The sequence below is a fragment of the Brevibacillus fulvus genome (genome assembly GCF_016908525.1).
Lineage (GTDB): Bacteria > Bacillota > Bacilli > Brevibacillales > Brevibacillaceae > Brevibacillus_G > Brevibacillus_G fulvus.
In genome coordinates this window covers 1-57,671 of sequence record NZ_JAFBEB010000002.1, presented here as the reverse complement: position 1 = coordinate 57,671, position 57,671 = coordinate 1, and the positions used below count along the sequence as shown (strand labels likewise).

Here is a 57,671-nt window from a genome sequence, read left to right as displayed (position 1 = left end):
CAGTCGTGAAGATAGTTTTTCTCCTTGCTTTTGCAGCCAGCCCGCGATCAAGATGGTCAAATACGCGATCTCCTCTTCGGGAAATGGTCGTTTCGCAATAGCGGCCAGCGGTTCCATGCTTTTCTGGACGAGATGGTAGACATCCCCATGTTCCTTTTTAATCTGGAGCAACAGCGGATTTTCCACAGGCAGGGCGTGGACGATCCGATAAACCGCCGGCTTGACATGCTGGTATAGTTTTTCGAGAAAAGTAGAGCGCTGTTGAAACGTTACACAAGCCAATTTTTCAAAAGTCGTAACCATCTCCTCGATCGCTTGCTGCAATTGATCGTTTCCGTCCAGGCTTACTTCAAGAAAAGAGAGGCTGGATGACAGCAGCTGCAAAGTGAGAAACAGCCGGTCCTGCTCGGAAAGCGGCGCAAGATCCCAGAAAAGCGAATCCACGGCTTGATATTCTTTGGTCCGGGATACCTCGGCAAAAGTTTGAGCGGGAAGCTCGATCTGCTTTCCCCGTTTGATTCTCCGCAACAACAGCAGGAAGGTCAGGGGAAGTTCCATTAGTTTTTCGTCGGTGAAACGGATTTTCAAACGTTTTTCCACAATTTCAAAACGGCTGCGCATTCGCTTGACTTCCGCTTTTGACAGTCCCGTCACCGCCAATAGCCACTCTTCCCCATTGGCAATTTTCAACGCTTTTTGGACCAACTCAATCAGCAGCATCCGCTTAGTCCATTCCTCGCCGAGCAGCGTATAACCGTTTCGTCGTGTATACTGCAGCGAAAGTTGATATTTCTGCCCCGTTTTGTTTAGCCTTTTTAAATCGGCGAGTACCGTATTTCGGCTAACCTTGAGTCCGCTGGCGAAGTGCTGCAGTGACAACTCTTCGTTTCGACTGAGCAGCATGAGCAGAAGAAAGGTGATCCGTTCCGGTTCCGTCAAAATGGATTGCTGGCCAAAGACTGTTGGCAACTGGCGGGAAACCAGGTCTCTTGCCGCAGGATCAACAATGATTCCGGCAGTTCGGCTTTTTCGAACGGGCGGGAGCTGATGAAAAGCCAGCCAGTCCGTTATTTTTTGCAATCGATAATGGATCTGGCTGCGGGTTAGGCCATAGCGTTCCTGCAAGTCTTTTACAGTGATGACCGGGGAGATAAGGATTTCTTTTAATAACTGATAGCTTTGATCGTCTAACTGCATTGCGCTCCCTCCCTTCGCTTACTATCATCATAGTCAACTGTTGACCGTTATGAATGCGCTTTCAACACAAGTTTTGTGATGGCCATTTGAACGATTGTGAGCAACAGTCAATAAAAAAAATTTTTGTCATTTTTTGTCTCCTATTGGCATTTTTGTGCTAGTATGTGATTGTCCTATATTTAATTTTCCTAAAACTGTTTCTGATTACGGTTTACATGCAGCCGAATCAGCCTGGAGGAGTCCGCATGAAAATGAAATCATTTAAACTTCCATCGCTGCAAACGATCAACGGGAAACTGATCATTTGGCTATTAATCATCGGTTTGGTGCCAATGGGAGTCGCCACAACTATTATGTATCAGCAAAGCACCGCGGAAATTATGGAAAATGAACAAACATCGATGCAGGTTTTGGCGGAGAATACGGCTCAATCGATGCAGCAATGGCTGGAAATCAGACAAGCGGAATTGCAGCTGGCTGCCAAAACGGACAATATGCGCTCGCTTGATCCGCAACAGCAAATCAGGCTGGTAAACACACTCAAAGAGCAAAGCCAGGCGTACGAAGCCGTGTTGTTCACCGATGAACACGGGATTGTAAGAGCGCATACTCGCAAAGAAAGCATCAATGTGATGAATTTGGCTGATCGCGATTACTTCAAGAAGGGCATGCAGGGGCAAGCGTCCTTCTCGGATGTAATCGTTTCCAAAGGAACCGGCAAGCGGATCACCCCGATTGCTACCCCTGTCTTGGGACAAGACGGCCAAGTTCACGGTGTCCTGTCCGCCTCCGTGCAAATCGATACGTTGATCGACAAGTTCCTCAGCGCGAAGACGGTAAACAGCAATGGCATGTATCCGATTCTCGTCGACAATCTTGGAGTCATCCAATACCACCCGAATCAGGAGCTGATCGGCAAAAAAACGACCGAGGCTGGCTTCGCGCCAGACATGGTCTCGCTGATGGAAACGGGAAGCAAAGCATCCGGTTCCGCCGTTATCGATGATCATGGGGAAACGGCTGTTGTCGCCTACGCTCCCTTGGAAATCAACGGATTCAGCGTTTATCTGCACGTTCCGCAGCAAGCGATCCTCAGCGCTACTGTCGCGATGAAAATGATGGCAATCTGGATCGCTATTGTTGCTGCGCTGCTGATTATTATCGTCGCTTGGCTGATCGCCCGCAGCATCAGCCGTCCGATCCGGGTCGTCTCTGAACAAGTCAAAAAAATTGCCGAGGGCGACTTGACCGGAAACAATCTGGCTTTACGGCGTAAAGATGAACTGGGACAACTGGCCCAGCATATCAATCATATGAAAGAAAGCTTGAAAGAGTTTATTGGACAAGTCCATGTGGCAGCCGATTATGTCGCCGAATCGGCCGGGGAATTCACGGCCAATGCCGAGCAGTTGAGCAAGACAACCGAACAAATCACCATATCGATGCAACACGTATCGGAAGGGGCTGCCCAGCAAAGCGTCGGAGTAAACACCAGCGTCATCCATTTGGACGAGTTGTCCCGCGGCGTGCAGCAAATCGCCGATTCGTCCGCTTCGATCGCGGAGGCTTCCGGCTATACGATCCAAAAAGCGACAAATGGCGGGGAAGCGGTAGAGAAAACCGTATCCCGGATGCAATCGATCCATGCAGCCGTGACAGATACGGATCAGTTGATCCGGCTATTGGAAGAGCGCTCGACGGAAATTGGCGAAATTTCCGAAGTGATTACCGGAATTGCCGGACAAACCAACCTGCTTGCCTTGAATGCCGCAATTGAGGCGGCACGCGCCGGAGAGCACGGCCGGGGCTTTGCCGTAGTCGCCGATGAGGTCCGCAAGCTGGCCGAAGAGTCGCAAGTATCTTCCAGCAAAATCGCCCAGTTAATCGAGCAAATCCAGCAAGACATGGTTCGTTCCCTGGAAGCCATGCGGCATGTGAAAGAACAGGTTGAAGACGGTCTGCACGCGGTGCGGGAGACAGACAGCCATTTTTATGAGATCGTCAAATCCGCACAGGATGTCACGGATCAAATCAGAGAAATGGCCGCTATTTCCGAAGAAATGGCTGCCGGGACCCAGCAAGTGACCTCCTCCTTTAGCGAAATCGCCCGCATCACGGACGAAGCGAACCACAATACGCAAGAAGTCGCGGCAGCCACGGAAGAACAGCTCGCTTCGATGGAGGAGATTACCTCCTCTGCGCAAACACTGAATATGATGGCCGCGGAATTGCGTGATAAGTTGAGCAAATTTCGTGTAGAATGAAACCAAAGTGAAATCGGCAGGAATGCTGTTGGGAGGGTGAACGCGATGAAGATCCGCAAATTGAAAACGGAGGAAGCTGCCCCGCTGGAGTTGCTCGTGCTAGCAGATCCCTCCCCCCGCCACATCACCGATTATTTGCAGCGAGGCGACTGCTACGTCGCTGAAGCGAACGAACAGATCGTCGGCGTTTATGTCTTGCTCCCCACCCGCCCGTATACGGTGGAACTGGTTAATGTGGCCGTTGCCGAAGCGCATCAAGGACACGGACTGGGCAAACAGTTGGTCGCCCATGCGGTTCAAACCGCCAAACGGCTTGGTTTTGCCACCATCGAGCTCGGAACCGGCAATTCAAGCATCGGTCAGCTCGCCCTGTACCAAAAGTGCGGATTTCGCATCACCGGGGTAGACCGGGACTATTTCGTCCGGCACTATGCGGAACCGATCTATGAAAATGGTCTGAGATGCCGGGATATGGTCCGGCTGTCCCTGGACTTGACGGAACCACAAATGTCTGCCGACTAAGGGGCGGGCATGCGATGCCGATTACGAATCTTGCAGTCTGAAGACGGGATCAACAAAACCCGGAAGCATTTTTGACAGAGAGGATTCGCGAGGACTTGAACGATTTTGGCAAAGAAAAGACCGCACTTCGCTGAAACAGGCGAGATGCGGTCTTTTTTGCTTTCCTGTCATTAAGCGGCAACAGCGCAGCAGCGTTCTTTTCCCCTGCTGTGTTGGTTCGGCCAACTCATCAAGACAGACGCGGGCATGAGTGCCTACCTCAAACCGTTATGAACCAAAACAAAACCATTTGACAAATAACAAACAAATTTATAATATGTCTATATTAAAACCAAACGAAATTAGGATGTGTTTGAATTTGGAACTGTCGGAGCAATTTTGGAACGCCTCTTTGGAGGAGCTGAAGCGAGGGTTTATCGAAGATAAGGGGCGCTTTTTCTGTCTGCTTTGCGGAACGGAAACGGAGCGAGGCATCATCTATCCGGAGGATGGCCTTCTGTTCGAAGCCGAACGCTATATGCGCAGACATATTGAAACCAGCCACGGCTCCGTTTTTGACTATCTGATCCGGTTGGATAAAAAACTGACAGGACTGACGGATCATCAAAGCGCCCTGCTGCACCTGTTTTATCAAGGGAAAACGGACAAGGAAGTTCAAGCAGAATTAAACATCGGCAGTGCTTCCACCATCCGCAACCATCGGTTCGTGCTGAAGGAAAAAGAGCGGCAGGCCAAGGTGTTTTTGGCGCTGATGGAACTGTTGAAAGAAAAGGATCAATACGCTCCCAGCTTTATCAACCTGCACCAAACCGCGCGAATGGTCGATGACCGTTACAACATTACGGAGGACGAAAACCAGCGGATTTTGCAAAAGTTTTTTCCCGAAGGGACCGATGGCCCGTTGAAGTCTTTTCCGCCAAAAGAAAAACAAAAGCTGGCGGTATTGCGGGAAATTGTGAAACATTTTCAAAGCGGACAAATTTACCATGAAAAAGACGTGAACGAGATCCTTCAACCGATTTATGCCGATTATGTCACGATCAGAAGGTACTTGATCGAATACGGTTTTTTGGACCGCAAACCTGATGGCAGCCAATATTGGCGCAAAATTTAGCGGAGAGGCTGATGCAGACATGGAACGTAAAAAAGAATTGAAGCAACAGTATAAAGAAACAAAGACAGAAGCCGGCGTCTACCAAATCAAAAACACAATCAATCAGAAGGTTCTGATCGTCAGCACGCCGAATCTGAAAACAATCAACGGAAAACGGTTTACATTAAATATGGGCAATCATATGAACAAAGCGCTGCAGCAGGAATGGAACGATTTTGGCGAGGAAGCTTTTACGATCGAAGTGTTGGAGAAACTTAAACCAAAAGAAACCGGATTTTACGACCTGCCAGACGAGTTGAAAAAGCTTGAGCAAAAATGGCTGGATCGACTGCAGCCTTATGGTGAACGAGGCTATCATGGCCCTCGTCCGAACGAGCGCTGACGCTTCCGTTCAGCTTCTCCCCCGCCCCGGGCGGGGGCAGCGCCAAGAGTGGCGCCGCCGCTCAGTTTTTCATGTGGTTACGCTGCGATCCGCTTGGCTCAAAACGCCAACCCGGTTTGTCTGTAAAAAAGCAGTCCAGCAGATTTTTTGTGTGTCTGCGTTCTGTTATATCCCGGTTATTTTTCCGTCGTCGTTAACATGGCGACGTAGGCATTGAGTTTCGTACTGATTGTATCCAATTCTTCGATGATCCGGATGAAATTTTCCGAATCCGTCGCCTGCTCCTGAACCGCCTGGGAAATTTCACCCAACCGGACGGAGATGCTCTCAATTCCTGTGCCGATCCCTCCCAATGAGCTTTCGATCCGCACGGAGGCCTCATGCGAATTAACGGCCAGTTTTCTGATCTCGCTGGCGACGACGGAAAATGTTTTCCCGTGTTCTCCCGCTCTCGCCGCTTCTATGGCGGCGTTTAAGCCTAACAGATTGGATTGCTGGGACACTCCTTTAATAAAGGAAACAACTCCATCAATCTCTTTCGATTTGTCCGTGACCGTTTTGGCATTGCCGACAATCTCCTCGACGGAGGCGGAAAGCTCCTCGGTTTGGGCGAGCAGCGCGTGGGAATGCTGTTGCACCTGTCCGCTGATCTTTTCCAACGCATTCACCACATTCAGCATCTCAAATTCTTTATGCAAACTGATGCCGAGGATCAGCATGCCGACCCAGGTGTTCCCTTCAAAGACGGGTACGCCCAGCGAACGAAACGGCGGGCCGTACTCCGGCGGAGAAACCATCACTTCCCGTTTTTTCGAGCGGGAAATTCGCCCCAATACGTCATGCTCATAGTAACGGTCCCCCACCTTAACACCCGCATCCAGACTTTTGGAACGGGAATAATAAAGGAACTTTTCCGTATCCGCGATGGCAAACATGATGTCATCATCGTAAAACAATTCTTTTAATACAGGAGCAATATCTAACAGCTTTTGCAACGTGCTCGGCAAAGATGGTTGAGGTTGTGTCATACGATCTATCTCCTTGCTTTTTTCATTAGGGATACAACCTCTCTATACCCGCGAAGCAAGATTTTAAACTGGAAATATTGGGATGCGCTTATAAAAAAGGGCCGCTCGCTTGAACGAGCGGCCCATCTCTTTAATTGAATCAATTGTGCGGAAACAGCGGCAGCTTTTGCAAAAAGACAATATCGGTGCGTTCGGCGGCGCTGCCTTCCGCCAAAATCGCAGCCCGTGCAACAACGTTGCCCCCCGCTTGCACGACCAAATCTTCAATCGCTTGCAGTGATTTTCCGGTACTGATCACGTCATCGATGATGGCGACCCGTTTGCCGGCGATTTCCTTCGCGTCTGCTCCGTCGAGACAGAGCAGCTGTTTTTTCTGGGTCGTAATCGACACCACTTCGTTGATTAAAGGCTGTTCCATATACGGCTTCAAACTTTTCCGCGCCACGTAATATTTCTTAAATCCGAGCAGGCGGGAAAGCTCATGCACCAGCGGGATGCCTTTCGCTTCAGCGGTGACCAGCACGTCCACCTGCGGCAATCGTTCGGCGAGCAACGGCGCCGCTGCCGTAACCAGTTCAGTATCGCCCAATATCACAAAGCTGGCGATGCTTAAATCGTCCGCTACCTGTACAATCGGCAAATGCCGAGTTACCCCCGCTACTTCAAGCGTGTATGTTTTTTCCATGCGTATCCCTCCTGTCAAATCCCGAACAAACTGATCATTGCTCGCATGACCAAACCGGCGAGCATGCCGAAAAACGGATCAGAGATCGCCGTCACGGCCATTGTCATCCCGCCGATAAAACCGGAACTGGCATCCTCGCCTGCCAAAGCAGATGCGGCATTGCCCGGCACCGTTACGATCGCGCCCAAAACAAACAAAAAGCCGGAAATCGATTGACTCGGGATGAACCGGCCGATTTTTGGCAACAGTCCTGCAAAAAGAATCGCCGCCATCAACACCATCATCAGCACACCGGATGCAACCGGATGCGGAGCACTGCTGGTTGCAGAAATGATTGCTTCAACCGGCGCTCCGCCAAACAGGGAAGAAACCATATCCGCCACACTGCTGATCACACTGAGCGTATCAATATTGACTTCCGTTTGCGCAATATCCCCATTGATGCGACCAAACGCGATGTTGGCGCCAATATTCAGGCAAACCATCGCCAACGCTCCACGCAAAATACTCGGCGACAGTGTAATTTTTTGCAAAACAAATCGGTCATGCTCCAGCGGCTGAATGGCATTTCCTTGTTTCAGCACGATCGAAAGCAGACTCGAAAGCAACACGGATACCGTAATCGTATAAACGAGATCTTTGCTTAGAAAGTACGTGAACAGGGCAGATGCCACCGAAACCAATCCGACCGACAGATTGCTCCGCACCATATCCCAGGAGACCCGGGTCAGCATAATTCCCACACCGGCCATCATCCCGCTCGTAATGACAGGACCGATAAAGTCGACAATTCTTTCCAGTAACCCGAATAAACCGATAATGGTCATAATGACACCCCCGACGAAAATCATCGAGAGCCGATCACGAAAGTTTTTCCCCATCGTTCCAGCCAAAGCAATCGTTTCCGCCTGATAGGAAACAACCGCTACGGAACCGGTCAACGCATTCCCAACAGCGCCGATCAAAAAAGCCAGAGCAGTCGGAACAGAAGCAAATCCAAGAGACAACGCCAGCAATCCTTGCGGCAGGCCGTTCAAGACAACTCCAAACGCCGCAACCCAATCTTTCCACTCCATTTTCTCTCTTCTCCTTTAGCGTTTTTTTGTCGCGTTATTCTCTGATTTTTATCAGCTACTTTCTCTACCGTTCCTACTATAACGGATAATCCGATCAATAACAAATTAAATTTAATTATCGTTCGTATTTTAATCTCTTTCTTCGAGCCAATCACGCCATTATCCGGGAAACCGTCCGCCCAAAAGCGAACGGTTGGTCGATCCGGATTATTTGCCAGCAGCGGTCCATTTACCGAAACACTCCTTACAACCGGTTCGTCTAAATAAAGAGACAATAACTTGGAGGAAGACTTGCATGAAAAAATACGGCTTGATACTTTTCTGTTTATGCTGGATGTGGACAACGGGAGCAGCGTTGGCAAATCCAAACCCGTCCGCTCAACCGGCCATTTCGATCGACGGCGTGATTCAGCCCGTGTCTGCTGCCATCATCAAGGGAACTACTTTCGTCCCGCTCCGTCCTGCATTGGAAACATTTGGAGCAAATGTGAACTATTCTCCATCGACGAAAGAAATCCGAGCACTGATGGAACATCATGAATTTGTGTATAAATTGGGAGAAGCAACAGCCGTCATCAACGGCAAAACGGTCGAAGTCAGTCCGGCTCCGTTTGTCCGCGACGGCATGACGTACATACCGCTTAAACTGGTTTCCCTCGCGTTTGATGGCAATCTGCTATGGGACGGGGCAGCGCGCAAAGTAATCATCCGCTCGCCCAAAAACAATTTGAGCAATACGGATAATCAACTGAAAGACGCTTTGGCTGATCCGGCGCAAAATCCGCAACTGAGCCGATTGCTCGGTCCGCCGGCGCCAATCAGCAACAACGCTGGTACAATTCCTGGCGGAAGCCTGTATATGGACTTGCAACTGGCGCAAAAACGATTGATCATCACCAATTTGTCCAATCAAACAATCGACCTGTCGAATTGCAAGTTGACCGTTTTCGGCAAAAAACAGGCCATCTACTCGTTTTCCGACGGCTTCCTTGTGCCGGCGGGACAAAACCTCTTGATAAGCTTGTCCAGCGGCTCAGGTGACATTGTCTGGAACATTGAACCATTACTGAATAACGATAGAGCGAACCGCTTCCTCCTGACGACCGCTCGCAACGAGGTGATCTTGGATCGGGAAGGATAACGGTGGCTGCCGGGAACAAGCTTCGCTGAAAAAGGCGGCCGGCGATCCGGCAGTTTTTTGCTGTCTTGCTTGCCCGTTTCGGTGTATAGTTTGACTAATGGTTGTATACACCGGAACTGAAAGGAAGGCTCAGCAATGTACGAGACAAATCCAAAAAAACTGCAAGAAGCCTATTATGCGACGGCCTATCAATTGGGCGGACACGGAAAAAGAAATGTGCAAGTATTGAAACAGGCATTTGAAGAAATGGATGGACAGCTGGACAGCGATCAGTACGGGGCGGGAGAGCTGATTGAAAATTTCCAAGACAAAATCGCCGCTTTTCTCGGCAAAGAATCGGCTGTCTTTTTTCCTAGCGGAACTATGGCGCAACAAATCGCTCTGCGGATCTGGTGCGACCAACGCGGGTTGAAAAAGGTGGCCTATCATCCGCTCTCTCATTTGGAAATCCACGAGGAAGACGGTTTGAAAGAGTTGCACGGCATCCAGCCGATTCTGCTGGCAAATCGGGACCGCTTAATCCGACTGGATGATGTGCAAAACATGCCCGAAGAGGTCGCTTGTCTGCTGCTAGAATTGCCGCAGCGCGAAATTGGCGGTCAACTGCCCGCCTTTTCCGAACTTGAGGAAATTTCCGCCTATTGCCGGCAGCGTGGAATCAAGCTGCATCTCGATGGAGCCCGCCTTTTCGAGATTCTCCCGTTCTATCAAAAAACAGCTGCAGAAATCTGCCAGTTGTTTGACAGCGTCTATGTCTCTTTTTACAAAGGAATCGGCGGCATCGCCGGCGCCATTCTGGCGGGCGAGAAAGCTTTTACCGAAACATCCAAAGTCTGGAAACGCCGGCATGGCGGGGATTTAATCAGCCTTTATCCCTATTTCCTGTCCGCGAATTATTACTTTGACTTGCGGCGTGACAAATTTGCGCAATATTACGCTGAAGCCAGGGAGTTGGCCAACTACTATCAGCAATGTCCAGGCGTGACCACCCGACCGGCGGTGCCCGTCTCCAACATGTTTCACGTGCATATCCGTCTGCCGAAAGCAACGCTGGAACCCGTCCTGCTATCGGTTTATGAGCAGACCGGCATTGGTTTTACGCATTATTTGCGAGAAGTCGATGAAACAAATTGCTACTTCGAAGTCAGCATCGGCGACAATTACGCCCGCATCCCCAAAGAAGCAATCAAGACTGCTTTTGAATTGCTCGCTGAAAAACTGGGTGAAGTTGTATCCTGATCCCTTGGATTAGTTTTGCCAACATAATTCACCTGATAATTGGTCAACATAGAAACAAATGATCGAACGGAGGGTTCAGAGTGGAAACGATGCTGCCAGAAACGTTACGTCCAAAGCAATCGGACAGCAAAAAAGAAAAATTGACTTCCGCCGAGCAAGGCAAGCTTTGGGTCACTTATGTGGGGAACACGATGTCCATCTGCGTGTTGAGCTATATGCTGAATCACGTTGAAGATGCAGAAATAAAAGCAGTGTTGGAAGACGCAATCAGTCTGTCAAAGCAGTTTGTGCAAACGATCAAAGACATTTTTGTTCAGGACAATTTTCCTGTGCCCAAAGGTTTTACGGCCCAAGACGTCAATGTAAATGCACCGCGATTGTTTGAAGACGACTTTTACCTGCAATACCTGAAATATGTCGGAAAGGCAGGAATAAGCCTGTACAGTATCGCTATCCCCTTGGTGTCCAGGCCGGACGTTCGGTCGTTTTTTACACAATTGATCGACTTGACGGTAAAATTTCTCAATCAGGTCAACCAATTATTAGAGAAAAAAGGGCTGATCACAAAGCCGCCCTACATTCCGTACCCTACGAAAGTGGATACGATTACGAAACATAGCTATTTAAACGGATTTTTCGGCCCTGTCAGACCGCTGCAAGCGCTGGAAATAACGCATTTGCACGATAACCTGGAAAATAACGCGACAAGCAGAGCGGTTTTGATCGCTTTCAGTCAGGTGGCCCAATCGGCTCAAGCGAAAGCTTATTTCCGCCGGGGGATCGAACTTGCCAGCAAACATTACGATGCTTTTCGCGAAATCATGCAAACGGAAGGATTGACTTCACCTCCCATCTTTGACTCGCTGGTCACGACCTCCACAACTGCACCGTTTTCGGATCGCCTGATGCTGTTTCATAAGCTGGATATGTACGCTGTCAGGATCCGAGCCTACGGAAACGCAATGTCGATGAGTCCCAGACACGATGTAGCGGAAAAGTATGCGCGGTTTATCGTCGAAGTGGGGAATTATGTCGAGGATGGCGCAAATATCTTGATTCAACACGGGTGGATGGAGCAGCCGCCTCAAGCTGTGGATCGGAATGAGCTGACCGCAAACAATAAACCGAATAACCAATAAAATCCTGCATAGAAAAAGAACCGCTTGAGCTACTTTCCCCAAGCGGTTCAACTGTTTCCTTCCCTTCTGATCCGATCGATGCCGCCAGTTTTGGCCATTTGTCGACTTGCGAAAAAAATTGCTCTCTTAGATCTCGTGCTCCTTGAGAAAATTGACAAAATGCTGGACCGCCGCAAACTGCATCGTTGCCTCCCGGTAGAGCATCCAAGTCTTTCGCGTGACCGGTTGTCCGTTGCTTAATTTCAGGTCAACCGTAAACAAATTTTCTTCCGGCTCTACAAACATACGGGGAATGATACTGTAACCAAGACCGAGTTTGACCATCACCTTGCAAGTTTCATAGCTGTCCACCTGCATCGTGATCGTCGGCGGTTGTTGATACCGTTCATGCCACCACAGATCAATCGATTGGGCCAATGAGAAGGACATCGGCTCACCAAGCTTTACGGCCAGTTTTGGCAGGCGGTAATTGATACGGGGCAAGGCGGGCAGCCGATCGAGGTCGATCTCTTCTTTGGAAACAAGGCAGATGCTCTCTTCCTGCAATAAATGCTGCTGATCCAGCCATTGAAATTCGCCGCGGATGATCCCAACCTGAATCTCTTCCTGCAGCAGCATTTCAAAAATTTCCGAACTGTACCCGGTATCGACCTGAATCTGCACTTTTGGATACTGCTCGAGAAACCGTTTGAGAAGATAGGGCAGCTTGTACTTTCCGAAATAAAGGGAAGCACCGATCCGCAGCGTCCCCTGTACTTCTTGCTGCATATTGACGATATAATCTTGGGTGTTGCGCAATTCGCTCAACATGCGGTTCGCATAGCTCACCAAATATTCGCCTTCCGGTGTAAAGCGAATGCCTTTTCCGTTTTTCACGATTAACGGAACGCCGAAGCGTCTTTCCAACTGCTGCAGCCGATAGGTCAAGGCTGGTTGCGTAATATACATCCGTTCCGCTGCTTTCGTCAAGCTTTTTTCCTTATCCAGCGATTGCAGCATCAGCCAATCTTTCTCGTCCATCCCAAACCTCCCGCGTTGATCTTGCCTGTGAATTGTCCCAATTGTTTCCCGATGACGCTGTACTATTGCAGTCCATTATCTGCCATATCTGCCGGTTTGTCACCAGAAAACCTGCTTGGATCAAAGAAACCGGCTGGATGCCGGATGCTTTTGCTCGAACGATTTCTGATCAGCCCACATGCCATTGTATGTTTCTCGTTCGCTTATTTTTCCTGCATCTAAAAACGCCAACAAGCCTGAGACTGGCTCGCTGTTGGATTGGCATAAAAAAGACGATTCCTGTACAAGCAGTACGGAATCGTCCCTTGTTTACACTCCTCGTTTGTTTCCCCACAGCCATGTATGCAGCTGCGGCAATATCCTGACCGCTCTCAACTCCGCCGAAGCCATCGTCTTGTCGACAAGCGCCTTGTACCGTTCCAGCAAGCGCGCCAGCAAAAGAGCGGGGTCGGCTTCCGTCAAATCGTCATTGCCCGGCTGCAAGTAAAAGGGCACATGCGGATAACGTTTGTGAACGCCGCAGGCATACTGCCAATCCGCCTCGTCGAAAACGACCACTTTCAGGCTAAGTGAGCGGCGATTGGCTGTCAACGATTCCACGATGTTATCGAGCACAGCCCAATCGGTGTTCATTCCGGAGCTGGGCGGTTTGGGGGAAATCGTCAACTGATCGATCTGCAAGAACCAGTCTTGCCAACGACTGCCTTGGGTTTCCAAAGCCACTTCGATTCCTTCTCTGTGCAACAGCGCGATCAGCTCATCCAAATGGGCCAGCAGTGCCGGATTTCCCCCCGAAACGGTCACATGCGAAAACGTCTCCCCGCCTGTATCACGCAAGGCGGCGACGATCTCGTCGGCAGTCATCATGCGGATTTCGTTCTTGCCTGTACCGTCCCAGGTAAAGGCGGAATCGCACCAGGCACAGGAGTAATCGCAGCCCGCTGTCCGCACAAACATCGTCTTCTGCCCGACGACCATGCCTTCTCCTTGAATCGTGGGTCCAAAGATCTCTATTACCGGTATGCGATTAGCGGTCATAAGCGCCTCCCGCAAACGGCCGATAGACGACATAACTGGTCGGGGTTTCCCGTAAAAAAACTTGCACGCATTTCGGCTTGTTTTCTGTCTGGTCAAGATACGCTTGTATCAGCTCGCCAATCGTTTTGGCCACGATTTCCGTCGTCGGAAAGCGGGCCGGGTCTTCATCGCTGAAGAAGGCGGCATGCTCATTCAGCAAAGTATGGTCGAACCGGTCGTGAATCAGTTTCTTGACGGCGGAAAAATCGACCAAAAAGCCGGTTTGATCGAGCTCGTTGCCGGCGATCGTCAAATTGACAAAATACGTATGGCCGTGCACGCGGCTGCACTTGCCGGCGAGCTCGCTGGGCACATAATGGGCGGCGGCAAACTGAAAGTCTTTATTTAGCTCGTACCGAAACGGATGGGCGACGGACGGGTAAATTTGCTGCATCATGACGGCCGGCTCCCGCCTTTCAGCGCCAAGAACTCCTGCAACCCTTTGTTGCGCAGGCGACAGGCCGGACATTCGCCACATCCGTCAGCCATAATGCCATTATAGCAAGTGAGCGTTTTTTCTCTTACATAGTCAAACACGCCCAGCTGATCGGCCAACTGCCACGTCTCCGCTTTGGACAGCCACATCAGCGGCGTATCAATCACAAACGGGTAGTCCATCGCCAAATTAAGGGTGACATTCAACGATTTAATGAATACATCGCGACAATCCGGATAGCCGCTGAAATCGGTCTCGCACACGCCCGTCACGATATGTTTGGCGCCAACTTGTTTGGCCAGTACGGCGGCAAACGAGAGAAACAGCAAATTGCGGCCATCGACGAAGGTGGTCGGCAGCTCGCCCTGTTTCTCTTCAATGGCAATGTCCTGTCTGGTCAAGGCATTCGGTGCCAGCTGATTCAACAGCGACATGTCGAGGATGTGATGTTTGAGGTTTTGTTCCTTGGCAATTTGTGCGGCGCACTCAATTTCCAATTTGTGGCGTTGGCCATATTGAAAGGTCACCGCCTCTACTTCGCGGAACCGCTCCTTTGCCCAGAACAGACAAGTCGTGCTGTCCTGTCCGCCGCTGAATACAACAATCGCTTTTTCTTGTGTCATCTTTTGACTCCTCCCCTTTTCGCCCGCACTCCATCAGGCCGCTTAAAGGTTCCAAGAGCAACACACGTCGTACAAAAAGCAAAAACGGTATCTAAGGAGATACCGTTCCTTAGTTTTTTATAGAGGGTGCGCTAGAACCTCTCCTGCAATCGCCTGGGCTGGTTGCCCTGCTGATTCCAGATTGTTATGATTTTCAATTATTGTAGCACAACTGTCGATTTTCTGCATAGCAAGTGTAAGCTGTTCCTGCCGCCTGCCGTTGAAGCATTCGATCAGCTTTCTCGCAGGCATAACCGGTCAGCTGTACTTCGCGGTCCATTTGTTGCAGCTGTTCCATGCTTTTTTGTTGAAGTGCGTCTGATAGCAGATTTGCTGTTCTTCCGGCTCATACTCCCACACGTGCCGCATGCCTGCTTTTGGCTTTACCTGGTTGCCGCCAGCCGCCCCGTTCCAATGTGTACACATTGCGCAAATTCGCGTCGACGGGCTACAGTTTTTGCTCATATGCTCTACCTTCTTTACGCCAATTGACCTTTCAACAGCGCCAAATTGGACAAAAATTGTTGCAACTGATTGAGTGAATGTTCCAACTCCGCATTTTTTTGTTCGACGAGTTGCAAATCGGCTTTGACTTCCGCAACGATGTTGTCAAAAATCGTTTGCGTTCCTTGTTGGATCGTTGTCAGGACATTTTCCTCCATCTTTTGCAACTGAATTTGCAGCTGCATCCGGATCTCCTGCATCGCATTGATTCGTGACGCCAGCGCCTCCTGTTGCTGACGGTTTGCCTCCTGCGCCCGGTATTCCATTTCCCGTTTCTGTTCGTCATTGCTGCCCTGATTTTGAAACAACGAGACAATATCCTTGAGCACCGAAAAGAGGACAATGACTTCAATGACCGGCAACACGGGCGCGATCACCGGAACGAGACTTTTCAAGCCCAGTTGTTTCATCACCGTTTTGCCAACGGTCGTCTTGATTAGTCCTTTTGTTCCGGTTTCGACCGTTTTCAGCAGCGTCTCTTTGGCCAACGAGGTGACAACCGTTTTTTCAATTGCGGTCGTGATGATTTTATCAACCGTCGGCTGCGGCTGTTTATCGCCTGCACCTTCCAGGGCATTGGTTTGCTGCGCGGAAATGAAACGGTCAGCCGGGCGATTCAGTATGATGCTGCCTTCTGCCACCGTCAGTTTCTCGTAAAATCGTTCCAGGTCGCCGGTCACATCGGACAAGACCGCTTCCAGTTCCTGATTGACCTTGTCATTGATGCGTTGATGAAGTTGTTTCACAGCTGAATCAATCTCCTGGCCGTTGCTTGCCAACTGATAAAGGGGTTGAAAAGCTTGCTGAAATTCCTGTTTGATTTGCAGCTGCAGCGTCTGAACGAACGTATTTTTCTTTTCATAGATATCCTGAATCAGTTCCAACAGTTTCTTTTCCTCTTCCGAACTGAACTGTTGCTGCAGGGAACGCTGCAATGATGGGATGCGTTGAATCAAAATATCGACGGTGGGCAACAGCAATCTGGCCCCTGCCTGTTCCTTCAATTTTTGCAAAATCAGCCGTTCAAGATCCTGCACATGGCTCCGCTCAACCAGCAACGCTTTTTCATTGGCTTTGCCGTTATAGCCGGAGAGCGCATTCACCGTGATAAAAGAGTATCGTTTGTCCACTTCGTCGAGTTGCTGCTCCGTCGCTACGCTTTGAATATTGGCATAAAGCTTGCTGCGAACCTGCTGAATTCTTTCGGAATCGAGCGACGCTTGTTTATTGTTCAACACTACGATCAATGGTTTGCCCGCCAGCATGATCTGGGTAATCTCTTCCGCTACCAGCTTGTTGTCGAAACTATCGCTATCATCGATCACAAACAAAATGACGTCATGTTTGACGAGCTCGCTTTTGGACAGCTTATAATCTCTTTCCGGTCCGTTGATTCCCGGGGTGTCAATCAAGTCATACCCGTTCCATTTATAGGCGGTAATCTCGCTGGTGGTCGGAATATCTCCCACCGGCGCGATCGCCTCTGCGAAAATCGCATTGAGCAGGCTGCTTTTGCCGGCATTATAAATGCCGTAGAACATCAAGCTCGGTTGGTATTTTTCCAGTTGGGCCGTTATCTCTTTTTCCAATTCAGCGTACCGTTCCTGCAGCTGTTGCCTTTCATAAATCGGCTTCAGCTCCAAGAGATATTGCTGAAGCTCGTTTTTATAATCACGAATTTTGCTTTCCATCATATTGGTTTCCGTCCCCCTAAAAAGCCAGCGTAGTCAGTTGCTGATCAACGGAAGCCAGCTTGTCCAGCAAATGTTTGACCATCGTTTCGCTTTGGCTCAAATATTTCTGATTCAGCTCCTGCATGGTCTGCTCCACGCGTTCCCGAATGATCTCATCCAACCGCTGATTGACCACGGCGACAATCTCCTGCACATTGTTGCCCACTTTGACCGTCATTTGTTTTTCTTCCGTCTTGATCCGCGTCGTCTTGTACTTTTTCCCGAACCAGGAACCGATGTGCTCAATCACCCCTTGAGGATCGCGGTATCCTTCCTTCACCAAATAATCCTGATACGCAATATTTTCGTACTGCGCTTCCAGTTTGACATCCAGCTTGACATGCAATTGCTGCATTTGGTCCAGCTGAAATTGTTCCAACACTTTGCCGACTTTCCTTGGCAGTTCGTCTTGCAGGGCGGAGACAACAACCGATGCGACCAGATTGGAAATCTCGGACGAACCGATCGCCTTTCCTTCATCAAACTGAAAGGCGAGTTTGCGTAATTCAATATCCATCATCAAGCTGCTTTTGTTGCGCACGTCTTTGATGATCGGTTCCGTCAGTTGAGCCATCCTTTGTCTGGTGTCCGCAATCGATTGCAAGATGGCGCGAAACGCTTCCATCATTTCCCCGATGCCGGAAACCGATTGCTGATTCAGCGCAAATCCATGCCGCAATTCGTCGATCGTACTGTTGATCTGCTGTCGGGGGCGGTTAGTCTTTAGCTCTACCGCATCCCGCGTCAGCACGCTGCCGATCTGTTCGTAAAACGCCGGAATCCCGCTTTGCCAAAACAAGTCGTGGTCCGCTTCCGCCAACGCCTTTTTGGCAATATTCGGCGAGATACTGACAAATCGAGTGTCCTTGATAAACCGGTCAATGCCCTTTTGCTTAAGAACATCGGCGATGTACGTTTCCTGCGCCTGGCGATCCGCCGGACTTTTTGGCTCCAGCACGGTGATGATTTCGCCGTCCAGCTCATCCTCATACGTTCGATCCGATTTGGTGATCGTCACCAGCAGCGGCTTTTGTTTTTTGATCAACCGCTCCAACTCATCGATTTCATCAGCTTTTCCCGGTGAACTGGACGGAACGAGGAACAGCACCAAATCGGAAAAGTCGACATACTTTTTGGCCAAATCCTCATTGAAACTGTTGATCGAATGAATTCCCGGGGTATCCACCCACGTCACACCGTTTTGCAGCGTAAAATATTGGATGGAGCTCGTCGTTTCCACTGCGCCTTCTTGGAATTTCCCTTCGGCCAGAAGTTTTGGTTGATGGGCGGTATCTGCCGCTTGGCTGAACTCGTAGACATAAAAGGGCGGCACCTCCGGATAGACGGATCGAAGCGACTCCGGCACTCCGGCGATGAAATTCCCCAAACTGCTTTTTCCCGTGTTGACATTCCCGAAGACGACCAGCAATATCGATTTTTCAAACTGGTTCATAAATTCTTTGCCCTCGATATGTTGCAGCACCAGCTTCAGCCACTCGTCCACTTTGCCGCGATACAAGCGAATCGTCTCGGCCAGCATTTCTTGAAATTGGCTGTCGTTTTCCGCATTTTCCCATTCGATCTGTGTAAGCAACGTTTGCAAATCCTGGACAATCCGTTTGATCTGTTCTTCCCGGTTTTCCACATCAAGCCGGAAAACTTGCAACTGTTCTGCGACAGACCGGACACTTTCGAGAAACTGGGTAATGGTCGTTTCTATTTCTTGTGATGACATCTGTTCCTCCCAGAATAAATCGTTACAATTTCAGGACGGCTGCTTGCAGCAAGCGTGTTTCCTCAAGGTGTTTTAGTTGCGTTTCCGCCTGTTTCTGCAGTCGAATGCTCGCGGACTCACTAGCTGCGCGGTTGCGTTCCAGCTGGTTGTTCAACTCGGCCCACTTTGCTGTCACTTCTTTGTCCACTTCTCGGCAAAATTGACTAAACACGTTCCGGCACTCGCTATATACTTCGTGATTCACTGCTTTCAAACTGCTGGTCAAATCACTTTCCAAATCCCTTACCGCATCGCGAAATGTATAATTGTAGATCTCTACTTCTTTTTCGCCGAACAACCCCCGTTTATAGGTCGTCATGTAATCGGTATCGACGTTTGCCTTCAAGTACCAGGAACTGCTGTCCACTTCGTAAAAGGCGCCTGTCCGTCCATCGTTGAGATACGGCCCCGTCTTCATCAGCCATCGATCCGGCTCGCCCGGACGCGCTTTGATATCGATGGCAACATCGTCCAGGCGAAACGGTTCGAATTGTGCCAAGATCGCCGTCAACCGCTCTCTGGTTTGATTCAGCGATTCTTCCGCCTGAGCAATCACCCGATAGCTTGGATTGTTCGCATTTGTCCGGTAAGCGATCAATTCCTGATACTGGCCGCACAAACGGTTACGCTGCTGGCAAAACGCCGGCATCGCTTGTTCGTAAAACCGGCTGATAAAATGTTTCTCCGCCGCTGATTCGGCCTGGTATTCGGAACCGTAGCTATAGCCCGAACTGTAATCGCCGCCCAAATAGACCCGCTCAACTTCCAGTTTCGGAAAGGCGTAATTGGCCAGCCATTTGGAAAATTCGTCCTTCTTCCCGTTGATGATCTGTTTGGCAGACTCCAGCGCTTGCAATCGTTCTTGCAAGGTGTTCAGTTCGGAACAGACAGCCTCGACTTTTTCCTCATCTTTCAAAATAAACATTTGCAGCCGTTCCGCCATTTGTTCTTGTTTCCCCGCGGTCCGCTCTCTTGTCAACTCACCGCCTTGTTCCATCCCCCGCTCCACTGCCGTCCGCAAATACGCAACCAGATTCGGCACTTGGCTGGATTGGACAAGCAGTTGTTTGTTTTCTTCCTGGCCCTTGAGAAAACTGAGCGAATCGACGGTGAAACTGACGATTTCCCTGCCAAACAGTCCAACGATTTGCTTTTGGATCATTGCGTGAACAACCGGCAGTTTTTCTTTATCAACCTGGCTGGCATTGCTGAAGGCAAAGACAACCCGCTGCCAAAACCCGTCTTTTTCCGGAAAATACGTTTCCAGCTTCTGAATAAATTCCACTTCCTGTCGAAGCAGTTCACCATCAACCAAGTTATGTACGAACAAGATCATATCCGCATGTTTATAGGCGTTTTCCGCCTCTTGGGTGTCCTCGTCGTTTGCGTTTACCCCGGGAGTATCCACCAGAATGGCGTTGCCAAACTCCACCTGCTCATTTTTCACGGTCGTTCGCACTACTCCGGAGGCAAAATGATCCCGCTTGCCATATATGGCGTTGGCCAAGGTGCTTTTGCCTGACTTGACCATCCCCGCCAGTACAATCATGGGACGATTTGAATGTTCAAAAGCCATCTCTTTCCATTCTGCCCAAAGCGTATTTAGCTCCTTGTCTTGGAAAGCCGCAATCGCTTGCTCGATTTGTGTTGCGTTCATCATGGTGCCTCCTTGTCCATTCCTTGCTCAGTCGAGCGGGTATCGCCGTTTTTGTATAGAGTGGCCATCGCTTCGATCGTCTGCTTTAATTCCTCACGAAATTCAGCCGGTTTTACCACCTCTACGTATTGTGCCTGGCTGAGCAGCCACATCTTGATGCCTCGGCCAAACACTTTGGCCTCGATGATCGCCGTGTCGCCATCCATTGTCACAACGGCATTGGGCAAGCGATCGAGCACCGCTTCCAGTGAAGCGCCCCAGAAGCGAAACGTAATCGTTAACAGTTGGCCCGTCTGCATAAATTGCACGCGCTTGCGAAATTCGCCTTCCTGAAACCGCTGTTGGTCAGGGATGTGAAAATGTCCGGGCATCAACTCATACGACTCAATGCGATCCAGTCTGTATATGACGGGAAATTCCCGCGGATATCCATCGAGATAGGCAAGCGCGTAAAAGTAAAATTCGGAAAAAATCAGCCCGACCGGTTCGACCAGCCTCATCACCGGCGATGAATCGCCGACCCGCTTGTAGGCTATTTTCATCCTTCTTTGCTGCCGGACCGCTCGGCCAACATCCCACATCTTTTGAAACATCGGCTGGTTATGTTGAACAGGCACGTAAAGAAACCGTTCATTGCGAACCATTTCTTGAATCAGCTTGCTTTCCTCCGGACTGACCAGATGCAACAGCTTTTCAATGGAGCGATTCATTTCCTCCCCGGAAAAAGCGCGGCTCTCCAGAAGAATTTTAATTATGCTATACACTTCCGAACTGTTTAACTGTCCGTTCGGTTCGCCCCGAAGCCGGTAGCCTCTCTGTTTGGCGTCATACTCAATCGCTACGGCTTGATCATAATGAGACATCATCGCCAGATAGCTGCGCAAATCTTCGATGTCTCTTTGAATCGCTTTTTCGCTCACTTGAAAAAATTGCGCCATCCGCTGCTTGCTGATCACTTCACCTTGCAGGAAACGCTGGAAAAGCTGCAGCATCCGCATTGTCTTGAGCTGACCGGTTTGTCTGCCTCCGATTCCCCACACCTCCTCCGATATGATCAATGTAACAAAACAACCTGGACAGATACTGTCCTTGTTCCCAAATAAAAACAATACCTATATACCCGAGCGAAAACACGCTCAAACGCCACAAATGACAAATGGCCTTGCCTTGGCTAAACAAAAAACCCCTCCTTGGACTTATCCAAAGAGGGGGACACTGTAATCTTACAGTATCGTATGCTTTTGTCCGCTCATCTGTTTTTCGTTTATCTGCCTATTTGGTTGGCGGAAGCGTTGGGGATTGCGCCCGCATACAGTTAGCGCCAAATTTATTTCGCTACATGAGAAGGAAAACGCGAAAGTCTGCCGAAAAGGTGGGATTACATGGCAAAGATTTCTCAACCACAGTAATGGAACAAGAACAGGAGACGCAATGAATTCTCGATTATCCACAACAACTGCCAATCTGCTTATCGTCATTCATTTGATCATTCTGTATTACTGGATTTTTTCCTGGGAGCAATTGACAACCGTACCAGGGCTGATCATTTGGCTTGGCTCCATTGCCGGAGGGTTTGTTTGTCACCGGTTTGGCAAACAAACCGGCAAGTTGCCCGCCGGACGGCTTCAGCTCGTAAAAGTGACCACCCTGCTGACGAGCATCCTCGCCCTGCTGTCATTGCTGATTGAATTCGCCGTCCGCTCGATGCCCTAGAACAAATGCCGAACGCCGCGCCATAGGGGCCGTCAAAGCGCGGCTAGTTTTTGCTTGCCAGCACTTGGACAGCCCGTTTGCGGTAGTAAATCGTCCAGACAATCGTCAGTCCGATCATCCCGTACATGATCAGATGGGAAACCGCTAAAAACACATCAATGGACACGAGATAGACCAACCAGATTTTAATCGCGGATTCCAGGCAAAGACTGAGTCCCCACACCAGCGTCATGATCCGAATGACACGGCGCATGTATGGTTTGGCTTTCCAGTTTGCCTGCCAGGCGGCTCTCGCCTGTTCATCCCCGGCGCTGCTGAACCGCAGCGCAAAATAGTAGATCAACGGTTTGAATACAACCAGTGAGAACAGAAAAACGATTCCCAACAGACCGGTCACAAGCGAATCTTTGATCAACAGAAACTTCTCGTCGCCTCCCAGGGCAAACATCAGCAGATTTAGGAAAAAGCCAAACAGCATAAAGACGGCAAATCCATCCAGTTTTTTGTATCTGACCAGGTGATAGAGATTGTCCAGCAAAGGGACAGCGGTTGCCGCACATAAAGCGGCGAAAGAAGAATAGTGGGGATGCAACAGTTCGTATACAGCCCAGGGAAGCGCTGCATTGACAACCAGCGTAACAACAATGCTTTTTACAATCCGGTTTCGTTGTGCAAGTTGCACGAATTTTTCCTCCCATCAGCGAACAGTTACCGCTTATCCGCGTGAATCGCCTTCTCGTAACAGAAGTAAGGCAACCGCCGCAGAGGAAAGCGAATCTCGCCTGTTTTTTGATAGCCAAACATCTCGTACAAGGCAATGGCCGCCCGGTTCCCGCTGTATGCGTCGAGACGGATGCTCGCAAAACCGCGCTCGCTGGCGAACATTTCGCAAAAACGCAGCAGTTGTTTGCCCCATCCCCTTCCCTGATGATCCGGATGGACGACAAGGCGGTGAATGACCGCGGCCTTTTCCTCCTCAAATATCCATTTGACCGCGGCATATTGTTTTGCCTGTCTTTGATCCAGGCAAACAGCACCAATCAACTGGCAGTCATGCCATAACACCATTAATGCTCTTCGCCGCAAATCGTCCTTGATGACAAACCGATTGGGGTAAAAGAAATCCCACTGCTTGATCTGCTTGCTTCGTAAATGCTGTTTGCTCGCCCGATACAAATCAAAGATCGCCGCAAACTCCCCCACTTCAGCTGCTCGAAATTCCATTTTCTTCAACACCTCTCCCCTCATCATATATACCGACCGTTGGTTTGTAAAGTGATTTCCGCTGCTCTTTTCTCCCGGACAGGAGTCTAGGCAAAGAAAAGAAACGCCGATGCTGTTGCCAGCGGTTCTGTTGCGCCATTTGGATAATCAGCGGCGCGCTTGAACAGATTAACACCTAGCGAGGAGGTGACAGTTTATGGAAGAGAAAATCGCAAGCGAACAAGGAGCACAATCTGCCAAAACCAATGGCGAAAAGTGGGATGAACAGGCGATTTATGAGCAACACCAGTTTCAAATGTTTCCGACACCGGATGAGAAAAAAGCTTCCAAGGTGATCAAAAGGTTGGAAGATTGACGCTTCCCGTCGCCTTCCACAGAACGGCATCATCCGGAAAATACGCGTTATGTCGTCGATTGGCTGGATGCCCAACGATCTATGTAAGCAAACATCGGGATAAAAAAAGGAAAGATGGATCGCTCGTTTCCATCTTTCCTTTTTGTTGTTAAGCGGCAAAAATATGTCTGCCGATGGTTGTAATTTGCGGACGGCTCCAAATCCATTTGGATGTGGCCGTAGCCGGATTAAAATAATAGGTCGCCCCATAGGTCGGGTCCCAGCCGCGGGCTGCATCCCAAGCTGCTTTGTACGCAGTCTTGTCCGGAGTCAGCCAGTATTGGCCATCGTCTACAGCGGTAAATGCGCCCGGTTGGAAAATAATCCCGGAAATAGAAGGCGGAAATTTGCTCGACTGCAACCGGTTCATGACAACGGCAGCGACTGCGACCTGTCCTTTGTAGGACTCACCGCGCGCTTCTCCATAAACGAGATGGGCCAGCATCTCCATTTCCTTTGCGTTGACCGAATGTTGCTTGAGTTTTGACCAGGTCTGCGCGCCAACAATTCCGTCGGCAGGAAGACCGTATTGTTTTTGAAAACGCTTGACAGCGTTGACGGTTTGTTTACCATATACCCCGTCCAATTTGCTATGAAAGAAACCAAGCAATTGGAGACGATATTGCAAGTCCCATACCTCTCCGCTATTGGTGCCATAAGCGAGATATGCTGCCGCATCCGCCTTTTGCACAGGCTGAACTGTGATCATGGCCAACAGCATAAAGAGGCAGGTAATGATTTGCCATTTTTTCATGGTAATTTCCCTCCTCTCAAGTTTGTCATTTTAGCAGGTTGACGAGGAGCGGAGCAATAGAAGATCGCTGGAAATGCACAACCAGCAGTCTTCCTACATGAAAAAAAACACCCACCCGACGCATTTGCTCGTCAGGTGGGCCTGTTGCTCCCGGATCTGTTCATACGTCGTTGAATCTGGCAGGTTTTCATCAAAATGGTTGCTCGCAGAAACGCCTCAAGCCATTTCTTGACCATTCCGTTGCCAGCCAGTTCTGTTGTTATGTAGAGACTGTATCCCGCAAGAGGGACTGCTTGTCAAGGAGACGAACCGAAATGTTTGGCCACATCGGCCGGCCGTTTTGATGGTTGAGAGATGGCGATCAGCACCTGATAATTTTAATCATGTTGTACCACTTCTCTCCAGCATGTTCAGAATTGGACATGCCATGGCTGATGTATCCATGCTTTTCATAATAACCAATTAAGTTTTCTTTGCATGTCAGTGTGATCGTTTCCCGTTTTTTCCATCTTGCTTCTTTCTCCAGATGCATCAGGAGCTCTGATGCGATGCCGTTTTTTTGGAACTGCGGGTGAACCGCCAATCCCAGGATGCTTTGATGCCCGCCCGTTGCAGGATTCATTTTGATAGTTGTAAACAGATCATCCGTTATGTAGGCGGTTTCTATGACCGGCCCATTGATGAACCCGACGATTGCACCGTCAACTTCGGCAACAAAAAAACTGTCCGGAATCAGTTGAATTCGCTGTTCAAATGCCTCTTTCGTTGCCGCCTCTTCCTTTGAAAAACAAAGCTGTTCAATCGCTGCCAGTTGAGGCAAGTCGTCAATCTTTACATTTCTTATTTTCACCATGAATCCCCCTCTTTTTCGTCTTCAGCCATCACAATGGCTGGCCGTATGGCCGACACCCATTCGCTGTTTTCAGCCTTCTTTTTTCCCCAACCGCTCAGCGCATCAGAAACAAGTAAAAAATGGCGGCCAGCGCAAAGCGGTACAACGCAAACCATTCCAGCCGGAACGTTTTGACCAGTTTCAAAAAGGTGACGACCGCCAGCAAAGCTACGAGAAAAGCGGTGACGAATCCGGCGGCAAACAGCAGCAGATCATCCGCGTTGAGATATTGCCGGTTGTCGAGCAAATCGAGTACGGTCGCTCCCAGCATCACGGGCACGGATATGATGAACGTAAAATCGGCTGCCGCCTTTTGACTGGTCCCGAGCAGCATCCCACCGGAAATCGTTGAACCGGAGCGGGAAAAACCCGGCCACAGGGACAAACATTGAAACAAGCCAATGCCCAGCGCCTGCTTGTAAGTAATGTCGTCCGTAGTTTCCGCCGTGACCCGCCGCTTTGCCCGCACGCCGATGATCAGCAAAATTCCGCCCGACACCAAGCCGATCAGGACAGGGCCCGCTCCAAACAAGACCGTTTTGATCAAATCTTTGAACAGCAAATAGACGATCAAGGCCGGAATCATTGCAATGATGAGATGCAGTGCATTCAATTTGCCCGCGGAGAAATCGAAGCGAAGCAAATTTTTCAACATCTGAATGTATCTTGTCCAATACAGAACCAGCAGGGCAAGCACAGCGCCCAGTTGGATAACGATTTTGAAGGTATCGGCCGCCCCTCCTTCAAAGCCGAGCAGATGGCCCGCCAGGATCATATGTCCCGTGGACGAGACAGGCAAAAACTCCGTCAATCCTTCGATCATTCCCAAAATGATCGCACTGAAATACTCGTACATCAAACACAGTCCACCTTTCTTGCTGAGCGTCTTCCCGGGAAAGCAGGTACATGCTGCCGTTTTTCCCCCTTAAAGTGACGCAGCAAGCGCTCATTTGGTTTCATGCGATGCAACAAGCTCATTCTCCATCGTCCGGGTCGGAATGAAGGCAAAGGATGAGCCGGACAGATCAATCGAAAACTCGCGTAACATCTCAAATACATTACGTTCCAATATTTGCCAATATGGCGTTGGCTCACAATCAAAGAATGGTTTCATTATTGATCGTCGGGCTGGTTTTAGCTGTCTCAACGTTTTTGGGATATTCCCGCTCCTTCTCCGATAAGATATACAAAATATTCCAATCACAGTGAATCATAAGTCACTCAAAGAGAAGAAAGGAGCACTGGACTTGCTCAAGAGTATTGCCCTGATAATCGTCTCCGTGATGAATCTGGCCACTACTCCTCAAACCCCAGCCAAGATTTCTTCGCCCGTCGTGGAAACCTCAATGAGCAAGAGCGAACTGGGGGATTTACAGGAAAAGCAGGTTCACTTTCCCAATGGCGATCATTACTGGAGCAAGCGAATCGATTTCACCGCTTCTTCCGCCAAACGCTTCCGCTTTACCTGGGTGATCGAAGGGAAAAATGGAACCTTTCGCTACCTCGACAGGCAACAAGGAAAAGCGGCGTGGAAAACGATCCCGCTGCAAAACCCCCTGCCCAAAGCAACCGGCTTTATCACGACGGACAAAACCTCGACGATATTGAGCAGCCCTGCCTTTTATCGCGAACAGACGCACGAAACGATCTACGATCTGTCCTCCCAGGCTTCTCCCGTCTCTGTGCAAGAGACGAAGCACGGATATGCGCTCACTTACTCCTATCCGATCGAGAAGCAGACAACCGCCGAGGTGTGGGCCTTGCAATCCCCGGCCACCTTGATCGACTGGAAACAGCCCGATCTGAACGTGATCTGGAGCGGTCTCGACATGCATGAAAATCAGAAGTGGTTAGCCAAAGGATTTTATGTAAAGTCGCCGAGCACTTACCGCCCAACTGGCAAGAACGTCTACTGGCGGATACCGGATAACTATTTGGCCGCTTCCTTCATCAAAACTGGCGGAAGCAGGGCGGCGGACGACCTTGGCTGGGTCATGCTGCAAACGGCGCTTTCCGCACAGACAAAAGCCGGCTATTGGAAATCCGGCCCTTGTTCCACCTGGCTGTTGAATGATTACAATATCGGCTGCGGTTTTTACGACACCCGCTTTAATACAGATCTGGCCGAACTATTGCTGCGCGGCTACCAAAAATATCAGGAACGGCAATTTTTGCAAGCCACGTTGACCTACAGCCACTATCTGTTCAAACACATTGATCAGGAGAAAATCGTGATCAAGCAAGGCGATCGGCAAGGCTGGCTCGTTCCCGATTATGGGTATGAAGGTAAGCATAAACAAAGCAACGCTTCCTTGAATCATATGCTGCAGGAAGTCAACTACCTCTACCGTTTATATTTGCAGACGCAAGAGGAAAAATGCAAATTGTATGCCGAACGGATTTTGGAAGGCATTCGCCTGCTTGGAACCAAATGGATACGATCCGATGGCAATTTGCATTATGCCTATTTGCCCGATGGCAAGATAGGCATGCAGGACTACCCGTATCTGACCTACAACGACCTGTTGGAAACGCAAAGTTTGCTGCAACGGGTTTATGGTCAGAAAGATCCTGTTTTGCAAAGATTGATGGACGCCAAGAAAAAATGGATGGATGCCCACGGGGTCACGGGGTATCGTGTGCAAGAAAGCAAGAACGATGTCGCGGTTGATGTGGATCATTAAAAAGAAGAACCCCCGTGCGATCGCGGGGATGTGCGGGTCAAGGTAGGGAGGGCAACGTTCAGTGTACTGCTGTTCAATGTTGGAGCCTTCCCCTTCCCTCCCATCCAGTCAGTTGTCATCAAGCTGATTTACAACTAACATAAGGCATAAAGCAAGCTCCCGTCTAATTGACAGTTTGGATATGGTTATCGAAACTGATGATAGTTCAAACACAACGAACCGGTCAGGTGCATCCTCGCTCAAAGCTCCATTCGTTCACTGCGGAGCTCCAGCCGGCTCATTTTTTTCTTCCACCACAGGAAGTAGCCCAAGCCAAGCAACAGGATGGAGGCGGCAGCAGGTATCAGTTGCCCGGTCAAAAGCAAGCCTGCGCATAAAATGAGATACATGCGGTCCAACATACTTAACCGAAACGTCAACCAGCCAATCATCGCGGCGGAAAACAGCACGACCCCGACTAGCGCCAAAATCGCAGAACTCGCGATGGAAAAAGCGCTCCCTTCCATCAACAAAGCTTGATTGTAAACGAACGCAAAAGGAAGAATGTAGCTCGGAATCGCGATTTTAAATCCTGTCCAACCGGTCTTCTCCGGACTGTCGCCGGAAATAGCCGCCGCCGCATAAGAGGCCATCGCTACAGGTGGCGTCAACATGGAAATTGTACCAAAATACAAAATGAACAAGTGAGCCGCGATCGGTGTGATTCCCATGTCGATCAAGGCAGGGGCAACCAAGGAAGCCAAGAGAATGTAGACGACGGTTGTCGACATTCCCATCCCCATAATCAAGGAACCGATCATCGACAACAAAAGCAACATGAGCAAGCTGTCCCCGGATAGATCGACGAGCACGGAGGAAAATCGGTTGCCCAATCCGGTGATCGTCAAGCTGCCGATCACAATTCCTGCACCGGCAGAGGCAATGCTCAGCATTACAACACCTTCTCCCGCTTCCCGAATAGCGGCAAACAGCTTGCGCAAGGTCAGGCGGTTTTTGCTGTTGAGAAAACCGCAAATAATAGCGGCGACAGTCGCCCCCAAACCGGAATAGGTGGGGGAGTACCCGGCCAGCAGCATGGCGATCAAAGCGATGAACGGCATTGGATAGAGCCAGCCGCTTTTTAAGACTTGTCCGAAAGAAGGCAAGTCGCTTTTGGCGACCGGACGAATTCCGTGTTTGACAGCATAAAAATGGACAACAGCAGCGATCGCCAGAAAATACAAGGTCCCCGGCAGGAGCGCTGCCAATGCGACCTGGGCGTAGGGAATTTGCAAATTCTCCGCGATCAGGAAGGCTGCGGCTCCCATTACGGGAGGCAAAATTTGTCCGCCGTTGGAAGAAACCGCTTCAATCGCACCAGCCATCGTACCGCTAAATCCCGACTTCTTCATTGCCGGGATCGTCACATTTCCACCGACCATAACATTAGCGACAGCACTCCCTGAAACCGATCCCATCAAACCGCTGGAGAGAACGGAAACATGACCCGTTCCGCCTGGAAGTCTTCCGGCAACGGCACGGGAAAGATCAATCATAAAATTTGACACACCCGTCCGTTCCAAGATGGCACCGAAAATAATAAAAATCACGACATAACGGAACATCGTCGCCAATGGCAACCCGTACAAACCGGACGAACCGAGATACAACTGGCTGCTGATTCGTTCAATGCTGTATCCTTTATGTTTGAGCAGATCCGGAAAATATCTTCCATAATAAGCGTAAATCAAAAAGAAAATGCAAATGAGCGTCAAACCCCATCCAACCGTTCTTCTGAGCGCCTCCAAAATAACAACGATTGCGAGCAGTCCCATATAAATATCGGTTGAGGTCGGAGTCCCTGCCCGACTGGCAATCTCGGCAAAGTTCACCGCCAAGTAGACTCCGACAGCGATACTGGCTGCAATGACAATCCAATTCAGCAGTTGCAGGAGAAAATGCGATCCCAACGGTTTTTTCAAAAAAGCGTAAGTCAGTACCATCGACAAGAAAATCGGTAACACTTGACTTTCTGAGATGGTGTGCGTCGCTTGGCAAACAAGTACGAGCACGGAAATCAAAAAAGAAATGGCGGCGATCAGCTTGGCTTCAAATTTGCCGATAGAGATCATTTCGCTTCCTCCCCGTTCGCTAAATGGTGAGACTTCTTCGCAGAAATCTCACCATCGAATGCTTGGTAAGCGGTGAATGGTACACCGCTGTCAATAGCTGCCCTTTTCCTTAAAATACTTTAACGCCCCCGGGTGAATTGTCCCCTGAAGGAAGTCAACATCCTCTTTGGCCGGAACGTTGGCCACTGCTCCCATCGGGTGCACTTTTCCCAACTTTTCCGTATTTTCCATCGCCAGTTTCGTAATGTCATAGACGACCTGTTCATCCAGGTCCTGTTGAAAGACGATATAAACTTCCGTGGCTGCTGTAACAACTTCTTGATCTTGTCCCTTGTAAGTATTGGCCGGAATCGTATAGACCGCTCTCGTTTTATCCTTCTTGATAATTTCCGGGTCCATGCTGACGATACTGACAGGCTTGCTCACGCCAAGGCTTTCGATCACGGGTGACGGCAATGTTCCAAACACCATGGCGACATCGATCGCCCCGTCGCCTAACGCCTCTACTGCTTCATTCCACCCCAGATAGGAAAGCGTGACATCACTTTCGGTAATGCCGTGATCTTTCAGCAACGTCAAGGCCGTCAAATTGGCGGCCGATCCGGAAGCGCCAATGGACACGCGTTTTCCTTTCATATCCTGAATCGTCCGAATGCCCGAGTCTTTTAACGTGACAAAATGAACGACGGAAGGAGCTATCTTCCAACCAATGCTGACGTGTTCCACTTTCTTGTCTTGAAAATTTCCTTGACCTTTCAACGCATCGTTCAGCACGTCGCCGCCAGTTAACGCTAATTGCAATTCATCATTATTGACAAGATTCATATTGGCAATCGATCCGCCCGTCTCTTCAATATCAAACTGGCTGTACTTCAGATTATCCTTCAACAGCTCCGCCAGCCCTGTGCCATACAAATAAATCGAAGAGCCGGATGCCGCCGTTCCAATGCTAATAAATTCAGGGGCATTAGCAGACTGTCCCTGGCCAGACGATGATGTGCCCTGCCCGGTGGTCTCTGTTCCGCCGCCGCAACCCGCGAACACGGTCAAGGCCAAAGCCATGACAATGAGCAACAGTTTGTTTGTGAGCGCTTTCATTTAAGTCCCCCTTGTTTCCTGATTTATTTTTGTAACGCTTCCGGCGGTTTTCCAATTCCCTGTTCACGCACGCTGGAGATCATCGCTGAACGCAGCATCCATTTAATTGCCCGAACCGGATCATTCGCCAACTCCGCCATCTCCTTCTGAAGCTGTTTGCGATATTCAGGATCTTTTTCCTTGACCACCTGCGTATTTTTCTCACTGATCTCTTTGACGTAATCGACAGCTACACGGCGCCGCAATTCATTGTAGGTCGACAGTTCCGCTTCCCGATCAGCGCCATCCAGCAGACGAAGCAAGCGAATCCCTAGATCGACCGCATCATGGATGCCGCTGTTCAGTCCCAAGCCGCCCATCGGGCTGTTCAAGTGAGCCGCATCGCCAACTAACACAACTCGCCCTTGGTAAAACTGACCGGCTACCCGTTGATGAATTTTATAAATCGTATTTTCAATAATCGGGAAACGATCAGTGGTACGGAAAACTTCTTGCATCGTTTGTTCAATGTTACTTGAATCTCTAGCTACTTGATCTGACATCTCCGGGGGAATCGGATACAAGAAACGCCAGGCTTCCGGTACTCGCAAAATAAAGAGAAATTGCTCGGGGTCGGAAATATAGTTGACATAGGCAAGGTTGGGGTTGTACTGATGAAAATCAACCGGTGTTGCGTTCAACATCCACCGTTCCTCATGGGTGTACCCGTCAAACGTCACACCTAATTTTTTGCGGACGGTGCTTCTTCCGCCGTCTGTCCCGATCAAATATGGCGTGCGGAGCTGCTCCCTTCCCTCAGGGGTCTCAATCGTAACTGTCACGCCCTGGGAATCTTGCTGAAAATCAATCAATTCCGCCTGAAAGCGAACATCGGCGTTGGCACGCTGCTTTAATCGCTCAAAAATAACTTCCACATACGTTGCTTGCGAAACTTGCAAGCGAAACGGATATTTCGTCTCCTCCTTCAGCAAGCGGAAGTCAAACTCTGCGTATAAACCGTCCTTGCGATCGAGGTATTGCACCTTCTCGGCAACCAGTCCGCGCCGCATCAATTCGTCGGCCAATCCGGCCGGCTCAAGCAACTCCAGCGTTCCCGCGTGAAAAGTGGATGCGCGCCATTCCTTGCTGGGCTGGCTGTCTTTCTCCAGCACGATGACAGAGACCCCTTTTGCGCTTAAAATATCTGCTACCGTCATCCCGACTGGACCAGCTCCGGCGATGACTATTGGTTCCATTCCCATCAATCTTCACTCCCTTTTTCGTTAGATGAGCGGTTGAAAAATTTCCTTGATCGGTTGATAACCGCCATTTTCCTCATACGCTTCGACTCTCTCAAATCCGAACGCTTCCATGATCGGCAGATCATTGGTTGAGAACAACCACGCTTCGTCCGCAGCAGAGACATTCACATGTTCATGCCAGGTCCAAGCGGGAAGTGCAAAGAAGTCTCCTTCTGACCAGTCAAAACGCACGCCGTTCATAATCGTATAGCCGCTTCCCTTATAGACATGGTAGACGTTGCTATGAACATGGCGGTGTGCTTTTCCCGAAAATTTCGGCGGCAACATCTGCATTCTCGCCCCAATGCGATCATTGGCATCTTTGCCGTTTGAAGGATTGATATACTCCATGGCAAATCCATCATACGGGTCCGGCGCAAACTGGCTTAACCCTTCGATCCCTTTTTTCGTAAAATCCCACTTGTAGCGTCCCAGGGGAGCGATGCTCGGTTCACGGTCGGAGATCGGACGAATCATTCCCCCCTGATAGCGTTTCGTCGAATAGTCATCCGGCACCAGAAGCTTTTGCTGCTTTTCTGGATAAAACTCTGTAAAGCAAACATTCAAGTACATCGTAAAAGGCGAGTCCAGACAATCCATCCAGTACACGGTTTCATTTCCAAGATTGGTATGATCGTGCCAAGTCCACGTCGGGGTGATCAAGTAATCGCCAGGTTCGAATGCGAATTTTTCCCCGTTGACCCGTCCATAAGCACCCTGTCCTTTCATCACAAACCGGACAGCCGTAGTCGTATGGCGGTGCGCGGGAGCAACTTCACCAGGTCGAACCGCTTGCACAGCAGCATACAAAGTTTGAGTTGCACCGCCCCAACCGACAGGCTTCAAGTCTTTCATTCCCGGATTAATCAAAAATAGTGCCCGCCGGTCCAACCCGTTGCCGACTTCCAGCAAATGCTCCGCTTCTTCCAAATTTCGCTCGATCAACTCCCGTTTCCACAGATAGGGAATCGGCTTTGCCTTTGGTTCGATTGTGTTCAGATCGTGGATCGAAGCCCAAAGTGGCCCAAGATTTTGCTCTTCCAAACGTTCATGGAACTGTTGCAGTTCTTTGGAAAAATTCATCATTTACCCCCCTCTTTTCCCTCGACGGCTACGGAAAACTCGCCAATCCGTTCCAACTGGATACGGACAACGTCGCCTTTTTGAATCGGGCCGACGCCTTCCGGGGTACCGGTGGTCAAAATATCTCCCGGCTCCAACGTCATAACTGCCGATGCCGCTTCGAAAAATTTATAGCAATCGTAGATCAGATCTTTGGTGTTGGCGGACTGACGCAGCTCATCATTTACCCACAGTTTAAAGCCAAGTTCATTCGGATTGCCCACTTCATCAGCCGTAACAATCCATGGTCCGATTGGCGTAAATGTATCAAACGATTTGCGCCATGGACGATCTTCCTTTCCTCTGACCGTAATATCCAGCAGCCCAAAATAGCCAAAAATGTATTGATGGGCTTCCGCAGCAGGGACATCTTTGGCTCTCTTCCCGACAACAAAAGCCAATTCCGCTTCGTGGTCGGTCCGCCTGTCCGCAAACGGCAGTCTCACCGTATCGCCAGGACCAATAATTGATGAAGGCGCTTTCAAAAAGAAGCCTAATTTTTCAATCGTAAACTCGGCGTTGTTGAACTGCGCATTCATTTCATCCTGATGCAAATAGTAGTTCACTGGAGCCGCCACGATTTTGGTCGGATTGGGCACAGGTGCCTGCAAACTCACTTCGGAAAGAGGCACAGATTCCGCGGAAGTCACATACTGTTCAATTCGCGGTTTCAGTTCTGCGAAATTCTCCATGAGATATTGCAACGATTGCTGCGGATTTTCCCGCTGCCACGAGACGAGTTCCCCTATTTCGACGATGCGATCTTCTGTCACTACCCCGATGTTGTGCTTGTTAAACAAGGCAATTTTCACTTTACCAGCACCCCTTCTACTCATATAATGAGTTTATAAACTCATTTTTCTTATTTCCAAAATAACAAACAGAGCAAAGATAGTCAATATTCAGAATTATTGACCTCCCGCCTAATTTTTGTAAGATGAAAGGGAGACAAATATTTCCACAAGGAGGTAGTCATGCGTGAGGTAAATATGGGCTCTATTCGCTCCATCGACCGAGCCATCGATGTATTGCAAGCTTTCACCATAGAAAAACCTGTTTTAACCGTAGACGAAATTGCCAAAATGACGAAAATCCCTCATTCTACGGTCTATCGGATTTTATGTACGTTAGAAAGAAGACGACTGGTCCAGTTTGAAGAAAAGCTGACCGCTTACAAGCCAGGATTAGGGCTCATGCAATTTAGTTCCCTGATTTCCTCAACTTTCGATATCCGGCAGGTGGCGGAGGAACTGTTGCTCGAACTGCACGCAAAAACGAACCAGACTGTTCTGATGGCGGTAGAAGATGGCGACGAGATTATTTACATTTACAACAAGGAAACTTACGAAGGCCTGAAGTTCTCTTCCGTTCAAGGCCAGCGCCGCCCGTTTATTTACGGGGTCCTCGGCCCTGTCTTGCTTGCATTTTTTTCCGAAAGCAGGATTGAACACATCCTGAAAATCCCGGTTTCACGGCATACGCCTTACCGCGTTACCGACAAGGAAGTGATTCGCCAACGTCTGCAACAAATTAAACAAGATCGTATCTATGTCGAATCAAACGAAACCAATATTGGGGTAACAGGCATCGGCGCACCCGTATTTGGCAGCAATGGCGAAATCATCGCCGCCATCGGGCTGATTGGCCCCGCCGTTTATATGGATAACCAACTGGATAACCTGAAGGCTTTGGTCGCCGAAACAGCTGATAAAATCTCCCGTAAGATTGGCTATCAAGCGTCGCCCCGCGGCAAATAAAAACGACAATTCACATAAGGCGTGTTGCTTATGTGAATTGTCATTATTTTTTCTCAAGCTTTTTTAATGGACTGTGATCGTTTTCAACGACGGGATCACTTCCTTGCCGAGCAGCTCAATATTTTTCATTGCTCGATCATGCGGCATGTCGCCAAAATGAATGTTGATGTTCAACAGGCCAAAGCCGAGCTGCTTATGGTATTCCCTGAGCTGCTCCCTGACACTTTTCGGTGAGCCGACGATCATATAGCCTTTTTCGGTCAGTTCCTGATAGGTGAAGAAACCAGGCTGCCCCAAGCCCGCTTTCGATTGCAACGTTTTTTGTTGCGCTTGCGGCGGAATATAGCCAGGCGGGAAAAAGAACTCTTTTGGCATGACAAACAGTTTATTAAAGAAAAACATCGCGTGTTCTTCCGCTTCTTCATGTGCCTGTGCATCTGTTTCCGCACAGTAGATGAATGTCGACCAGCCCAACTGTTCGGGCGGCGCTGTATAGCCAAATTCCTCCGCACATTGGCGATAGTAATCCAACGATGACTTTACACTTGGGATTGAACTGAATGTCTGCAAATACGGATAGCGATTTTGCGCAGCAAAGCGGATTGTGTCTTTGCTTCCTTGCGAGGGACACCAAATCGGCGGATGCGGTTTTTGATAAGGTCTCGGCCAAGAATTTACATAAGGAAATTGGTAATGTTGCCCGTAGTAGGAAGTAGGTCCATCTTGTGTCCAAGCTTGGATGATCAGGTCATGCGCTTCAAAAAACCGTTCCTTTGATTTTGTTGGGTCCAATTGAAAGCTGTGATACTCCGCGCCAATGCCCCTGACAAAACCGGAAATGATTCTTCCCTTCGTAATCACATCCAGAATCGCGACCTCTTCCGCGACGCGCTGCGGATGATCACGCAGAGAGATTGCGTTGCCCAGTATCGCTATTTTCACTTTTTGCGTTCGACGCGCCAACGTCGCAGCCATTACATTTGGCGACGGCATCAAGCCATATGGGGTTTGATGATGCTCATTGACCCCGATTCCGTCGAATCCCATCTGTTCGCAAAATTCAAGTTGATCCAGATAGTTGTGATACAGCTGGTTTCCATATTCGGGATCATAATTGGCATTCGAATAGGTGACCCAAGAGCTGTCGTAGCGTTCGTTGAAATCTTCCGGCATTTTTCCATAAGGCATGAGATGAAAAGCAAATACTTGTACCATCGTATCTCTCCCTTGTTTGTTATCGTAAAAAGTTGAACAGCATTTCGGTAAACTCTTTGGTCTTCTCCATATATGGCAAATGGCCGCACTGTTCAATGATCAACAATCTCGAATCCGGAATTGCCTGCTGCAATTTTCCCCCATGCTCAACCGGGATCAATTCGTCATTTCTGCCCCAAACGATCAGCGTAGGGACTCGCAGCCCTTGCAGGCGATGCAGCAGTTTGGCGTCATATCCTTGTTCCCACGTTAAGCGGGCAAACATGGCCCGATTTTTAAACACTTCAACCGGAAGCTGCTCGATGGATGGCAGTTTCGGCACCAATGATTTATCGTAATAGCATTTTTCGACTACTTGTTGGATTGGCAAGTGGAACGTATTGAGGCTGTCTTTTCCCGGAATGTTAATGCCGGCAGCATTGGAAACAACCAATTTTTTGACTCGGTGCGCATGCGTTAAGGCAAATTGCAAGCCAATCCAGCCTCCAAGTGAACTTCCGCATATGTAGGCGCGTTCAATCCCGAGTTTGTCAAGCAGGTCGCGATAATGAAAGGCGATATCATCGATTTTGTCCATCCATCCCGGAAGTTCTGACTGACCAAATCCGGGATGATCGGGTACGATCACCTCGTAGGAAGATGCCAGCGTATCCATGCACGCCCCCCACTGCGGGCCATTGGCACCATGCAGCCAAAGAAGCGGCTCCCCATTTCCCGAACGGTACAAATGGACTTTGCTTCCCCCAACGTCGATAAATTCCTCTTTCACGGACAATATGCTCATTGTTCCATCTCCTTTAGCCATGAAATCATTTGGTTTGTCAAAGCGTGACCTTTAGGCATTGATGTCTAACGGATCTTTCTTCTGCCCTGCAGGGATGTCGGGTTGATTCCGAATGGACATCAACACAACAGCAATTGCGGCGAGAATGGCCGGAAATGCCCCGACGAGGTAAATGCTGGAGGTTGACCATTTTAGCGAAAGAATCATTCCGCCGATTATCGGACCGATGATCGAGCCGATTCTGCCGATCCCTAAAGCCCAGCCTACGCCTGTGGATCGAATGCTTGTTGGATAAATACTTGCCGCCAGACCATTAATAATAAATTGCGCTCCAATGACCGAGAACCCGGCAATCAGGATAACGATCATCAAGCCGGCCAGATTGCTGACAAAACCGATCGTTGCGACGGAGATGGCCGCCAAACAGTAGAAGCCGAAAAGCACCTTCCGCAGATTGCCGCGGTCTCCGATTCGTGAAGCCAAGATTCCCCCGAGTATTCCGCCGCCTTGCATCATCGAAGAAGCAATGATCGCCTTTTCAATCGGGAATCCCGCCGCTTTTAAGACGGTTGGCATCCAGTTGAGCAAAAAATACATAACGAGCAGATTCATAAAAAACACAACCCAGAGCAGCAGTGTATTTCGCGTACGATTCGCCGCAAACAAGTGCTTCACTGTGAATCCATCTGCCTTCTGTTCAGACAGATGAAACTCAACCGTGGCGTCAAATGCTGCCGCTGGGTCAATTTTGTTTAGGATTGCCCCTACTTTGCCTGCGTGCTTTCCTGTAGCGACGTAAAACCGAATAGATTCTGGCAAAGCAAAGATGAGCAAGACTGCAAGCATGAGCGGAATCGTCCCCCCCAGGTAAAATACCGATTCCCAGCCCATTGAGGCAATCATCCGAGCGGTAATGATACCGCCAAGCAAACTCCCCGCCGGTACGCCAATAAACATCAGGGAAACCATCGTGCTGCGGACTCTGCGCGGTGAGTATTCCGCCGTAAGGGCGATAATGTTCGGCAGAGCGCCGCCAAGGCCTAAACCGGTCAACAGGCGAAACAGGATCAATTGCGACATATTGTCCGCAAGCACGGTCAAAAGTGAGCAAACTCCAAAAATAAAGGTGGAAGCGACAATCACGCTTTTCCGGCCGATCTTGTCAGCAAGCGGCCCAAAGATTAAGGCACCCAGCATCAGTCCAAACAACCCCGTGGCAAACACCGGTCCAAATGTCGTGATATCAATCTCCCAAATCCTGGCGATCTCAGGTGCGACATAGGAAATGACGATGGTGTCGAATCCATCCAACAGCGCTACCAATGCACACAGGACAATCGTGCACACTTGGAACCCGCTCAGCTTTTTCTGGTCGATCCAGTCAGATACGTTTATCCTATTATTCATGGGGACTCATTCTACCTTTCCTATAAGTGATATAGGTGAAGTCCAAAACGCTTCATTGCATGGCGGTAAATACGAAAAAGCGGTCTTCACAGATGTCTGCCATCAAAATTAATGAAAACGCTTTCAAAACGTTGGCCGCTCCATTCTAAAGGAAGTACTTGCCTGAGTTCAGCCGACGATGTCGGAAGGACGCTGCAATGATTGTTGCATCCAGATTAACTCCTCGGCTAATTGAGCGACCCGCTGGCAAACCTCTTCGTCCACCAAGTCGTTCCGTTGATTAAAATGACTGGAATGAGCGTAAACATAGCTCGGCGCCACAATGGACCGAAAATAGCCAAAAATCGGCTTCAGTTGATTTTCGATGACCAAATAATGCTGATACGTTCCACCAGTCGCCACTAAACCGACTACCTTCTGTCTAAAAGATGCCGGTGGCACCAAGTCCAGCAAATTTTTTAGAGCTCCGCTAAGAGAGGATTGAAAAACCGGAGTGCCAATCACATAAAAGTCAGCGTGATTGATCAGCTCAATCGCTTTTTTGGTATCTTCCGTATAAGCTTGCGGATCGCGTCCATCACAGAATTCAAGCCGATAGTCACGCAAATCCATACATTCCGTTTGGATTTCCGGCGCAACCATATTTACGTGATCAAGCACGTTTTGTACAATCGTTTTCGTTTTCGTTCCTACCAGAGTTCCCGAGATTCCCAACAGTTTCATCTTGCGCCTCCAAAATAAAGACGGGTTTCGGCAAAAGTACCAACATCAAATCAAGCCAATCGCTACAGCTTCATCGGCAACACCTCTACTCGTATAGTGAGTTAATTAACTCGTTTCTTTGTAAATCGTACCAAGAAGCCTTGTCTGTTGTCAATATTCGAAATATTGTAACATTTGTCGAAAGCATGGTGTTTCTCCTCTTACATACAAAAAAACGCGCAACCCGCTAACGCCTTGGGCGGGCTGCACGTTATCCAGACTTATAGTAACAGCGGCTAACCCCCCTTTTCCGAAACAATCGCTTGTCCGTAATGGTCTTTTGCGGCAAGCAGCTCGCGGAATGAATTGATTTCGCTTTTGGCAAAATAACCCTAGATGCCACCAGAAGGAGCAGTGACGATGGATCATGCATGGAAAAAATTGAATGCTACTCTCTACAATCTTTCGCACGACTATTTGCTGATTACGATCGCTGGCGTGCTGTTCTTTCTCATCCAGGCTTACATCGGTTATCGAACGTATCAGCACTATAACCGCAAGCTGGACAAGCTCGAAAAGAAACTGGACGAGATCCGCTCCCGCTTAAAATAAAGAAAGGAACGTCTTCATCCCCCAGTTTTCCAACTGTGGAACGAAAAACGCTCCCCTGATGATTCCGCTTGTTTTTTCATGTTTCTCATCCCCCTGCTTATATCTTTGGCTTTTCTTTTTGCTTCAGGAAGATGTCAACGAACAACGCATGGAAAGGGCGTCATTGCTCGCCTGCCGCTTCAGCGAGCAACTGCTCGACTCTTTTCAGGTTTGATTGAAAATACGTCGTAAAATGCCAGTCTTCGTAAGCTTTCGGCACGGAGAGTTCCTCGATGCCTGTATGGGTTCGTACGGCTTTTGCCACCAATGCATGAATGTCGTTTAAATATTGTTTCACTTCGTAAAGTTCCCGCATGGAGCAAATCTCGCCATGCCCTGGAACGATCGTTTCGATAGCTAGCAATTCGACCTGCTCCAAAATGTGCAGCCACGCCTGCGGATTTGCATGTGTCAATACGGGATGATGCTTCGAGAGTACCAAATCGCCCATAATGGCCGTTTTTTCTTCCGGCAGGTATACGAAGGCATCGCTTTGCGTATGACCGCCGCCGTATGTAATGAGTTGGACAGACCGGTCACTGCCGCAAATACTCATCTGTTGCTCAAAGGTAATCGTTGGCAGCGTGTATGCGAAATCGGGGAGCATCCTTATATATTCCCGCTCACTGGCGAGTTCCCATAACATTTCCTCTTTTAACTTGGCGTTCGTTTCCTGCTTGCTTCTCTCCTCCAGCTCGGCGATCGCCTGATTCAGCGTTTCCAGGTTGGACAACTGTTGAATCACCCTGTTTTTGCCAACAGTAGCCATGATTTCACGTGCCGCCGTGGTCGAAATGATTTGCGCTTGCGGGGAAAACACCTGATTTCCGCTCGTATGGTCACTGTGCCAGTGCGTATTGATTACATAGGAAACCGGTTTGCCGGTCAGGCCTCTGGCGGCTGTCTGCAAATCCTTCGCAGCTTCGATCGACATGAAAGTATCTACGACAACGGTTGAATCTCCGAGATCAATGATGGCCGCATTCGCCAAAGAGCCTGTACCAGGAACCGCGATGGCAGCATAAACGCCATCCGTCACCTGTTTCAACCGGAAATGCCTTGAACCCGGGAATGTTTCCATTTGATTTTTCATGGGACACCTCTCTCCAAACATAATAGCTCTATCCTAACACAGGTTGTTTTTTCCAGCCACAAAGGGCTCGCTATTTTCACTTAGACGACGCCTCCTGTCTGCTAACGATTCTCTCTCCTGTGGAAGAATTTCGAACCTCATCATCTCGGTTCGCGCTTCTCGATGTACTCCGTTATGAACGATGGCCGAACCATTCCGGCCGCCGATCGACGATTTCACCTTGCTATGCTATAGTTGATCCATAATCTGGAAGCCCCCCAAGAAAAGATACACGAAGACTCGTACCGTGTTGTTTGCGACAGGAGCAGTTGAGGTTTCCAACAAGGAGATGGTTATCCGATGAGACAGCAAACCGGCGTCGTCCTGGCTGTAAGCCGCAGCGCCACCCATTCGTTCAGCAAGCAAAACCATGACTCGATCCGTCTGCTCGCAGGGTTGGGTGTGGAGGGAGATGCCCACCTTGGGGTGACGGTGAAACACCGTTCCCGCGTCGCGCAAGATCCGAGTCAGCCGAATCTGCGGCAAGTGCACCTGATCCATTCGGAATTGCATGAAGAATTGCAAACAAAGGGCTACAACGTATCCGCAGGGCAAATGGGCGAAAATATTACAACCGCCGGAATCGACCTGCTCCAACTGCCAACCGGCGCACGGCTGCACTTGGGCGCCACCGCCGTGATCGAAGTAACGGGCCTGCGCAATCCTTGCAACCAATTAAACCTGTTTCAGCCAGGCTTGATGGCGGCAGTATTGGACCGGGACGAACAAGGCAATCTCATCCGCAAGGCCGGAATCATGGGCATTGTGCTGGAGTCAGGCGAGGTGCGAATAGGCGATGCGATCCTGGTCGAACTTCCTCCAAAACCGCATCGCCCGCTGGAACGCGTCTAGGTGCTCCCTCTTCTGTTCACTTCTTCTTCTGGCATTCCGCGTTTCGCATTCCGCGGCGTTGTCAACCGTTAGCGGATGCTTCTTAACAGAGCCAATAAAAAACGGCTGTCGATTTGCTCGACAGCCTGTTTCCACGGCAATCTATTGGTTTTAGCGGTTTTCCACCGGCCCTATGGGCAGCCGGGGAATACTGATGATTTGGCCAAAAGAACCGACAGCGATATATTGGTTGTTGGCCTTGATGATATTTTTGATGCCTTCATCGACATGGACGTCAAAGGCAGGGTGCCTTGGCGGCAAAGGGAGTTCCGTCCAATTTTTGCCGTCTTGCGAAATGTAAAAGCGTTCATAATGAGCCTTCTCGCTGCCATCCGACGACATCGACTCATTGTAAGCAACGAAATAACCGTCAAAAGATTTCACAAACTCGAGCGAGTCATTTGGGTAGCTCAAATTTGTGCGCACTTCCGTCCATTTGTTTCCATCGCCCGACACCCAGGCTTTTTCCGGATTATATTGGCTGATCGCGACATATGACGCACCGTTGTAAGCGATCTGCAAGTCGTGTCGGTATTCACTCGGCGGCACCAGCTGCTGCGCATTGGTCCAATGCACCCCATCGCTTGATTGCATGATTTTGTTGGAAGTTAAGGTGTTTTGGTTATACGTTTGCACGGCGGCCACAATTCTTTTCCCGTCCCAAACCATCGATTGCAGCCAATTGCTGGCAGACCCGACCATACTGATGTTTGGCACCGCCGTCCATTTCACCCCGTCACGGGAAACATACACCCCGCTGACTTGATCAGTCGCAACAAAAATCTTTCCGGTCCAAACAATATTGCGCAAATCGCCAAATTTGCTTTTATAAGGAACGGAAGCTTTGGACCAGTAGACCCCATCGGCGGAATAAAAGGCGCCATAGTTGCCCACGGCCACAAATTTGTTGTTCCCCCAGGCGATATTAAACAAGTTCGGCCGCATGCCAAGCGGAAAACTGGACTGCCAATCCAAGCCATTATCCGTATAGACAATCGCCCCGTACAGGCCAACCGCCACCGTTCGTTTGCCGTTCGTGGCAACTCCGCCGAATTCTCCGGTTGTTCCGATTAGTTTGGTGGACCAATTGGCGCCATCTTTCGTGTAGTAAGCATATGTACTGACAGGAAAGCTGTTGTCATCAGGGGAGCCTGTTCCGACAAATCCGCCGTTGGCCGGCAGCAAGATGTTGATGCCTGTTACGAGATTGGACAAGTCGTGCTGAACCCACTGTTTTCCGTCTGTGGAAGTCAAGGAGATCCGCTTGCCGTCATTCAGCCAGCCAATCGCCGTCACCCTCGCGCCATTGGCGGCAATCGTCGTTAGATGGGCCGCAGCATGCGCCGATTGTTTTTTCCAGTTGACGCCATCGGCAGACGTATAGAGCCCGTTGCCTACCCCTATGTATTGGCCGCCGAACCAAGCGAGATTGTTTAATTGCACATGTCCATCGATTGGTATCCAATGCTGGCCATCCTGCGAGGTCATCAGGCGGGACGAGTCGGGAGTTCCGATAAACAACCGGTTATTTTGACAGACAATGCCGCCCCATCCTCCAGCTGACCAAACTTCCGGCAACGGATATTGAGTCCAGTCTTGTCCATCAGCGGATAGAAAAACCGATGTTGGACTGACAGCAACAAACGTACCGTTGTTCCAAACGACGCCACGAATATGTTCATCAAAAGGAAAGTCCACCTTTGTCCATGTAAGCGAATCGGTGGAGACAAAAGCTTCTGACGGTGCATTGCGGGCTTCCGAGGAAAACCCACGCGCCGCGCCAAAGACGACATATTGTTGGCCGCTCCAGCCGATCGCGCTCAAGTGGTAATCGGCAAATTTGGAGGTCGCTTGCCAGTTGATGCCATCCGTTGATTTGATGATGGTGCCGTGGTCGCCAACACCAACATATTGGTTACCCGTATAAATCATGTCAGCCGGCGCATAGGAACTAAATTTTGTATTTAATTTCCAGTTGTCCCCAATGGCGAAGGGGGTGCTTTGCAGGGCTACACGATTTTGCGAAGAAAAAATAGAAGATTCCGCTCCGGCCGTGACATGGGGTGCCATGATGGCCAAAAGCATCGCCGTGCCGGTTAACAGCGAAAAGAGTCGTTTGCGGTTCATTGGTTGTCCTCCCGTTTTGTTTTCGCCGTTTCAGAAAAACACATAAGTTTGTTTCTTAAAAATTTTAAAGAAACTCTTTCCATCTTACCATAATTTTTTAGTAATAGTTTGCTTTTCTAAAATTAATTTTAATATTTATATAATTTGCTGTGGATTTGTATTTGCCCTTTCACGAAACAGCACGGATTCCATCATCGTCAAACCTGAATAAGAAATATCTGTTGAAGTTAGCAATGGACGTACACGAGAAAAAGTACCGTCTGAACCAGTGACTAAATTTGCTGTTTCATCCAAATAAATCTTTCCTGTTTTTATCACATAAACGGAAGTCCTCCCCTTGAATAGAATAATGTGATGTTCAACAATCGGGCGTAATCGTCAAGGAACACAATCAACCTTTATACTAAAGCAACAGAAAGGGGAGAACCGGTGTGTCTCCCCCATAACTTCTTATAAAGTTTACATAAGCAACTTTCAATTGTTCCCTAAATTTTTTGTTTTCCTCTCCTAACTTCTGATTTTTTCTTTTAGATCTAGTAATTAAATCTACTATGTATAAAAAAAGAGGATACATGCTCATATACTGAACATAGTATCCTCTTAGTTGCCTTGAAATACTATCTTGGTGTCATCGGAGGAATTATCCCCATCTTGAAAACTGCCGACGACAATCCAGTCTGTTTATTCGGTAACGCCAACATCATCCGCACGGGTATAACCAATCACTTTTTTATTGGAATCTAAAAAAATTGCAAAGATTGTTATAGTAGAAGCACTGGAAAAAGGATAAGTAAACCGATCAACTGCTACGGGAAATAGGTATTACTCTGATTTTCAATCGATTTCATGTATTGATAGAGTTGTACCTTTGTTACATCATCAGCACTATCATCCGCAGTAACTATGAAATATTGGGAGTTGGCTGGAACCGTTGTAATCTCTAGCGTATAGCTCAGTTGCCCGCCCCGTATGCTGACTCCGGTCGTTATTTCCGTTACCATCGTATTGACTTTCTGAACCATGTCCGCTACATCTTGGGAGGTACGAAAAGCTTGATCTGCTGCAACGGATATTGCATATTGGTACACTTCCAGGTTTTCTGCTTCTGCTAGATTACTGCCGATTGCAGTATTAATTAATGTTACATCGATCGAACGGGCATCTCCATTTTGAACGATGCTGTCTATTTGATTTACTGCGAATTGCTGTCCGCTATGCTCGTTTTATCCGTTAAAGGGTTATACCGAGCCTTCACCGTACAGGCGACTTTCATCGCATACGGCGATCTGTCAGTGAACGAAAAGAAAAACTTACAATGGGAATGTAAATTATAACATGTTCAGGCATTTACTACCAGATTATTCTTGTTCCTGCGAAAGCAGCGAAAGCAAGACAAAAAAAGACGCAGCTCGTCATTACAGCTGCGTCTTTTTCCAAAAAGTGCGCCATATCGCGCTGAGGTTTAGCCGAATTACCCTACTGCCTTCACAGCATTTCTGTGAAATCAGCTCAACAAACTGCAGTTAGATCCTAATGATAACAAAAAGGAGACTTTTTTACGGTTCTCCTTTTGCCCCTTCATTTTCGTTCATGTCTTGAAGAAGCCTTTCTTTTCGTAAAGTATCCAATAATTCACCATGTCTTTGGGATATTGCCCATTGATAAATGCAAATGGAGGACCACCCTGTTACCCGTTGTCCCCACTGGTTGTAACTTAACTTTTGACCTTTATACTCAATGTTTTTGGGATTAATGGCGGTTGCTTCCGAATCTTTATAACCTTTTATCGACAGTATATCGCCCTGTTGAATTATTCCCCATTCGAACAGTTTATCCATCCGAGGCAGATAGGTACGGTTAATCTTGAGTTCCCCGTCGACTTTGGCTAACGACTTACCAGTATCAGCAACTTCGACAAAATAATCGTCAAGTTTTTGTACAGGCAAGAGGCGATTCACATGTAAAAAGAGTTGGTTTTCTACTTTCATCGGTTGGATCTGTAAGCAACTAATATCAACATGATTATGAACCAGCCATGCGCAGGCCGACAAGGTTTGCTCGTCAAAATCGGCAGCGATCAGAATGATACGTTGTTTTTTATTAAAGGTTTTATCCGAATTGTTCTTCTCCAGAAATTCAGTAATAATTCTGGTTGCTCGCTCGGTTGGAGTTAAATCTGATGCATCGTATTCATTTCGATACCGTTCAATGTAGGGCGAAAATAATTTACTCACGAGCTCAGCAACACTTTGAATTTTTGCATAATTGGCAGCATATCGTATCGCTTGAAATTCGAATGGTTCTTTGGACACTTCCGCCAATATCCGAGCCGATGCCAATCGGCGCAAATAAAGCCGCAACTGCCGCCCCTTCCCCTCCCGAGCTCCCTCCAGGTGTCCGCTCGATATTCCATGGATTATTGGTCCTGCCGTACACCGGATTAACGGTTTCACAGCCCATCAGCAATTGCATGGCATTGAACCTCCTCAATTACGTTCACGAACTTCCTCGTTGCTAATGCTACCATACACCAAAACAAAAAAAGATGACAGAAGAAGTTGCCGCCTGTCTTGTCTTTCAAAAAAACAGCGGCAGTTTGGACGAAAAGGCGTCCCGGACTGCCGCTCATTTTAATGGGGGTGTTCTTCCAGTATTCATGCAAAGCCTTAATTCTTGGGCAGTTTCTTCGTTTCCTGCTTACACCTTGAATTGGGCAATCTGGTGCTGCAGTTCTTCCGACATCGTGGAGAGGGCGGAAGCCGAGGATGAAATTTCTTCCATCGCCGCCAGCTGCTCTTCGGCGGACGCGGAGACATTTTGCGTATTGGCTGCCGTGGTTTTAGCCACTTCGCCTATGCTGTGAATACTGCGGGTGACTTCTTCCATCGAAGTGACCATTTGCTGGGCTTCGGCCGTTACCTCCTGAATCTGCACCACTACATCTTCCACGGAGCGCCGGATCTCTTTGAAAGCAGACGCCGCCTCCGTGACGATGTCCATCCCGGTGTTTACTTCGCTTTTTACATGATCCATCGAATCGACGGCTTTGCTTGTTTGCGCTTGGATACTGACGATTCGCTCGTTGATTTGTTTGGCGGATTGTGCAGATTGCTCCGCGAGTTTTCGTACTTCTTCGGCGACAACGGCAAAGCCTTTCCCATGTTCGCCCGCTCTTGCTGCCTCAATCGCCGCGTTTAACGCCAACAAATTGATTTGCGCAGAAATTTCGGTGATCACCTGTACGATGTGACCAATTTCCTCTGAACGATCGCCCAATTCTTTTATGGTCACACTTAAATGATTGACAGTGTTGTTAATCGAATCCATCTGGTCATTGGCCGTCTGGACTGCTTGCTGTCCTTGACTTGCCACCAAGGACGTTTCAACCGAGGTGGCAGATACACGCTCTGCATTGGCAGCCATCCGGCGAATGCCTTCCACGATTTGACTCACCAGCTGTTCGCCTTGCTCGACGCTGGAAGCTTGCTGTTCCGCGCCGGAAGCCACTTCCTGGATTGTCGAGGCAATTTGTTCGGTAGCGAGACTCGTTTGGGAGGCGCTTGCGGTCAACTGTTCGGCTGATGCCGCCACCTGATCCGCACTCATCCCGACCTGCTGAATCAAGTGCAGCAAGTTTGTTTTCATCCGTTCAAACGAACGAGCCAAGTCGCCAATCTCATCTTTGTTTTTCACCTGCAACTGGCCGATCGTCAAATTGCCTGCCGCGATTGCTTCCGCTGCGGCAGCGATGGAGATGACCGGTTTGGAAAGCATGCGGGAGACAAAATACCCTATGCCGATTGCGGCGACAAAGGCGACTGCGCTGAGAACCAGCACCAGCATGTTGATTCTGTCGACTAAAGCCGTGTTCGCTTGCGATCCTTGGCTCATCAGATCTTGTTGCCGGGTGCTCAGTTGGTCCGCTATGTTGATAATTTCTTGAGAGAGCGGGAGCAAGGAAGTGGTGGCAAGGCTCATCGCTTGCTCAATATTTTGCGATTCCAGCTGGTTTTTCGATGAATTGAAGGCATTGCGCAGCCGATCGATTTTTCCGAGCAAATCCTTGTCCTGCTGATTGTAGACCATCCCCAAGTTCGACTGCACCAACTGCGCCAAACGGTTGGATATACCTTCCATCTGTTTGATCGCTTCCGAATTTTGCGTAAGCAAATAGTCTCGCAAATAGGAGTTCAGCTGTGTGGCATTCAACTGTATTTCCTTCGCATTTACCAGCATCGCTGCCCTTCTGTCCACCAAGTCGGAATAAGAGCTGTTTACGGTTTTCAAGCTGGTTAGCGAGACAGCGCTTACAATTGCCGAAACAATCGCGACTGTCAAAAATCCGATGATTAACTTCTTTCCAATAGTCAGTTTCATGCGGCTTCCTCCGATTGAAGAATGATCGTTTTTTTCCCATGCTCATTTGCTATTTGAAAATAAGAATGCGGCAATCCTTGCCCGATTTGCCATTGGATTTTCGCACTACAAGCTTTGTCCTATACTCCATTCATGTTATCGTCAGAATGATTGTCATTTTATACATAAAATGGACATTTCTCCGATTCATTTTGCGGTGATGCTTTAAACTGAGGCATATTACCATAACTATAGCCGGTTTGAGGCATAGTTAAACCTGTTTTCAGAATTTGCTTAAAAGAAAAACAACTCGAAGGCGGCCCAGGGATCAACCAGGCTTGCTTCCGAGTTGTTTTTTCAGTCCTCTTTCTCATGCGATACGCCAAAATTACCAGGCTTGTTTTCGAACAATGATCTCATGTCCGTCCAGACAATTGTCTTGCCCGGAAACCAAAAAATCCCCTCAACCGATCTCTTGCTCACTCGCCGGCAGCTGATAGATCATCGCCAGCAAGTTTTGCGCCTCGGTCCGCTGCCGCTCGATCTCGGATTTGTTCCAGCCAAGCAAATCCGCCATCAGCCGGATGACGTCGTCCATTTTCGCTTTTGCCTTATTCACCTGGAAATACGTCCAGCCTGTTCGCAGCCGGAGAAAATCCGCCGCGCTGACTGTCATCTCTTCCTCAATGGAATAAAGTAGCTGTGCCCGCAGCAACTGCTCCGCCGCCACCGGCTGACTGCCTGCCTGTCTAACCTTTAGACGTTCATAAATTTTCAGCGTGTTCGTCCCGTACGTTTCGATCCACTCGCGGGCGGTTTCCTCATCTACGCCCAACGCCAGCCCTCGCTTCAGCAGATCTCGCTTGCAATCCTCATAAGCGACATGTCCCAGCCGCTCCCCGCCGCTGATGACGATCTGGTCGGTCATGCAGCCTTTGGCGCGCTGGCCTGTTTTTGGCGCCAATTGAGCCGCCACCAGATTGACGACTTTTTCCGCCATTTTGCGAAAGCCGGTCAGCTTGCCGCCCGCGATCGTGATCAAGCCGGAAGCGGAGATAAACATTTCATCTTTTCGCGACAGCTCGGAAGGTCCCTTGCCTTCTTCATAGATGAGCGGACGCAGGCCGGCCCAGTGAGACAATACGTCCGCCGGAGCGAGTTTTGCTTCCGGAAACATCGCGTTCACCGCACGCAGCAAGTAGTCGCGATCCTCTTGGGTGGTGCGAGGCTGATCGATATCCAGCTTGTAGGCAGTGTCGGTCGTGCCCAGATACGTCACCGAGCCGCGCGGAATGACAAAAACCATCCGGCCATCCGGCGTATCGAAATAAGCGGACTGTTTTACCGGCAGTTTCTCCCTGGCGACGACGAGATGCACACCTTTGGTTAAAAACAGCCGTTTTCCTTGGAGCGAACCGTCTTTCGCGCGAATTCCATCGACCCACGGGCCGGCCGCATTGACGATATGCCTGGCGTATAATTCGTGGACTTCGCCGGACAGCCGATCCGTGACCGTAATGCCCACGACCTTGTTGCCCTGATACAGAAAGCTTTCCATCTGCGCGTAGTTGACGATCTGCGCCCCCTGATTCCAGGCCGTCTTCATAATATCGAGCGTCAGCCGCGCATCGTCTGTGCGGTACTCGTAATAATAACCGGAACCTTTCAGCCCTGCCTTTTTAAGCAACGGTTCCCGCTGCAGCGTTTCCTGCGTTCCAAGCATTTTTCTCCGCTCTGCCCGTTTGACGCCGGCCAGCCAGTCATAAACGTACAGGCCAATTGAAGTGGCCAGATAGCCGTAAGTTCCGCCGCGATAGATCGGCAGCAGCATCGGGGCTGCGATGACGAGGTGCGGCGCATTTTGATACAGGATCGCCCGCTCGCGGCCAACCTCCGGAACCAGTTTGACATCCCCCTGCTTTAAATAGCGCAAGCCGCCGTGAATCAGCTTGGTTGAGCGGCTGCTCGTCCCCGATCCGAAATCGTTGCGTTCGACCAGGCCGACCGACAAACCGCGCAAACTGGCGTCGAGCGCGATGCCAGCCCCGGTAATGCCGCCGCCGATCACCAGCAAATCGAGTTGTTGCGTTTTCATCTCCGTAAACACTTGCGCGCGATTGCGCGCCGAAAATAATCGTCTCACACTCATAATTGCTTCTCCACCTTCAAGCTCAGTTTGTTGCCAACAGACAAAAAGAACCCCAATGGAAAAGAGCATTTTGTGGTTGCGGTTGAAGACAGGAAGTTGAGGACAAGGCCAGCGTTGGTTCATGCGCTCGACTCATTAACGCGGAGTTTGGTTGCCGTCTCCCTGCCGGTTGACTGTATTTAATTTCTCCAGACACCTAATGGGTGGTTTATTTTTGCTAATGAAGCATTTTATGATTGGAATAAACAGAAAATGGCATATAGCGGAAATCTAAGGAAGTGAGAACATGGATCTAGGAGATTTGGCTGATCCCCTCGCTTTGCCCGCACGATCTATAAAGATCACAAGAAGAACATACCTACCGCATCGTCGGATATGGTATCACTGCCGGCTCTTGAAATTCCCTCCGGCAAGCTTCATTATAGAAGGAACGTGGAAAACAAGGAGGTCAACGCCCCATGCTGAAAATTGGATCACACGTATCTTTTTCCGGCAAAGGACTGCTCAACGCAGCTGAGGAAGCCGCTACTTACGGCTCAAGCGCGATGATGATTTATACGGGAGCTCCGCAAAATACGCGGCGCAAACCGATTGAAGACCAATTTATCGAGGAAGGCAAAGCGTTGATGGACAAGCACGGCATCGTCGAGATCGTCGTGCATGCGCCATACATCATCAATCTTGGCTCCTACAAGGACGATACATACGAACTGGCTGTCCGATTTTTGCAGGAGGAAATTCGTCGCACCGACTATATCGGGGTCAAAAACATCGTGCTGCACCCAGGCGCCTTTACCGACAAAGATGCGGAATACGGCATCAACCGGATCGCCGAAGGGTTGAACGAAGTGTTACATGGAGTAAAAGACACCAATGTGAATATTGCTCTGGAGACAATGGCCGGCAAAGGCTCGGAAGTCGGGCGCAGCTTCGAGGAAATCGCCGCGATCATGGAAAAAGTGGAAGACAACCGCCGGCTGGTCGTCTGCATGGATACTTGCCATATCCACGATGCCGGCTACGATATTGTCAACGATTTTGACGGGGTCATCGAACAGTTCGACCGCATCATCGGACTGGATCGACTGGCGGTTGTTCACCTCAACGACAGCAAAAGCTTGCTGGGCACGCGAAAAGACCGCCACGCTCCGATCGGTGCCGGGATGATCGGCTATGACGCGATGCAGTACATCGTCAATCACGAGAAAATCCGCCACTTGCCGCTGATTTTGGAAACACCGTGGATCGGCAAGGAAAAGGGCAAGGAACGGCCGATGTACGAAGCGGAAATCGCTTTGCTTCGCGGCGATCTGGAGAGCCGTTTTGGCCGGGATTTCCTGGAGGATGTCGAACGTCTTGTCTTCTTCTTCCGCAAGCAGGAAATCGACCGCCGCGCCTTTGTCACTGAGACATGGCAACTGCTCAAAAACGACGCCAAAGCCAAAAAGGCGGACGGACGGGAACCGATGGAACGCCTGTATGACATGGTGACAGAGGCACAGCTGTTTGCAGACCTTAGCGAAGAACAAATCAATCAGCGCCTGATCGCCTGGTTTGCGATTGGCAAGCAGATTTGAATCTGAAGTTTTGCAACTACCGCAAGAATAACGACGACGAAAGAAACGCCTCCGTTTTTCAACGAACGGAGGCGTTCTTGGCTGGCAATTGATTCCGAAAGAAGCACTGGACGGTACTTTCCCGGCTTTGCCCCCAGCGCGCGATTGTTTTGTTGAGGAACGATACTGCTCGCTTAGATTGTCTCGAATGCGATAGGCAATTCTTGCACCGCAAAGACCACGGTCGAGGTGACCGGCTGCAATTCGCTGCCCGCCTGAAGGCGAATGTTTGCCAGACGCTTGAGGATCGCTTGCAAAGCGATTTGGCCCTCCAGGCGAGCAAGCGGCGCTCCAAGACAGAAGTGAGGGCCCCAGCCAAATGCCAGATGGTTGTTCGGTTTGCGGTCAACAATGAATTGATCAGGATGGGGGAACTTCGCTTCATCGCGATTTGCGGAACCAACCCATGCGACGACTTGGTCGCCTTTTTTGATCAGTTGCCCGCCCAGTTCCGCTTCTTTCGTGGCAAAACGGCTGGGAATCGAGGCGACAGGCGAATAATAGCGCAACGCTTCTTCCACCGCGCCCGGCATCAGGCCAGGATTTTCGCGCAGTCTCGTTTGCAGCTCTGGCTGCTCCGCAAAGGCACGGATCGCGTTGGTGATCAGATTGGTGGTCGTTTCGTTGCCCGCTACCAGCAACAGCAGGCAAAACGACAGCAGCTGCTGTTCATTCAATCGCTCCCCTTCCACTTCCGCAGCGAGCAAAACGCTTAGCAGATCATCGCCAGGGTTGGCGCGGCGCGCGGCGAGTTGCTCTGTGAAATAGGCGTAAAGCTCTTGACTCACACGGTTTTTTTCCATCATCAAAGCTTGATCCGCTTCCGTGTTTTGCACAGCGGCCGACTCGACCAGTTTGTCCGACCACTCTTTGAACAAATGACGATCTTTTGCCGGAATGCCGAGAATTTCTGCGATGACGATGACGGGAAGCGGGCCGGCCACATCTTTGATTAGCTGGGCTTCTCCCTTGCCGGCAATCTTGTCCAGCAATTCAGCGGTTATCTGCTCAATCCGCGGCGCCAAATCTGCCACACGTTTCGGGGTAAAAGCGCGGCTGACTATATTGCGGTATTTTGTATGTTGCGGCGGGTCCATGTCGATCAGGCTGGCGCTTTCCGCCTTACCCGGATGAAGGGCATCGCGGTTCGATGAAAACGTCTCATGATCGGACAGCACACGGTAGACATCTTCATACCGGAAGACATCCCATGAATCGCGGTCATGATCATAGCGCACAGGGGAAGTCTCACGCATGTGTCGGAAAAAAGGAAAGGGATTGAGCCGTTCTTCCCGGGTCATCAAACCTCTGACAGGCGTCATGATCCCAGATCGTACTTGTCGTTCCATGTTCACTTCATCTCCAGTCTCTATTTTCACTCCTGATCCATTCAGAAGTCACCTTATGACGGTCGTTGGGGCATAATCACGAAGCCGTCTGCATTGCGTGATTTCAAAACAGCAATCAGCTGGTTTTGAAGAGAAGCTTGGCAGGTTACCTCGATAATGACCTCACTGCGACGGCTCGTGAATATGCGCAGTTTTTTCCTTTTTTTCAGCGCTATTTCGATGATCAACCCCAATAGGAAACCTCCTGCCAAACCAATCAACCCCCAGATGATGGGGCCCCAGTACAAAACGAAGCCGTAGATCGCTCCCAAAACCGCAAATATAGTTCCGCCCATCATCGCTCCATCCAGGATGCTTCTGCCGTCTACCCGATGAATCGTGTCAATGATATGGATTTGCGAGTCCAGATTCTCCAGAGGCAGTGCAACAATATTCTGCGCTGGCACTCCCAGTTTCTCTATGTCATGGATCGCCATCTCGACAAAAGGTGAATGATCGAATGTGGCGAGGATTTGTACAGTATTGGTTTCGATTGCGTTTCGGTGTCCCAAGTTTTCAGCCCTCACTCTAAGAAAACGAATCTGTTCAATATCGTATAAAGTGTTGTTTTCCGTGACCGATACATAAGCCTGGTAAACCGCAAAACAGTACATCGAAGGCAGAAAAAGAAACCACTGCCAGTCGACAATTGCCGTTGCGCTTTTAAAATCCCCAAGGAACGAATAGAGCAAGGTACGAACTGCCACAGCCTTATAGCAAATCGCGATCCACCATGCCAAAACGAATGTGCCCACAACCGTGCTGCCTCCATATAATTGGCCCAAACCCGGTGAAAAAGCGGACCAGAGCATACCGACCCAGGAATTTTTTTTATCAAGCGTAACAATGTCTAAAAAGCTGATATCTGAAGGTTTGACAGGCGCATCTTCGATTTCAGCGAGCAGGTGATTCTTTTTGATCTCTACTGCGCAGCGATAACTGTCCCAGATGCAATATACATAGACCGCAATATATAGCAGCGCCCAGTCCTGGTTGATTTGCGCCTTTGCCTCCGCGAATCTGCCATGAAACGATAAAGCAATCCCCAAGTTTAGATTGGCCAAATTATTGACGACAAGTTCCCACAGAATCAGAATAAAACCATGCAGGTACTTCCCGATATACATGTGGCCAAACCCCGGAAAACAAGCGGACCACCAAGCCGTAACCCATGGGGGGCGCGGATATACAGAATTAATCCCGAAAGACGATATTTTCCCTTTGGAATAGCGAGGTTTGATGTTAGCTGACTGGAACTTTTGATGTGGCATTGAAGATTTTCTCCTGCAGCTTGATCTCCTTCCTAATTTCCCCAACACTTTCCTGCATTATCCGCTCACTTTCACGACATGCGCTTCGCTTGTTTTGCTTGCTCCCTTCCACTGTATTACACAGTTTTCAATAGGCAATCATATGGACGAGGTGGTTTATCTGTTATTCGCTTTGATCATTTCCGTAATCGCGATCCTCGTCGTCATATTTATGCCGAAACGGTTGTCCAAACAAGAGGTATACATTACCTGGTTTGTCATGGCGTATGTAAATTTAACAATCGATCTAATCTTGGGACATTTATTTGATCTATATGATTTTACAGGAACGTCAAAAATCACCTTTCATGATCTGGTTTTTCAGGCAACGATTGGCCCGCCATTTGGGATTATATTTCTCAACTTTATGCCCAAACGCCTGTCGCTTTTCTTGTTGTATTTACTGCCAGTCACCGGCTTTTCATCTCTAGTCGAGTGGTTATCGTTAAAGACGAACTACATAACTTTTAAGGGCTGGTCTTTGCTGTATTCGGTTCCGGTTTACCCACTCGGGCTTTGTTTTCTTCGGTGGCAGCTGCATTTTTTGAGAAAAAGCAAGTTGTAGGTACGCCGCTTGTGAGTTCGAACATAAAAAAATCGGCCTTAGACCAGAACTCCCTGGAACTATGGCCGTTTTGTATTGCCTGTAAGCTGCGTATCCAGATAACGGGATCACGAATCTTGCAACGCGAGAAAACCTCTCCATAAGATTTCTTTGCGGACTGTCGAAGGGGGGCTAATGCCGGTTACAACCATGCCTTTTTTAGCAGCTTTACCCCAAGCCGGATTTCCTCCATTGACAAATTGCTGAAACCTAGTTTGATGATTGCTTGATCCGGTTTGTTTTTCACGAAGAACGGCGAGGTCGGATAGACTTTCACCCCGTGGCTGGCAGCTTGTTGAATCAGCCATTCTTCTGTACGCTCCCAATGTGCTTTAACCAGCAAGTACAAACCGGACTGCTCGCCGATGATTGATAGATCTCGCTGGAAATGCTTCCTTAATTCCACAACGAACAGCTGCATTTTTCGCTTATAAACTAGCCGCATGCGTTTGATATGGCGATTCCATTCCCCTTCTTCCATAAATTTTGCCATGGCGAATTGGCTAAGCAATGAGGTCGCACTCTCGAATTGGGCAAATCGCTGTTTATAACCGTTTAGCAGCGGCTGGGGCAACACCATGTAGCAGAGACGAATTCCCGGAAGAAAGCACTTGGAGAAATTGCCGAGATAAATCACTCTCGTCGCATCGATAGAAGCGAGCGCGGGAAATGGCTGTTGGGTATAGCGAAATTCACTGTCGTAATCGTCTTCGATAATATATCCTTGCATCCGGTTTGCCCAATGGATCAGCGCATGCCTTTGTTGAATGGACATGCTTACCCCGTATGGACTGTGATGGGACGGCGCCACATAAATGAGTCGCGCATTCAGCTGTTCCAACTGTGAAAAGTCAGCCCCTGTCTCATAAACAGGCAACGTTTCCAGCGAAAAACCGTTCAAATGAAAAGCTTCCCTGGCGCCGTCATAACCAGGGTCCTCCACGATGATGCGGGAAAATTCATGTTTCAGAACAAGCCCAAGATAGACCAGCATTTGTTGGGTACTGCTGCCGATAATGATCGCTTCTGGATCGGTTCTCACCCCGCGAGACTGGAGGAGATATGCCGCGATTTGCTCGCGCAGGCACAATTCGCCGAACGGTTCCCCGTAGCGAAAGCTGTCCTTTTCCGTCAGGACTTGATTGGAGATCCGCCGCCACGTCTTTAGCGGAAAATGCGCTTGATCGACGACATCCGCGCGGAAATCAATCCGAACAGGCTGTACCGCTTCTGTATGCTGGTTATGCGCAGAACTGCGCGCCTCTGGATAGAAAAGCGGTTCTAACTCATTGACAAAATACCCTTTTCGGCCCTCTCCCCGAATATACCCTTCCGCGACCAGCTGCTCATATGCCATTAAGGTTGTATTGCGGCTCACTTGCAACGAATCGGCAAGCTGACGAATGGAGGGCAACGGCTCATCCGCCTTTAAGTCGCCCTGCTCAATTATACTCCAATACAACTTGTAAGCTGTGGGTTTATAATCCCTTGCACCCAATCCATACTGACTTGGTCAAAGTGGCTTAATTCGTGCTTAACGGGTTTTGTCCTGCTTTTTATCGATTGAGCCTTTTGCAAAATTCACTTCTTGATTAGACGCGATAAATTCGAAGGAGCCCTTGCATGAAGAATTGTTATCAAAATGAAAGAAAATCAAGGG

General features: G+C 49.3%; 50 protein-coding genes, 1 pseudogene and 1 riboswitch (1 of these 52 running past the window's edge). Of the genes and pseudogenes, 14 read left to right on the top strand and 37 right to left on the bottom strand.

Going from position 1 to position 57,671, the window contains the following annotated elements:
* Positions 1-1,197, bottom strand: the 5' portion of a protein-coding gene (locus tag JOD01_RS03635) for a BglG family transcription antiterminator (protein ID WP_204516886.1). Its footprint begins 864 nt before the window's first position; only the first 1,197 of its 2,061 coding nucleotides appear in the window; the start codon lies at positions 1,195-1,197; the stop codon falls past the left edge of the window.
* 245 nt (positions 1,198-1,442) lie between these two features.
* On the opposite strand from JOD01_RS03635, the gene JOD01_RS03630 reads away from it, so the two are divergent.
* The 4 genes from JOD01_RS03630 to JOD01_RS03615 all read left to right on the top strand — a co-directional run bounded on the left by JOD01_RS03630 (position 1,443) and on the right by JOD01_RS03615 (position 5,479).
* A complete protein-coding gene (locus tag JOD01_RS03630) occupies positions 1,443-3,461 on the top strand; it encodes a methyl-accepting chemotaxis protein (protein WP_204516885.1) in 2,019 nt (672 codons plus the stop codon).
* 45 nt (positions 3,462-3,506) lie between these two features.
* Complete coding sequence (locus tag JOD01_RS03625) at positions 3,507-3,983, top strand: GNAT family N-acetyltransferase (RefSeq protein ID WP_204516884.1); 477 nt, start codon at positions 3,507-3,509, stop codon at positions 3,981-3,983.
* Positions 3,984-4,341: 358 nt separating this feature from the next.
* The gene (locus tag JOD01_RS03620) at positions 4,342-5,097 is read left to right on the top strand and encodes a DUF2087 domain-containing protein (RefSeq protein WP_204516883.1); all 756 of its coding nucleotides are present in this window, start codon (positions 4,342-4,344) and stop codon (positions 5,095-5,097) included.
* Between the two features lie 19 nt (positions 5,098-5,116).
* Positions 5,117-5,479 (top strand): GIY-YIG nuclease family protein, encoded by a 363-nt coding sequence (locus JOD01_RS03615; RefSeq protein WP_204516882.1) that lies wholly within the window; start codon positions 5,117-5,119, stop codon positions 5,477-5,479.
* 176 nt (positions 5,480-5,655) lie between these two features.
* On the opposite strand, the gene JOD01_RS03610 is transcribed toward JOD01_RS03615, so the two are convergent.
* The 3 genes from JOD01_RS03610 to JOD01_RS03600 form a co-directional block, all read right to left on the bottom strand.
* Positions 5,656-6,507, bottom strand: coding sequence for a methyl-accepting chemotaxis protein (locus tag JOD01_RS03610; RefSeq protein ID WP_204516881.1), 852 nt, complete (start codon positions 6,505-6,507; stop codon positions 5,656-5,658).
* Between the two features lie 139 nt (positions 6,508-6,646).
* Positions 6,647-7,192, bottom strand: a complete 546-nt coding sequence (locus JOD01_RS03605) for a phosphoribosyltransferase family protein (RefSeq protein ID WP_204516880.1) — start codon at positions 7,190-7,192, stop codon at positions 6,647-6,649.
* 14 nt (positions 7,193-7,206) lie between these two features.
* Complete coding sequence (locus JOD01_RS03600; RefSeq protein ID WP_204516879.1) at positions 7,207-8,268, bottom strand: solute carrier family 23 protein; 1,062 nt, start codon at positions 8,266-8,268, stop codon at positions 7,207-7,209.
* Between the two features lie 295 nt (positions 8,269-8,563).
* Between JOD01_RS03600 and JOD01_RS03595 the strand changes: the two genes are divergently transcribed.
* The 3 genes from JOD01_RS03595 (at position 8,564) to JOD01_RS03585 (ending at position 11,787) form a co-directional block, all read left to right on the top strand.
* Positions 8,564-9,409 carry a stalk domain-containing protein gene (locus JOD01_RS03595; protein ID WP_204516878.1) on the top strand — a complete coding sequence of 282 codons (846 nt, stop codon included), beginning with the start codon at positions 8,564-8,566 and terminating at the stop codon, positions 9,407-9,409.
* Positions 9,410-9,544: 135 nt separating this feature from the next.
* A complete protein-coding gene (locus tag JOD01_RS03590; protein WP_204516877.1) occupies positions 9,545-10,648 on the top strand; it encodes a threonine aldolase family protein in 1,104 nt (367 codons plus the stop codon).
* Between the two features lie 89 nt (positions 10,649-10,737).
* Complete coding sequence (locus JOD01_RS03585) at positions 10,738-11,787, top strand: DUF3231 family protein (RefSeq protein ID WP_204517207.1); 1,050 nt, start codon at positions 10,738-10,740, stop codon at positions 11,785-11,787.
* A 126-nt stretch (positions 11,788-11,913) separates the two neighbouring features.
* Here JOD01_RS03585 and JOD01_RS03580 read toward each other — a convergent pair whose 3' ends face one another.
* From JOD01_RS03580 to JOD01_RS03540, 9 genes are all read right to left on the bottom strand, one after another.
* Positions 11,914-12,807 (bottom strand): LysR family transcriptional regulator, encoded by an 894-nt coding sequence (locus JOD01_RS03580; RefSeq protein ID WP_204516876.1) that lies wholly within the window; start codon positions 12,805-12,807, stop codon positions 11,914-11,916.
* A 309-nt stretch (positions 12,808-13,116) separates the two neighbouring features.
* Positions 13,117-13,845, bottom strand: coding sequence for a 7-carboxy-7-deazaguanine synthase QueE (queE, locus tag JOD01_RS03575; protein ID WP_204516875.1), 729 nt, complete (start codon positions 13,843-13,845; stop codon positions 13,117-13,119).
* Complete coding sequence (gene queD, locus JOD01_RS03570; protein WP_204516874.1) at positions 13,835-14,281, bottom strand: 6-carboxytetrahydropterin synthase QueD; 447 nt, start codon at positions 14,279-14,281, stop codon at positions 13,835-13,837. Before queD ends, queE begins: the two co-directional genes overlap by 11 nt.
* Positions 14,278-14,943 carry a 7-cyano-7-deazaguanine synthase QueC gene (queC, locus tag JOD01_RS03565; protein WP_204516873.1) on the bottom strand — a complete coding sequence of 222 codons (666 nt, stop codon included), beginning with the start codon at positions 14,941-14,943 and terminating at the stop codon, positions 14,278-14,280. Before queC ends, queD begins: the two co-directional genes overlap by 4 nt.
* A 103-nt stretch (positions 14,944-15,046) precedes the next feature.
* Positions 15,047-15,090, bottom strand: a riboswitch (PreQ1 riboswitch).
* Between the two features lie 150 nt (positions 15,091-15,240).
* Positions 15,241-15,447 (bottom strand): hypothetical protein, encoded by a 207-nt coding sequence (locus JOD01_RS03560; RefSeq protein WP_204516872.1) that lies wholly within the window; start codon positions 15,445-15,447, stop codon positions 15,241-15,243.
* 14 nt (positions 15,448-15,461) lie between these two features.
* The gene (locus JOD01_RS03555; RefSeq protein WP_204516871.1) at positions 15,462-17,180 is read right to left on the bottom strand and encodes a GTPase; all 1,719 of its coding nucleotides are present in this window, start codon (positions 17,178-17,180) and stop codon (positions 15,462-15,464) included.
* 16 nt (positions 17,181-17,196) lie between these two features.
* On the bottom strand, positions 17,197-18,954 hold the full coding sequence (locus tag JOD01_RS03550) for a dynamin family protein (RefSeq protein ID WP_204516870.1): 1,758 nt from the start codon (positions 18,952-18,954) through the stop codon (positions 17,197-17,199).
* Positions 18,955-18,976: 22 nt separating this feature from the next.
* Entirely contained in the window at positions 18,977-20,650 is a 1,674-nt protein-coding gene (locus JOD01_RS03545) for a GTPase (protein ID WP_204516869.1), read from the bottom strand.
* Positions 20,650-21,690, bottom strand: coding sequence for a helix-turn-helix transcriptional regulator (locus JOD01_RS03540; RefSeq protein WP_338028517.1), 1,041 nt, complete (start codon positions 21,688-21,690; stop codon positions 20,650-20,652). The genes JOD01_RS03545 and JOD01_RS03540 overlap by 1 nt, the downstream gene beginning before the upstream one ends.
* Before the next feature lie 391 nt (positions 21,691-22,081).
* On the opposite strand from JOD01_RS03540, the gene JOD01_RS03535 reads away from it, so the two are divergent.
* Positions 22,082-22,363, top strand: coding sequence for a hypothetical protein (locus JOD01_RS03535; protein ID WP_204516868.1), 282 nt, complete (start codon positions 22,082-22,084; stop codon positions 22,361-22,363).
* Between the two features lie 43 nt (positions 22,364-22,406).
* On the opposite strand, the gene JOD01_RS03530 is transcribed toward JOD01_RS03535, so the two are convergent.
* Together JOD01_RS03530 and JOD01_RS03525 are read right to left on the bottom strand one after the other, a co-directional pair.
* Positions 22,407-23,045: a VC0807 family protein gene (locus tag JOD01_RS03530; protein ID WP_338028516.1), complete on the bottom strand. Its 639-nt coding sequence runs from the start codon at positions 23,043-23,045 to the stop codon at positions 22,407-22,409.
* 26 nt (positions 23,046-23,071) lie between these two features.
* Positions 23,072-23,587, bottom strand: a complete 516-nt coding sequence (locus JOD01_RS03525; protein WP_204516867.1) for a GNAT family N-acetyltransferase — start codon at positions 23,585-23,587, stop codon at positions 23,072-23,074.
* Between the two features lie 196 nt (positions 23,588-23,783).
* Here JOD01_RS03525 and JOD01_RS03520 point away from each other — a divergent pair, with 196 nt between their 5' ends.
* Positions 23,784-23,942 (top strand): hypothetical protein, encoded by a 159-nt coding sequence (locus JOD01_RS03520; RefSeq protein WP_204517234.1) that lies wholly within the window; start codon positions 23,784-23,786, stop codon positions 23,940-23,942.
* 148 nt (positions 23,943-24,090) lie between these two features.
* On the opposite strand, the gene sleB is transcribed toward JOD01_RS03520, so the two are convergent.
* The 3 genes from sleB to JOD01_RS03505 all read right to left on the bottom strand — a co-directional run bounded on the left by sleB (position 24,091) and on the right by JOD01_RS03505 (position 26,483).
* Entirely contained in the window at positions 24,091-24,735 is a 645-nt protein-coding gene (gene sleB / locus JOD01_RS03515) for a spore cortex-lytic enzyme (protein WP_204516866.1), read from the bottom strand.
* Between the two features lie 361 nt (positions 24,736-25,096).
* Positions 25,097-25,588, bottom strand: a complete 492-nt coding sequence (locus tag JOD01_RS03510) for a GNAT family N-acetyltransferase (protein WP_204516865.1) — start codon at positions 25,586-25,588, stop codon at positions 25,097-25,099.
* Positions 25,589-25,682: 94 nt separating this feature from the next.
* Positions 25,683-26,483 carry an undecaprenyl-diphosphate phosphatase gene (locus JOD01_RS03505; RefSeq protein ID WP_204516864.1) on the bottom strand — a complete coding sequence of 267 codons (801 nt, stop codon included), beginning with the start codon at positions 26,481-26,483 and terminating at the stop codon, positions 25,683-25,685.
* 391 nt (positions 26,484-26,874) lie between these two features.
* Between JOD01_RS03505 and JOD01_RS03500 the strand changes: the two genes are divergently transcribed.
* Positions 26,875-28,311 (top strand): hypothetical protein, encoded by a 1,437-nt coding sequence (locus tag JOD01_RS03500; RefSeq protein ID WP_204516863.1) that lies wholly within the window; start codon positions 26,875-26,877, stop codon positions 28,309-28,311.
* A 239-nt stretch (positions 28,312-28,550) separates the two neighbouring features.
* Here the strand turns inward: JOD01_RS03500 and JOD01_RS03495 are convergent, their stop codons facing one another.
* The 5 genes from JOD01_RS03495 to JOD01_RS03475 form a co-directional block, all read right to left on the bottom strand.
* A complete protein-coding gene (locus tag JOD01_RS03495; protein WP_204516862.1) occupies positions 28,551-30,422 on the bottom strand; it encodes a TRAP transporter permease in 1,872 nt (623 codons plus the stop codon).
* A 90-nt stretch (positions 30,423-30,512) separates the two neighbouring features.
* On the bottom strand, positions 30,513-31,520 hold the full coding sequence (locus tag JOD01_RS03490; RefSeq protein ID WP_204516861.1) for a TAXI family TRAP transporter solute-binding subunit: 1,008 nt from the start codon (positions 31,518-31,520) through the stop codon (positions 30,513-30,515).
* Between the two features lie 23 nt (positions 31,521-31,543).
* The gene (locus JOD01_RS03485) at positions 31,544-32,761 is read right to left on the bottom strand and encodes an FAD-dependent oxidoreductase (protein ID WP_204516860.1); all 1,218 of its coding nucleotides are present in this window, start codon (positions 32,759-32,761) and stop codon (positions 31,544-31,546) included.
* 21 nt (positions 32,762-32,782) lie between these two features.
* Positions 32,783-33,883 (bottom strand): cupin domain-containing protein, encoded by a 1,101-nt coding sequence (locus tag JOD01_RS03480; protein WP_239565187.1) that lies wholly within the window; start codon positions 33,881-33,883, stop codon positions 32,783-32,785.
* On the bottom strand, positions 33,883-34,734 hold the full coding sequence (locus JOD01_RS03475) for a fumarylacetoacetate hydrolase family protein (RefSeq protein ID WP_204516858.1): 852 nt from the start codon (positions 34,732-34,734) through the stop codon (positions 33,883-33,885). Before JOD01_RS03475 ends, JOD01_RS03480 begins: the two co-directional genes overlap by 1 nt.
* A gap of 162 nt (positions 34,735-34,896) precedes the next feature.
* Between JOD01_RS03475 and JOD01_RS03470 the strand changes: the two genes are divergently transcribed.
* A complete protein-coding gene (locus JOD01_RS03470; RefSeq protein WP_204516857.1) occupies positions 34,897-35,679 on the top strand; it encodes an IclR family transcriptional regulator in 783 nt (260 codons plus the stop codon).
* 63 nt (positions 35,680-35,742) lie between these two features.
* Here JOD01_RS03470 and JOD01_RS03465 read toward each other — a convergent pair whose 3' ends face one another.
* The 4 genes from JOD01_RS03465 to JOD01_RS03450 form a co-directional block, all read right to left on the bottom strand.
* The gene (locus JOD01_RS03465; RefSeq protein WP_204516856.1) at positions 35,743-36,894 is read right to left on the bottom strand and encodes an LLM class flavin-dependent oxidoreductase; all 1,152 of its coding nucleotides are present in this window, start codon (positions 36,892-36,894) and stop codon (positions 35,743-35,745) included.
* Positions 36,895-36,913: 19 nt separating this feature from the next.
* Complete coding sequence (locus tag JOD01_RS03460) at positions 36,914-37,678, bottom strand: alpha/beta fold hydrolase (RefSeq protein ID WP_204516855.1); 765 nt, start codon at positions 37,676-37,678, stop codon at positions 36,914-36,916.
* Between the two features lie 51 nt (positions 37,679-37,729).
* Positions 37,730-39,085 (bottom strand): MFS transporter, encoded by a 1,356-nt coding sequence (locus JOD01_RS03455; RefSeq protein WP_204516854.1) that lies wholly within the window; start codon positions 39,083-39,085, stop codon positions 37,730-37,732.
* A gap of 168 nt (positions 39,086-39,253) precedes the next feature.
* Positions 39,254-39,808 carry an NADPH-dependent FMN reductase gene (locus JOD01_RS03450; protein ID WP_204516853.1) on the bottom strand — a complete coding sequence of 185 codons (555 nt, stop codon included), beginning with the start codon at positions 39,806-39,808 and terminating at the stop codon, positions 39,254-39,256.
* A gap of 399 nt (positions 39,809-40,207) precedes the next feature.
* On the opposite strand from JOD01_RS03450, the gene JOD01_RS03445 reads away from it, so the two are divergent.
* A complete protein-coding gene (locus tag JOD01_RS03445; protein WP_204516852.1) occupies positions 40,208-40,399 on the top strand; it encodes a hypothetical protein in 192 nt (63 codons plus the stop codon).
* 160 nt (positions 40,400-40,559) lie between these two features.
* Here the strand turns inward: JOD01_RS03445 and JOD01_RS03440 are convergent, their stop codons facing one another.
* Entirely contained in the window at positions 40,560-41,531 is a 972-nt protein-coding gene (locus JOD01_RS03440; protein WP_204516851.1) for an MBL fold metallo-hydrolase, read from the bottom strand.
* Between the two features lie 339 nt (positions 41,532-41,870).
* On the opposite strand from JOD01_RS03440, the gene JOD01_RS03435 reads away from it, so the two are divergent.
* Complete coding sequence (locus JOD01_RS03435) at positions 41,871-42,422, top strand: MOSC domain-containing protein (protein ID WP_204516850.1); 552 nt, start codon at positions 41,871-41,873, stop codon at positions 42,420-42,422.
* 150 nt (positions 42,423-42,572) lie between these two features.
* Here the strand turns inward: JOD01_RS03435 and JOD01_RS03430 are convergent, their stop codons facing one another.
* The 6 genes and pseudogenes from JOD01_RS03430 to JOD01_RS03405 form a co-directional block, all read right to left on the bottom strand.
* Positions 42,573-44,588 (bottom strand): beta propeller repeat protein, encoded by a 2,016-nt coding sequence (locus JOD01_RS03430; RefSeq protein ID WP_204516849.1) that lies wholly within the window; start codon positions 44,586-44,588, stop codon positions 42,573-42,575.
* A gap of 135 nt (positions 44,589-44,723) precedes the next feature.
* Positions 44,724-44,906 carry a hypothetical protein gene (locus tag JOD01_RS03425; protein WP_204516848.1) on the bottom strand — a complete coding sequence of 61 codons (183 nt, stop codon included), beginning with the start codon at positions 44,904-44,906 and terminating at the stop codon, positions 44,724-44,726.
* 1,238 nt (positions 44,907-46,144) lie between these two features.
* Positions 46,145-46,948 (bottom strand): hypothetical protein, encoded by an 804-nt coding sequence (locus tag JOD01_RS03420; RefSeq protein WP_239565240.1) that lies wholly within the window; start codon positions 46,946-46,948, stop codon positions 46,145-46,147.
* Positions 46,949-46,955: 7 nt separating this feature from the next.
* A pseudogene (locus JOD01_RS20025) lies at positions 46,956-47,048 on the bottom strand (amidase family protein); the annotation flags it as partial.
* A gap of 237 nt (positions 47,049-47,285) precedes the next feature.
* The gene (locus JOD01_RS03410; RefSeq protein WP_204516845.1) at positions 47,286-48,965 is read right to left on the bottom strand and encodes a methyl-accepting chemotaxis protein; all 1,680 of its coding nucleotides are present in this window, start codon (positions 48,963-48,965) and stop codon (positions 47,286-47,288) included.
* A gap of 442 nt (positions 48,966-49,407) precedes the next feature.
* Positions 49,408-51,093, bottom strand: coding sequence for a glycerol-3-phosphate dehydrogenase/oxidase (locus JOD01_RS03405; RefSeq protein WP_204516844.1), 1,686 nt, complete (start codon positions 51,091-51,093; stop codon positions 49,408-49,410).
* A 458-nt stretch (positions 51,094-51,551) separates the two neighbouring features.
* Here JOD01_RS03405 and JOD01_RS03400 point away from each other — a divergent pair, with 458 nt between their 5' ends.
* Positions 51,552-52,670 carry a deoxyribonuclease IV gene (locus tag JOD01_RS03400; RefSeq protein WP_204516843.1) on the top strand — a complete coding sequence of 373 codons (1,119 nt, stop codon included), beginning with the start codon at positions 51,552-51,554 and terminating at the stop codon, positions 52,668-52,670.
* A gap of 173 nt (positions 52,671-52,843) precedes the next feature.
* Here the strand turns inward: JOD01_RS03400 and JOD01_RS03395 are convergent, their stop codons facing one another.
* The 3 genes from JOD01_RS03395 to pdxR form a co-directional block, all read right to left on the bottom strand.
* Entirely contained in the window at positions 52,844-54,058 is a 1,215-nt protein-coding gene (locus JOD01_RS03395; RefSeq protein WP_204516842.1) for a cytochrome P450, read from the bottom strand.
* A gap of 53 nt (positions 54,059-54,111) precedes the next feature.
* Positions 54,112-55,224 (bottom strand): hypothetical protein, encoded by a 1,113-nt coding sequence (locus tag JOD01_RS03390; RefSeq protein WP_239565185.1) that lies wholly within the window; start codon positions 55,222-55,224, stop codon positions 54,112-54,114.
* Between the two features lie 929 nt (positions 55,225-56,153).
* On the bottom strand, positions 56,154-57,473 hold the full coding sequence (gene pdxR / locus JOD01_RS03385; RefSeq protein WP_420829068.1) for a MocR-like pyridoxine biosynthesis transcription factor PdxR: 1,320 nt from the start codon (positions 57,471-57,473) through the stop codon (positions 56,154-56,156).
* Positions 57,474-57,671 lie beyond the last annotated feature (198 nt).

Coding starts and splice junctions, on each gene's coding strand:
- JOD01_RS03630 (WP_204516885.1), top strand. CDS start 1,443: ATGAAAATGAAATCATTTAAACTTCCATCGCTGCAAACGATCAACGGG.
- JOD01_RS03625 (WP_204516884.1), top strand. CDS start 3,507: ATGAAGATCCGCAAATTGAAAACGGAGGAAGCTGCCCCGCTGGAGTTG.
- JOD01_RS03615 (WP_204516882.1), top strand. CDS start 5,117: ATGGAACGTAAAAAAGAATTGAAGCAACAGTATAAAGAAACAAAGACA.
- JOD01_RS03610 (WP_204516881.1), bottom strand. CDS start 6,507: ATGACACAACCTCAACCATCTTTGCCGAGCACGTTGCAAAAGCTGTTA.
- JOD01_RS03605 (WP_204516880.1), bottom strand. CDS start 7,192: ATGGAAAAAACATACACGCTTGAAGTAGCGGGGGTAACTCGGCATTTG.
- JOD01_RS03600 (WP_204516879.1), bottom strand. CDS start 8,268: ATGGAGTGGAAAGATTGGGTTGCGGCGTTTGGAGTTGTCTTGAACGGC.
- JOD01_RS03595 (WP_204516878.1), top strand. CDS start 8,564: ATGAAAAAATACGGCTTGATACTTTTCTGTTTATGCTGGATGTGGACA.
- JOD01_RS03590 (WP_204516877.1), top strand. CDS start 9,545: ATGTACGAGACAAATCCAAAAAAACTGCAAGAAGCCTATTATGCGACG.
- JOD01_RS03585 (WP_204517207.1), top strand. CDS start 10,738: ATGCTGCCAGAAACGTTACGTCCAAAGCAATCGGACAGCAAAAAAGAA.
- JOD01_RS03580 (WP_204516876.1), bottom strand. CDS start 12,807: ATGGACGAGAAAGATTGGCTGATGCTGCAATCGCTGGATAAGGAAAAA.
- queE (WP_204516875.1), bottom strand. CDS start 13,845: ATGACCGCTAATCGCATACCGGTAATAGAGATCTTTGGACCCACGATT.
- queD (WP_204516874.1), bottom strand. CDS start 14,281: ATGATGCAGCAAATTTACCCGTCCGTCGCCCATCCGTTTCGGTACGAG.
- queC (WP_204516873.1), bottom strand. CDS start 14,943: ATGACACAAGAAAAAGCGATTGTTGTATTCAGCGGCGGACAGGACAGC.
- JOD01_RS03560 (WP_204516872.1), bottom strand. CDS start 15,447: ATGAGCAAAAACTGTAGCCCGTCGACGCGAATTTGCGCAATGTGTACA.
- JOD01_RS03555 (WP_204516871.1), bottom strand. CDS start 17,180: ATGATGGAAAGCAAAATTCGTGATTATAAAAACGAGCTTCAGCAATAT.
- JOD01_RS03550 (WP_204516870.1), bottom strand. CDS start 18,954: ATGTCATCACAAGAAATAGAAACGACCATTACCCAGTTTCTCGAAAGT.
- JOD01_RS03545 (WP_204516869.1), bottom strand. CDS start 20,650: ATGAACGCAACACAAATCGAGCAAGCGATTGCGGCTTTCCAAGACAAG.
- JOD01_RS03535 (WP_204516868.1), top strand. CDS start 22,082: ATGAATTCTCGATTATCCACAACAACTGCCAATCTGCTTATCGTCATT.
- JOD01_RS03525 (WP_204516867.1), bottom strand. CDS start 23,587: ATGGAATTTCGAGCAGCTGAAGTGGGGGAGTTTGCGGCGATCTTTGAT.
- JOD01_RS03520 (WP_204517234.1), top strand. CDS start 23,784: ATGGAAGAGAAAATCGCAAGCGAACAAGGAGCACAATCTGCCAAAACC.
- sleB (WP_204516866.1), bottom strand. CDS start 24,735: ATGAAAAAATGGCAAATCATTACCTGCCTCTTTATGCTGTTGGCCATG.
- JOD01_RS03510 (WP_204516865.1), bottom strand. CDS start 25,588: ATGGTGAAAATAAGAAATGTAAAGATTGACGACTTGCCTCAACTGGCA.
- JOD01_RS03505 (WP_204516864.1), bottom strand. CDS start 26,483: ATGTACGAGTATTTCAGTGCGATCATTTTGGGAATGATCGAAGGATTG.
- JOD01_RS03495 (WP_204516862.1), bottom strand. CDS start 30,422: ATGATCTCTATCGGCAAATTTGAAGCCAAGCTGATCGCCGCCATTTCT.
- JOD01_RS03490 (WP_204516861.1), bottom strand. CDS start 31,520: ATGAAAGCGCTCACAAACAAACTGTTGCTCATTGTCATGGCTTTGGCC.
- JOD01_RS03485 (WP_204516860.1), bottom strand. CDS start 32,761: ATGGGAATGGAACCAATAGTCATCGCCGGAGCTGGTCCAGTCGGGATG.
- JOD01_RS03480 (WP_239565187.1), bottom strand. CDS start 33,883: ATGAATTTTTCCAAAGAACTGCAACAGTTCCATGAACGTTTGGAAGAG.
- JOD01_RS03470 (WP_204516857.1), top strand. CDS start 34,897: ATGCGTGAGGTAAATATGGGCTCTATTCGCTCCATCGACCGAGCCATC.
- JOD01_RS03465 (WP_204516856.1), bottom strand. CDS start 36,894: ATGGTACAAGTATTTGCTTTTCATCTCATGCCTTATGGAAAAATGCCG.
- JOD01_RS03460 (WP_204516855.1), bottom strand. CDS start 37,678: ATGAGCATATTGTCCGTGAAAGAGGAATTTATCGACGTTGGGGGAAGC.
- JOD01_RS03455 (WP_204516854.1), bottom strand. CDS start 39,085: ATGAATAATAGGATAAACGTATCTGACTGGATCGACCAGAAAAAGCTG.
- JOD01_RS03450 (WP_204516853.1), bottom strand. CDS start 39,808: ATGAAACTGTTGGGAATCTCGGGAACTCTGGTAGGAACGAAAACGAAA.
- JOD01_RS03445 (WP_204516852.1), top strand. CDS start 40,208: ATGGATCATGCATGGAAAAAATTGAATGCTACTCTCTACAATCTTTCG.
- JOD01_RS03440 (WP_204516851.1), bottom strand. CDS start 41,531: ATGAAAAATCAAATGGAAACATTCCCGGGTTCAAGGCATTTCCGGTTG.
- JOD01_RS03435 (WP_204516850.1), top strand. CDS start 41,871: ATGAGACAGCAAACCGGCGTCGTCCTGGCTGTAAGCCGCAGCGCCACC.
- JOD01_RS03430 (WP_204516849.1), bottom strand. CDS start 44,588: ATGAACCGCAAACGACTCTTTTCGCTGTTAACCGGCACGGCGATGCTT.
- JOD01_RS03410 (WP_204516845.1), bottom strand. CDS start 48,965: ATGAAACTGACTATTGGAAAGAAGTTAATCATCGGATTTTTGACAGTC.
- JOD01_RS03405 (WP_204516844.1), bottom strand. CDS start 51,093: ATGAGTGTGAGACGATTATTTTCGGCGCGCAATCGCGCGCAAGTGTTT.
- JOD01_RS03400 (WP_204516843.1), top strand. CDS start 51,552: ATGCTGAAAATTGGATCACACGTATCTTTTTCCGGCAAAGGACTGCTC.
- JOD01_RS03395 (WP_204516842.1), bottom strand. CDS start 54,058: ATGGAACGACAAGTACGATCTGGGATCATGACGCCTGTCAGAGGTTTG.
- JOD01_RS03390 (WP_239565185.1), bottom strand. CDS start 55,224: ATGTATATCGGGAAGTACCTGCATGGTTTTATTCTGATTCTGTGGGAA.